The sequence below is a fragment of the Microbispora sp. ATCC PTA-5024 genome (assembly GCF_000511135.2).
In the GTDB taxonomy this organism is placed as follows: Bacteria; Actinomycetota; Actinomycetes; order Streptosporangiales; family Streptosporangiaceae; genus Microbispora; species Microbispora corallina.
The window spans coordinates 337,917-380,696 of record NZ_KI866525.1 but is presented as its reverse complement, the minus strand read 5'-3'; the positions used below and the strand labels follow the sequence as shown (position 1 = coordinate 380,696).

Below are 42,780 nucleotides of genomic sequence, written 5' to 3'. Positions count from 1 at the left end.
GCGTCGGCGTGGGGGTCGGCGTGGGGGTGGGGGTCGGCGTCGGGGTGGGGGTGCCGCCGCAGGTCACGCCGTTCACGCTGAACGAGGTGGGCTTGGGGTTGCTCCCGCTCCACGTGCCCTGGAACCCGATGTCCGTGGACGCGCCGTTCCCGAGGTTGCCGTTCCACGACATGCTCTGCGCCGTGACGGCCGTGCCGCTCTGGCTCCACGTCGCCGACCAGCCCTGCGTCAGCCGCTGGCCGGAGGTGGGGAAGGCGAACCGCAGCGTCCAGCCGTTGAGCGCGTCGCCCAGGTTCTTGATGGTGACGTTGGCCGTGAAGCCGCCCTGACCCTGACCCGAGGTCCAGTCGTTGGTGGTGTAGGTGACGTTGCACGCCACGGCCGCGGACGCCGGCGTCTGCGCCAGCCCGGTGAGCAGGCCCCCGGACACGGTGGCCGCCGCTACCCAGGCGATGCGTTTCCGCGATCGTGGGAGCGCTCCCGTACTAAGAGCTCTCGTGCGCATTTGTGGGGGGTCTCCAAACTGCGTTGGGGATGGATGCATCGGGCACAGAAATGCCAGGTAACGGCTTTCGCCGCCGATGCGGGCGATGGTGGATCGAAACCGGTACGATGGGAGCGCTCCCACCACAGGATTGTGGATTGGGCCCCGGGGATGTCAATCGCCCGTTGCGTACGCCTCACCCGGTGACCGTGCGTGACCGTGAGCTATGGCCCCTTGCAGGGTGTTTGCCATGGATCGGCCCCGCCCCCGCGCCCCGGTGGTTGAAACTTTCAGCTGTCGTCACCCACCTGTTACCCGCTTCCCGCGCGTGGTTAGGGCTCCCGGCTGCGGGTAGGCGCCTTCCCGACCCGGAAGGGAGGCAGGCCATGACCAACCAAATGGAGACGCTGTCCACCGGCGAACTCGTCCGGCGGCTGTCCGAGGACGTCTCCCGCCTCGTCCGCGACGAGCTGCGCCTGGCGCGGCTGGAGATGACGGAGAAGGGCAAGCGTGCCGGCGTCGGCGCCGGCCTGCTCGGCGGAGCGGGAGTCCTGGCGCTGTTCGGAGGCGGCGCCCTCGTGGCGGCGGTGATCATGGCGCTCGCGCGGGTGCTGCCCGGCTGGGCGAGCGCCGCGATCGTCGGGGGAGCGCTGCTCGTCCTGGCCGGGGTGGTCGGCCTGGTGGGCAAGCAGCAGGTGACCCAGGCGACGCCGCCCATGCCCGACGAGGCGATGCGCAGCATCAGGGCCGACATCGACGCCGTGAAGGGGAGTGCGCACCGATGACCGAGGCGGAGCCGGGGGCCGCGCAGCCCACGGCCGGAGAGGTCGGGGTGCACCGGCAGCCCGCCACCGAGCCCGTCATCGACACCGAGTCGCTGAACGCGGTGACACAGCGCCGCGCCGTGGAGACCGCCGAGACCGCCGAAGCCGCCGAGAGCGCCGAGGGCGGCGAGCCGGGCGGCACGAGAAGCGATACGACGAGCGGCGTGCCGGCCGGCTCGGCGAGCCGGGCCCGGGAGCGCGCGGGCGCACGAAGTGAGACGCCCGCGAGCCCGGGGACCCGGACCGCCGAGGCGCTGGAACGGGGGCGGAGAGGCCGGGACGCCGGGGAGTCCGCAGGGTCCGGGGGGACCGGGAGTTCCCATAGGGAAGGCGAGAGGCACATGAACGATCACACGGGCGGGGCCGCGAACGAGGACCGGGGAACGACGCGCACCCAGGCCAGGGACCTGGCGAAGGACGAGGCCGGGGACCGGGACGAGATCAGCGAGGTGCGGGAGGAGATCGAGCGCACCCGCGACCACCTGGGCGACACGATCGAAGCGCTGGCCGCCAAGGCCGACGTGCGGGCCCGCGCGCAGGAGCGCGTCCACGAGACCGCGATGGCGGCCAGGGCGAAGGCGGCCGGGATGGCCGACCGGGTCCGCGAGGCGACGCCCGCGCAGGTCAGGGACACCGCGGTCAAGGCCGCCCAGGGCGCGAGGCGGCGCCCGGGAGTGCTCGCCGCGGCGGGCGCGGCGGTGACCGGGCTGCTGGTGCTGCGCCGGTTCACCCGGGCCAGGGCCGGGCGCCGTACCCCGTACGCGCGCGGGGCGGGCGGCCGGGCGCTCCTTCACGGGATGGGCCGCACCCCGTTCAAGGGCAGGACGCGCGGCGACCTGATCGCGCGCCGGATGCGTGAGATACGCAGCATGGGCGGCACGCGCGGCGGGATGATCACGCGGGGGATGCGCAGGACCGGGCTCATGGGCGGGAGGCGCGGCGGCGTGCTCGCCCGCGTGACGGGCCGCACCGGGCTGTTCGGAACGCGTCGCGGTGCGCTCGAGCGCGGGATGCGGGCGCCCATGACGAGGGCGATGCGGAAGATGCAGGCGATCAAGGCGATGCGCAGGCGGAGGTTCGCCGGCTGATGACGACGGATCGCGAGGACGTGCCGGGCCCGTGGAGGCGGCTCACGCGCCAGGACTGGGTCGGAGTCGCCAAGCGCACGGCGAAGGAGTTCCGTGACGACAACGTCCAGGACTGGGCCGCCTCCCTGACCTACTACGCCGTCCTCTCGATCTTTCCCGGGCTGATCGTGCTCGTGTCGATCCTCGGCCTGCTGGGCCAGGACGCGATCGGCCCGATGCTGGGCAACATCCGGTCGCTGACGCCGGGCCCGGTCCAGCAGCTGATCCAGACCGGCCTCGCCAACGTCCAGCGCAGCCAGGGCACGGCGGGGGTGTTCGCGATCGGCGGCCTGCTGCTCGCCCTGTGGGCGGCCTCCGGCTACATCGGGGCCTTCATCCGGGCGAGCAACGCGATCTTCGACATCCGGGAGGGCCGCCCGTTCTGGAAGGTCACCCCGCTGCGGGTCGGGCTAACGCTGCTCCTGGTGATCCTCATGGCGGCCTCGGCCGTGGCCGTGACGTTCACCGGCCGCCTGGCCGAGATCGCGGGAAACCTGCTGGGCCTCGGTCCCGTCGCCGTCGCCGCGTGGAACATCGCGAAGTGGCCCGTCCTCGTGATCCTCGCGACCGCCATGATCACACTGCTCTACTACGCGGCGCCGAACGTCCGCCAGCCGGGCATCCGGTGGCTCAGCCCGGGAAGCCTGCTCGCGGTCGTTCTCTGGCTGATCGTCTCGGCCGGGTTCGCGCTCTACGTGGCCCGGTTCGGCTCGTACAACAAGACGTACGGCACGCTCGCGGCGGTGGTGGTCTTCCTCATCTGGCTCTGGCTGTCGAACATGGTCGTCCTCGCGGGCGCCGAGCTCGACGCGGAGCTGCAGCGCGGCCGGCGCATCGCCGAGGGCGAGCCCGCGGCCGAGCCGTACGTCGAGCCGCGTGACCCGCCCAAGGACGACACGGCCGACGCGGGCCTGGAGCAGGCGGCGCCCGGGGACGAGGACGCGGGCCGCGGGAGCGGCGGCGTGGAGGGGGCCGGCACGGGCGCGCCGGCGCACGGAAGCTGATCGCCCGCCGCGTCCCCCGACGACGTGACGGGCACGGATGATCGCTCCTATCGTGGCCCTCCACCGGCGCGAAGGAGTTGGCCATGGGGTTCGGGCGCACATACGAGGAGTTCGAGGTCGGCGCGGTCTACAGACACTGGCCGGGGAAGACGGTCACGGAGTACGACGACCATCTGTTCTGCCTCCTCACCATGAACCACCACCCGCTGCACCTCGACGCCCACTACGCCGCCACAACGGACCACGGCCGCAACGTGGTCGTCGGCACCTACGTCTACTCCCTGCTGCTCGGGATGTCGGTCGCGGACGTCTCGGGCCGGGCGATCGCCAACCTGGAGGTCGAGTCGCTCCGGCACCTCGCCCCGGTCTTCCACGGCGACACCCTCTACGGCGAGACGACCGTGCTGGACAAGCGGCCGTCCCGCTCGAAGGACGACCGGGGGATCGTGCACGTCGAGACCCGGGGCCACACGCAGGACGGCACGGTCGTCTGCGTCTTCCGCCGCAGGGTCATGGTGCCCACGCGGGCCTACGCCGAGGCGAGGGGCGACCAGCCCGGACGCCCGGAGCCGCGGTCGTAGGTGCGACGATGGGGGCCGTGGACTGCCGGCTTCGGAGGCGGGCGGCGACGGCCCCCTCCAGCGATCCGATGGGGACGTGATGGACGTCGAGCTGAACGAGGACCAGCGGCTGTTCCAGCGGACGCTGCGCGAGTTCGTCGAGAAGGAGATCGTCCCGGTCGCCGCGGAGTGGGAGCGGAGCGGACGCTACCCGGCGGAGATCGTGGCCCGCTTCGCCGAGCTGGGCCTGTTCGGGATCGCGGTCCCCGAGGAGTACGGCGGGCTCGACCTCGACCGTGTGTCGTTCGCGCTGGTCTTCGAGGAGATCGCGCGGGGCTGGATGGGCGTGGCCGGGGTGCTGGGCTCCCACTCGTTGTCGACGTGGATGATCGCCCGGTACGGCACGGAGGAGCAGCGCCGGCACCACCTGCCCGACCTGGCGAGCGGCGTCCGGCGCACCGGCATCGCGCTGACCGAGCCGGGGGCCGGGACCGACCTGCAGGGCATCGCCACCCGGGCCGTACGGGACGGCGACCACTACGTGGTCAGCGGGACCAAGACGTGGATCACGAACGCCCGGCACGCCGACCCGCTGCCCGTGCTGGTGAAGACCTCCCTGGAGACCCCCGCCCACCGGGGGATGTCGGTGCTGCTGGTCGACGGGTCGAGCGAGGGCCTGACGATCAGCCGCGACCTGCCCAAGCTCGGTTACAAGGGCACCGAGACGTGCGAGGTCGTGCTGACCGACGTCCGCGTGCCCGTCTCCCGGCTGCTCGGCGGCGTCGAGGGGCGGGGGATGCAGCAGGTGCTGTCGGCGCTGGAGCTCGGCCGCCTGAACATCGCCGCCCGCGCGGTCGGGGTGGCCCAGGCGGCGTACGAGGCGGCGCTCGGGTACGCCAGGGAGCGGCACGCGTTCGGGCAGCCGATCGCCGACTTCCAGGCGATCCAGCTCAAGCTGGCCGACATGGCCACGGAGATCCAGGCGGCCCGGCTCATGACGTACTGGGCGGCGGTCAGGTCGGAGGCGGGGCCGGTGAAGGCCGAGGCCGCGATGGCCAAGTACTTCGCGTCCGAGGTGGCCCTGCGTGCCACGATGGAGGCCATGCGGATCCACGGCGGGTACGGGTACTCGCAGGAGTTCACGGTCGAGCGGCTCTACCGCGACGCGCCGCTCATGGCGATCGGCGAGGGCACCAACGACGTCCAGCGCCTGATCATCGCGAGGTCCCTGATCAGCGGCGAGTCCTCCCTCGGCTGGTGACATGATCGGTGAGCTGAGGCCCGGCTGCCTGTTCTGCGACATCGCGGCCGGGGACAAGCCGGGGCACGTGGTGCTGTCGGACGAGGTGGCGGCGGCCTTCCTCGACAGCCGCCCGGTGTTCAAGGGGCACGTCCTCGTCGTGCCGAACGGGCACGTCGAGACCCTGTCCGACCTGCCGGCCGAGGCGGCCGGGCCGTTCTTCCTGCGCGTCCAGGCGGTCGCGCGGGCCGTCGAGGCGGGTCTCGAGGCGGCCGGCACGTTCGTCGCGATGAACAACCGGATCAGCCAGAGCGTGCCCCATCTGCATGTCCACGTGGTGCCGCGCAACCGCAAGGACGGCCTGCGCGGCTTCTTCTGGCCGCGGGTGAAGTACGCCGACGAGGCCGAGATCGAGGACTACGCCGCCCGGGTGCGCTCCGCGCTCGACACCACCTTCTGATCTACTTTGTAAAGGCGTCCGGCCGGTGGGATCCGGGGCAGAATGTCGTTCTATGGACGTGCTCCGGACCCCCGACGAACGATTCACCGGACTACCCGATTTCCCGTACGAGCCGCGGTACGCCGAGGTGACCGACGGCCTGCGGATGGCCTACGTGGAGGCGGGGCCCGCCGGCGGGCAGCCTGTCCTGCTGCTCCACGGCGAGCCGAGCTGGTCGTTCCTGTACCGGCGCGTCATGGCGGTCCTGGCGGACGCCGGGTTCCGTGCGATCGCGCCCGACCTCGTCGGGTTCGGCCGTTCGGACAAGCCCGCCGCCCGGGAGGACCACACGTACGCCCGGCACGTCGAGTGGGTGAGGTCGCTCGCCTTCGACGCCCTCGGCCTGAGCGGTGTGACGCTGGTGGGGCAGGACTGGGGCGGCCTGATAGGGCTGCGGCTCGTGGCCGAGCACCCGGACCGCTTCGCCCGGGTCGTCGCCACGAACACCGGGCTCCCGACGGGCGACGTGCCCATGCCGGAGGTCTGGCACCGGTTCCGGGAGGCCGTCCAGAACGCCCCGGTGCTCGACGTCGCCCGGTTCGTCCAGGCCGGGTGCGCCACGCGGCTGCCGGAGGAGGTGCGGCGGGCGTACGACGCGCCGTTCCCTTCGGAGGAGTTCAAGGCCGGGCCGCGCGCCATGCCGGGCCTGGTGCCGACGTCGCCGGACGATCCCGCCGCCCCCGCCAACCGGGCGGCCTGGGCCGCGCTGACCACGCTCGGCCTGCCGTTCCTCGTCGCGTTCTCGGACGGCGACCCGATCACGGGAGGCATGGCGCCCATCCTGAAGCGGTCGATGGCGGGCGCGGCCGGTCTCGACCACCCGGTCGTCAAGGGCGCCGGCCACTTTCTGCAGGAGGACGCCGGCCGCGAGCTCGGCGAGGCCGTCGCCGCCTTCATGCGGGCGACCCCGCCCGCCTGAGCCGCACCGCGCACGTGAGCCGCACCCCGCGTACCCGAGCCGCACCCGGCGCGCGACCCAGGCCGGCCGAGGCGTGGGGCGGCCGGACGCAGTAGGCTCCGGCGGCGTGGAACCGCTCGTCGCCGCGCTCGTCGTCGCCGCGCTCGTGAGCGTGCCCGCGGTCGTGCTGTGGCGGGTGCTGCGGGGCCGGCGCGACCTGGGCAGCAGCCCGGCCGAGCGGGCCACGTTCGAGACCCTGCACACGGCGTCGCTGGCCGCGCCGCCGCTGCGGGCCGGGCTGACCAAGGCGGGCGCGCTCAAGGCGTCCCGGCACATCCGGGAGCTGCTGGGCTCGCCGGCGATCGCCATCACGAACGGCGAGGAGCTGCTCGTCTACGACGGCGCGGGGGAGCACCACGCCCGGGACGCGTTCGAGCACGCGGCCGGGACGCTGAAGGACGGCCGCACGCAGGTGCTCGCGCTCGACTGCTACCGGCCGGAGTGCCCGGTCCGGCACGCGGTCGTCGTCCCGCTGACCACCGACGACCGGGTCGTCGGCTCGCTCGCGGCGTACGGGGATCACGCCTCGGCGGGGCTGGTGCGGGCTGCGCAGGAGGTGGCGCGGTGGGTCGACTCGCAGCTGGAGCTGGCCGAGCTCGACCGGTCCCGGACGATGCTGATGGAGGCCGAGGTGCGGGCGCTTCGCGCGCAGATCTCCCCGCACTTCATCTACAACTCGCTGACCACGATCGCGTCGTTCGTACGCACCGACCCGGAACGCGCCCGGGAGCTGCTGCTGGAGTTCGCCGACTTCACCCGCTACTCGTTCCGGCGGCACGGCGACTTCACGACGCTGGCCGAGGAGCTGCGCTCGATCGACCGCTACCTGACACTGGAGCGGGCGCGGTTCGGCGACCAGCTCCAGGTGACGCTGCGCATCGCCCCCGAGGTGCTGCCGGTCGCCGTGCCGTTCCTGTGCCTGCAGCCGCTCGTCGAGAACGCCGTACGGCACGGCCTGGAGGGCAAGCCGGGGGTCGGCCGGATCACGATCGTGGCCGAGGACGCCGGGGCGGAGTGCGGCATCACGGTGGAGGACGACGGCATCGGCATGGACCCCGACCGGCTGCGCCGGGTGCTGGCGGGGGAGGACCGGTCAGGCGCGGGCGGCATCGGCCTGGCCAACGTGGACGAGCGGCTGCGCCAGGTGTACGGCGACGAGTACGGCCTGGTGGTCGAGACCGGCCAGGGCGCGGGCACGAAGGTGACGGTCCGGGTGCCCAAGTACCATCCGGGCGTGTCCGCCAGCTGAACGGGAGACGGCGAGCTGTGACCCGGTCGTGATGGCGGCGGGCGTTGACTTTCCGATGTCCGGGTCATCACTCTCTAGGGGATTGTTCCGTGAGAGGGGTGGTCGTGAGCGGCCTGCGGGTCCTGGCGGTGGACGACGAACAGCCCGCGCTGGAGGACCTGGCCTACCTGCTCCGCGCGGACCCGCGCATCGCCGACGTGCTGACGGCCCGAGACGGGGCCGCCGCGCTGCGGCTGCTCGACCGGTCGATGGCGGACGGCAGGCCGGTCGACGCGGTCTTCCTCGACATCCGCATGCGGGGTCTGGACGGAGTGGTGCTCGGCCGGCTGCTGACCCAGTTCACCCGGCCACCCAAGATCGTCTTCGTCACCGCGTACGAGGACCACGCCGTCGACGCCTTCGAGCTGAAGGCCGAGGACTACCTCCTCAAGCCGGTGCGGCCCGAACGGCTGGCCGAGGCGATCCGCCGCGTGTGCGGCAGCCGCGCCGAGCCGGGCGGCCCGCCCCAGGCGGACACGATCCCGGTGGAGCTGGGCGGCGTGACGCGGTTCGTCGCGAGCACCGAGGTCCGGTACGTCGAGGCCCAGGGCGACTACGCCCGGCTGCACACGGCGACCGGCAGCCACCTGGTCCGCATCCCGCTCGCCACGCTGGAGGAGCGGTGGGCGACCGCCGGGTTCCTGCGCGTGCACCGCAGCCACCTGGTGGCGGTCAAGCACATCGACGAGCTGCACATCGACTCCGGCAAGTGCGTCGTACGGGTGGGGGAGACCGAGATCCCGGTGAGCCGCCGCCACACGCGCGAGCTGCGCGACCTCCTGGTGCGCCGGGCCCGCAGGGGTGAGGGGACGGGCACGTGACGGGCAGGCCCCGCCGGGTCGTGGTGACGAGCCCTCGCACGGCCGCCGCCCGCCGGCCCCGGCACCCGCTGACCAGGGAGATCGACGAGCAGACCGAGCTCGGCGAGGTGTACATGCGGTCACTGATCCGCACCCAGTTCCGGCTGGCATTGTTCGTGTGCACGGTGCTCGCCTGCGTGGTGGGCGGGCTGCCGCTGCTGTTCCTGCTGGTCCCCGATCTGCGCGACGCGCGGCTGCTCGGCGTGCCGCTGCCGTGGCTGGTGCTGGCCGGGCTCATCTACCCGGCGTTCGTCGCGGGCGCCTGGTTCTACGTGCGGCAGGCCGAGCGCAACGAACGGGACTTCGCCGACCTGGTGGAGCGCCGGTGAGCGGCCGGAACCGATGAGCGGGATCGTCGCCATCGTCGCGTCGATGCTGGCGGCCGTGCTGATCGGCGCGTTCGGGCTGCGCATGTCGCGGACGACGTCGGACTTCTACGTGGCCTCCCGCACGGTGTCGCCGCTGTGGAACGCCTCGGCGATCGGCGGTGAGTACCTGTCGGCAGCGTCGTTCCTCGGCGTCGCCGGGCTCATTCTGACGTACGGCGCGGACATGCTGTGGCTGCCGGTGGGCTGGACGGGCGGCTACCTGGTGCTGCTCGTGCTGGTGTCGGCGCCGCTGCGGCGGTCGGGGGCGTACACGCTGCCCGACTTCGCGGAGGCCCGGCTGGAGTCGATGGCGGTCCGCCGGACGTCGAGCGTGCTCGTGGTGCTGATCGGGTGGCTCTACCTGATGCCGCAGTTCCAGAGCGCCGGGCTGGTGTTCCGCACGGTCACCGGCGCGCCGCCGTGGGCGGGCAGCCTGCTCGTGGCCGTCGTCGTGGCGGCCAACGTGCTGTCGGGCGGCATGCGGTCGATCACGTTCGTGCAGGCGTTCCAGTACTGGCTGAAGCTGACCGCGCTCGCGGTGCCGCTGGTGTTCATGCTGATCGTGTGGTGGTCGGACGGGCCGCGCACGCTGCCGCCCGGCGATCCGTGGGCGCTGCCGCTGCACGGCAGGGAGCACCCGGTGTACGAGACGTACTCGCTGATCCTGGCGACGTTCCTCGGGACCATGGGGCTGCCGCACGTGCTGGTGCGTTTCTACACGAACCCGGACGGCCGGGCGGCCCGGCGAACGACGCTGGTGGTGCTGTCGCTGCTCGGCGCGTTCTACCTGATGCCCGCCGTCTACGGGTTCCTCGGCCGCGTGTACGGGCTGCCGGCGACCGACACGGTCGTCATCGCGCTGCCCGGGCGCCTGGTCGGCGGCGCGGTGGGCGACCTGCTGACGGCCCTGGTCACGGCGGGGGCGTTCGCGGCGTTCCTGTCGACGTCGTCGGGGCTCACGGTCTCGGTGGCCGGGGTGATCGCCCAGGACCTCCTCGGCGGCGGTGTGCGCTCGTTCCGGTTCGCGACCGTCCTCGCCACGGTCGTGCCGCTGGCGCTCGCGGGCGCGGCGCGGTCGCTGCCGGTGGCGACCGTGGTGGGGCTGGCGTTCGCGGTGGCGGCCTCGTCGTTCTGCCCGCTGCTCGTGCTCGGCATCTGGTGGCGCAGGCTCACCACGACCGGCGCGATCTGCGGGCTGCTCGTGGGCGGGGGGCTGGCCTGCGCGGCGGTCCTCGCCACGATCGTGGGCGGGCCGCGCACGGGCTGGCCGGAGGCCCTGCTGGCCGAGCCCGCGGCCTGGACCGTGCCGGTGTCGTTCACGGTCATGGTCGTGGTCTCGCTCGTGACGCCCGGCCGGGTGCCGCGCGGCGTGGCGCGCACGATGGTCCGCCTGCACACCCCCGACACGCTGAACGTCGACCGCGGCGACTGGCGGCCCCGCTTCATGTGACGTCCGGCGCCGGGGGTGCGGCGGGATCTACCGTTCGGCGCGCGCAACGGACCATTCGGCGCACGGCGCGGCCATGTGAACGAGCGACCGGTGCGGCTGGGCGACGGGGCGCGGCGGAGGTCTCGTAAGCGGCGGCGCGCGCTCCTACGTTGGGGTGATCCCCCATCACATGTCGAAGGAGGCCATGTGACCGTCCAGCACGATTCATCGGTCTATGAGCAGATACAGTCCGGGGAACAGTTCCAGGAGCTGCGCCGCCGGTACCGTTCCTGGGCCTTCCCGATGACCGTCGCGTTCCTGGCCTGGTACCTGCTCTACGTGGTGCTGTCCGGCTTCGCCCGCGGCTTCATGGGCACCAAGCTGTTCGGAAACATCAACGTGGCGCTGGTGTTCGGCATCCTGCAGTTCGTGTCGACGTTCCTCATCGCCTGGGCGTACTCGCGGCACGCGTCCGCCAAGCTCGACCCGCTCGCCGACGAGCTCCGCCACGACGTCGAGGAGCGCGTCCAGTGAGCCACGAGACCCTGTCCACGATCCTCTTCCTGCTCTTCGTCGCCGGCACGCTCGCCATCACGTTCTGGGCGAGCCGGCACACCAGGAGCGCCACCGACTTCTACGCCGGCGGCCGGTCGTTCAGCGGCGTGCAGAACGGCCTCGCGATCGGCGGCGACTACATGTCGGCCGCGTCGTTCCTCGGCATCGCGGGCATCATCGCGTTGTCCGGGTACGACGGGTTCCTCTACTCGATCGGCTTCCTCGTGGCGTGGCTGGTGGCGCTGCTGCTGGTCGCCGAGCTCATGCGCAACTCGGGCAAGTACACGATGGCCGACGTGCTGGCGTTCCGGATGTCCCCGCGCCCGGTGCGCACGGCGGCCGGCGTCTCCACGATCGTCGTGAGCATCTTCTACCTGCTGGCCCAGATGGTCGGCGCGGGCGCCCTCGTGGGCCTGCTGCTCGGCGTCACCTCCCAGGCCGGCAAGGTATGGACGATCATCGGCGTCGGCCTGCTGATGATCGTGTACGTGGTGTTCGGCGGGATGAAGGGCACCACCTGGGTGCAGATCGTCAAGGCCGTCATGCTGATGACCGGCGCGGCCCTGATCACCCTGCTCGTGCTCGGCAAGTACGGCTTCAACCTGTCGGGCCTGCTCGGCGACGCGGCGACGCAGAGCGGCAAGGGCGCCAAGTTCCTCATCCCCGGCCTCAAGTACGGCACGGAGGCCCAGGGCACCTGGGGCAAGATCGACCTGATCAGCCTGGGCCTGGCCCTGGTGCTGGGCACGGCCGGACTGCCGCACATCCTGATCCGCTTCTACACGGTCCCGACGGCCCGCGAGGCCCGCAAGTCGGTCCTGTGGGGCATCGGCATCATCGGTGTGTTCTACCTGCTCACGCTCGTCCTCGGCTTCGGCGCGGCGGCCCTGGTCGGCCACGGCAAGATCGACAAGTCGGGCAACACGGCGGCCCCGCTGCTCGCCGACGAGATCGGCCGGCAGATCTTCGGCGACGTCGGCGGCACGATCCTGCTCGCCGTCATCGCGGCGGTCGCGTTCGCCACGATCCTCGCCGTCGTCGCCGGCCTGACGCTGGCCTCGTCGTCGAGCTTCGCGCACGACCTGTACGCCCACGTGTTCAAGCGCGGCCAGGTCACCGAGGGCCAGGAACTGGTGGTCGCCCGCATCGCGGCGTTCGTCATCGGGGCGGTCGCCATCGCGCTGAGCGTCTTCGCCCAGTCGCTCAACGTGGCGTTCCTCGTCTCTCTGGCCTTCGCGGTCGCCGCGTCGGGCAACCTGCCGGCGATCCTGTACAGCCTGTTCTGGCGGCGGTTCAACACGGCGGGCGCGGTGGCGGCCATCTACGGCGGCCTCGTGTCCGCCGTGGTCCTGGTGATCTTCTCGCCGGTGGTCTCCGGCGCGGAGACCTCCATGTTCCCCGACGCCGACTTCCACCTGCTCCCGCTGTCGAACCCGGGCATCTTCTCGATCCCGATCGGCTTCCTGTGCGGGTACCTCGGCACGGTTCTCAGCAAGGAGTACAACGCGTCCAAGTACGCCGAGATCGAGGTCCGCTCGCTGACCGGCGTGGGAGCGGAGAAGGCCACCTCCCTCTGACCCCCGATGCGGTACGCCGAGGGCCCGGCCGCGCGGCCGGGCCCTCGCGCGCGTACAGGGTGCCCTGTCCGTCGCGTCATGGTGCTGGAGCACCGATCTGGTTATCGTCTGGCCTGTGGACAGCCCTCTCCAAACCGCCAAGGCATGGTCGCGTTCTCGAAAGAGGGACCGGGAGACGGACGGCGACGCCCGCACCCGCATCCTCGACGCCGCCGAGGAACTGTTCGCGGGCGGCGGCTACGAGGCGACCCCGACGGCCCGGATCGCCGAGCTGGCCGGGGTGCCCAAGGGCCTGGTCTTCCACTACTTCCCCCGCAAGATCGACGTGCTCATCTCGCTCGTCGACGAGCGGACCCTGGTGACGGAGGAGGAGGTGGAGGCGCTGCCCGGCGACGCCGCCGGCACGCTGTCGCGGCTGGCCCGCCGGATGCCGCTGCGCGCCTCCCCGGCCATGCGGCGCATCCTGTTCCGGGAGGCCGACACCCACAGGTCGGTGCGCGAACGGCTCGGCCGGCTCAACGCCGAGATCATCCGGCGGGCCCGGTTCGCGCTGGAGCTCGCGCTGCCGGGCGGCCGCGGCGACGCCGCCCGGCTGGAGGCCGCGGCCGCGACGTTCGCCGCCGTCCTGCTCTACCAGGAGAGCCTGTGCCTCCTGACGGGCCACCACATCGATCCCGACGCGGTCGCGGAGCTGATCGCCCATGCCCTGGGATAGTGCCGGCTAGTGCCCGAGCGGCGCCGGGCGCCCTGTGCGGTACCCCGGACGCCGAGCGGCCCGAGACGAGGCGAGGACGACGAGCGGAGCGACGGCCCGGCACGACAGGGCGGGGCGGCTTCGTCGTCAGGCGGGGACCTTCTCCAGCCGCTCGCCGGTCCCGTCCTGCCCGCCGGACCCAGCGGCCGCTTCCGGCGTGCCGGGCACGTCAGGCACGTCGTCGGCCGGCTCCTCCTCCCGCGCCAGCTCCAGCAGCTCGTCCATGGCGTCCCGCAGGTGGCCGATGAGGCTCCACACGTCGGGCATGCGGGTGGGGCAGGCGACGATCCCGAAGTCGAGCCGTCCGTCGTACGACGCGCACGTGATGCTGACGCCGCCGGTGGCGTCGGTGACGACCGACATGGGGTGGTAGGCCACCATGCGCGCCCCGCACATGTAGAGCGGCCGTCGCGGGCCGGGCACGTTCGACACGATGAGGTTGACCCCGGCGCCCGTGACGCCCGCGAGGCGGAACACGGCGGGCGTGGCCAGCGCCGCCACCGGCGCGGGGACGATCGAGCACACGTCGTCGAGCCAGGTCCTGCGGGAGACGGCGTACCGCCGCTTGGCCGCCGCCATCGCGCCGCGCACCGCCGTGAGGCGCTCACGGGGACAGGCGACGTCGGTCGCCATCGGCGTGATCATCGCGGAGATGCGGTTGCCCATCGCGCCGGCCGCTCCGGCCCGCAGCGCGACCGGGACCGCCGCCACGAGCGGCCGGTCGGGCAGCGCGTCGCGGGCCTCCAGCCAGCGGCGCAGCGCCGACGAGCACAGCGTCATGACGACGTCGTTCGGGCTCATCCCGAACGCCCTGGCCACGCCCCTGACCTCGGCCAGCGGGATCGTCCCGAACGACATGACGCGGTCGCCGGAGATCGGCCCGTTGAACGGCGTGCGCGGCGCGGCGAGCGGCGGCACCTGCGGCAGCGGCCGGGCGTCGCCGGCGATCGCGCGGGCCGCCTGCGCCACGCGTCGGGCGTCGGGCAGGGCCGAGACGACCGGCATCGCGTCGAGGTCGGCCGCCGCCCGCGCGAGCGAGCAGAGCGTCTCGACCGGCTGGACGATGGACCGGGTGATCGCGCCGGCCAGCATGGCGAGCAGCCCCGGCGCCGGCTCGGGGGCGTCGTGCGGCGGCACCTCGACCAGCCGCGGCTCGGGGGAGGGGTCGAGCATCGAGACGAGGATTTCCGAGCCGGACACCCCGTCGATGGCGCAGTGGTGCACCTTGGTGTAGACCGCGACCCGGCCGCCGGCCAGCCCGTGCACGAGGTGGGTCTCCCACAGCGGGCGCCGCCGGTCGAGCCGCCGGGCGTGCAGCCGCGCCACGTGCTCGGCCAGCTGCAGGTCGTCCCCCGGCTCCGGCAGCGTGTCCTCGTACACGTGGGCGTCGGGGTCGAACGCCGGGTCCTCCACCCAGTAGGGCCGGTCGAGCCCGAGGGGCACGTCGGCCAGCCGCATCCGCAGCGGCGGGGCCAGGTGGGCGCGCTCGCGCAGCAGGTCGACGAGGCGGCGCCGGGTGACGGCGCCGGACGGGGCGGTGGACGGGTCGAGGATGGCGACCCCGGCGACGTGGGCGGCCGTGGTGGCCGACTCCACGCTCAGGAACTGCGCGTCGAGTGCCGTCAGCTGGCGCATGGCCGGTCCTTCCTGCTCTCCTCCCGAGACGCCATCATCACGGCACGCGATTGCCGGGACGTTTCCCCGCCATCTCCGGGAGATTCCTTCAGCGCGCGCCCCGGCCCCCCGTTGTCAACGAGCCGTCCGCCCAGCTGTGCGGGGTGACATTCCCGCTCAGCCGACGACGGTAACGGGATGCTCCACAAGGCCGTCGAAGAGATAACCCAAGGTGTTGTACGCCGTCCGCAAAGGCTGGCCGGCGCCCGTCTCGTCGGTCGCCCGGGCGGTCAGCGCGTACGGCCCGGGACCGGGCGGGGACCAGGCGTACCGCCAGCGGGTCCAGGAGGGGCCGGCGTCGGTCAGGCGGACCGGCCGCCAGGTGGCGCCGCGGTCGTCGCTCACCTCGACGCGGACGGCTCGGTTTCGGGGTCGCGCTGGTGGCCGTGTTCTGCACCGCACGCAACGCCGACACCGAGAGCAGGGACAGTTCACCGACCGATCCACCAAGGCGATCGAACAGCTCGGCAAGCGCGACCTCCTGGATACCCGCCTGGGCGGCATCGACGCGCTAGATGTATTGACCACGGCTTAGCCCGCGACCCTCTCACCCGATCGCCCTCATGCGTCGAACCAGACGGGCAGAGTCAGCTGCGCAGGGTCCACCGCTGGTTGGCCTGTCCGTTGCATGACCACAGGATGAGTTTCGTGCCGTTGGCGGTGCCGGCCCCGTTGGCGTCGAGGCACAGCCCGGACTGCACGCCGGTGATGGTGCCGTTGGAGTTGACGTTCCACTGCTGGTTGGTCTGGCCGTTGCAGTCCCAGATGATCACCTGGGTGCCGTTGGCCGTGCCCTGCCCGTAGGCGTCCAGGCACTTGTTGCCGTACACCTGCAGGCTCTTGCCCGATGTGTAGGTGAACCGCTGGTTGGTGCCGCTCCCGCAGTCCCACAACTGCACCTGGGTGCCGTTGGTGGTGCTGGCGTTCGGCACGTCGACGCACCGGCCGGACTGGGCGCCCACGATCTGGACGTTCTGCTGCGGGGTGCCACCGCCCACCGGTGCGTAGCCGGCGGCGGTGATGTTGGCCTGTACGGCGTCCTCGGTGGCGGCGCTCGGATAGCCGGAGGTCAACACGCCCTCGAAGAAGGTGCCGCGGCCGGAGACGCTGTTGTCGCCGCCGACGCCGAGCAGGATGGCGCCTTCCTTCTTCATCGGGTTGTAGCCGTTGGGGCGCCGCCCGTCGAAGTAGTTCGTCAGGCCGCCGGACTGCGCGTCCCCGCCCCGGATCGCCCAGTGGTTCGGCTCGCCCTTGACGATGGCCGTGACGAAACGGTGGTTGATCGGCGCGAGGCTGTTGTAGCCCGCGTTCACCCCGGAGAACAGTCCCCACTCCAGGTCGCCCATGATCCAGGGACCGGCTCCGTCCCCGTAGCCCCACTGTTTGTCGGCGCCGAAGTAGACGGTCTCCATGATGGCGGGGGAGTCGGCCTGGCCATCGGTCTGCGCGTTGCCGTAGTCGAAGCAGCACCACTGGTTGTAGTGCGTGCCGTCGACGACGGCGTAGATGCCCTCGGGCTGGTCGCCGGTCGCGACGCCGTTGGTGGTGTTGTTGCGGTAGCCGGTGCCGGGCTCCACGCGGACACCGTAGGCCTTCTGGCCGCCGATGGTGATCGGGGCCGCCTTCGCGTCGGCGAGGTTGTCGTATCCGCCTGCAGCGGGGCCCTTCCAGTAGCCGGGAGGCGCCTGGGTGAGGCGGTTGTTGCGGCCGGACTGGTCATAGATGATCGTGATGACGCAGGTCGTGTTGGCGCAGAAGGAGTCCTGCGTGGCGGCGTTGACGACTCCGCCCGCGCTCAGCACCCCGATGTCCCGGGTGGTGTTGTCGGACGCGCGCCTGACTTGGTAGAGCGGGCCGTTGTAGGCCGCGTACAGGGCACGCGTTGTGCTGTGCGCCGCCACACACGGCGTCCCGCCCGCAGCGTAGATGTCACACGGTTGCGACGTCGCGGCCTGGGCTGTCCCACCACCGCCGACCAGGCAGGCGGTGGCGAGCAACGCACTCGCCCCGGCCGCGAGCGTCCTTTTCAGGCTCCCGAAAAGCATCATGCCTTCTTCTCTCAACCAGGAATCATGACCGGACGGCACCGATGCGGCAGGCCTGGCCAGGCGCGTGTTAACGCTAACATCGGTTAGTTTCCGAATCGATTCGACGGTTAACGGATAGTGCGGAGTCAAAATCAATGAAGGTCCGCGCGTCAAGTACGTGGATAACATCTCCCGGACGCGAGGGCCACGCTGGCCCGCCGCCTGGCTCTTACCGTGACGCCGTCGAACCGTTCCGATGAGATGTGGTGAAACTTTCATCCCGGGTGCGCCGGATGGTGACCTTATCGTGGGCAGGCGCGCGGCGGCCCTGGTCGACGTCGAGGTCGTTCATCGGCGGACCGTAACTCCCGGAATCGGAACTGCCAGAGGCCCTCGGCCCCCTTCCTGCGGGCCGAGGCGATGATCAGGCTCCCACGCGAGCGGTACGGGGTGATCCACGCGCAGGAGCGCCAGAGATACAACGTCTCCGCCGGCTGGGACTCCTGTCAGTCCTTGTGCAGGTAGGCGAGCAGGCGCTCGACCGGCCAGGTGTTCACCACGTCGTCCGGGGTGAGCCAGGCCCGCTGGGCGATGCCCACGCCGTACCGCTGGTGGGCCAGATGGGGGATGGCGTGCGAGTCGCTGTCGATGGAGAACTTCACGCCGTGGTGGCGGGCCAGCCGCACGAGGTCCGAGGGCAGGTCGGCGCGGTCCGGGTAGGAGTCGATCTCCATCACCGTCCCGGTGCGGGCGGCGGCGCGGAACACCGCGTCCCAGTCGGCGTCGACCGGAGGCCGTTTGCCGATCTTCCTCGTCGTCGGGTGCCCGATGACGTGGACGTGGGGGTTCTCGCAGGCCGTGACGAACCGGCGGGTCATCTCCTCGCGCGACTGCGTGAAGTGCGAGTGGACCGAGGCGACGCACACGTCGAAGCCCGCCAGCACCTCGGCCGGCCAGTCCACCGACCCGTCGGGCGCGATGTTGAGCTCGCTGCCGTGCAGCAGCCGCATGTCCGGGTAGTCGCGCTGCAGCTCGGCGACGCGGGCCCGCTGGGCGAGGGCCTTGTCGAGCGTCATCCGCTGCATGGCGAGGTCGGGCGCGTGGTCGGTCACCGCGTAGTAGGAGTAGCCGCGCATCGCGCCGGCCGCGACCATGTCCTCCAGCGAGGCGATCCCGTCGGTCAGGTCGGTGTGCGTGTGCAGGTCGCCGCGCAGGTCGTGCACCTCGACCAGCCGGGGGAGCTCGCCGCGCAGCGCGGCCTGGACCTCGCCGCCGTCCTCGCGCAGCGTGGGGGGCACCCACTGCATGCCGAGCGCCGCGTAGACGTCCTCCTCCGTCTCCGAGGCGATGAGCCGGTCGTCGCCGTCGAACAGGCCGTACTCGGAGAGCTTCCACCCCTTCTTCACGGCCATCTCGCGGATGTGGACGTTGTGCTCCTTGCTGCCGGTGAAGTAGACCATCGCGGCGCCCCACGACTCGGCCGGCACGATCCTCAGGTCGACCTGGAGGCCGCGGTCGGTCCGCACCGACGTCTTGCGCTCGCCCTTCGCGATCACTTCGGTGACGTACGGCTGGCGGGCGAACAGCTCCATCAGGTCGGCCGGGCCGACCGCCAGGATGTCGACGTCGCCGATGGTCTCGCGCATCCGGCGCAGCGACCCGGCGTACGCGATCCGCTGCGCGGGCAGCGAGGCGATGACCCGCTCGGCCAGGTCCATGGCAACCCCGAGGTGGACGCGGTCGCCCGAGCGCTCCAGCTGGTCGATGCCCTTGAGCAGGTTCTCCTCCGTCTTGGCACCGAAGCCCCTGAGCCCGGCCAGGCGGCCGCCCTCGATGGCAGCGGCCAGCGCGGCCGGCGAGTCGATGCCGAGCTCCTGGTACAGGAACAGCGCCTTCTTCGGCCCGAGCGACGGGATCCGGGTCAGCCGCCGCACCCCGTCGGGCACCCGGGCCCGCAGGTCGTCGAGCTGGCGGAAGCTCCCGCGCTCCAGGAACTCCTCGACCTTCTTGGCGATGGCCTCGCCGACGCCCGGGATCGACCGGACGTCGGTCTCCCTGAGGTCGCCGGGGAACCCCGCGATGGACTTGGCCGCCTTCTGGTAGCTCCGCACGCGGAACGCGTCGCCGCCGTTCAGCGCGAACAGCTCGGCGTACTCCTGCAGCGCCGCGGCCGCCTCGTCATTCGCCCGTCCCATGGTGGTCAGCGTACGCGTTGCGGCCCGCCGGGGAGGGGCCGCGGGTGCGCGGGACGGGCGGGGTCCGGAGGGGGCCGTCAGGGCCTGCGGCCGACGCCGCCCTCGACCACCATCCGGGTCGGCACCGAGTCGATGGTCGGGCGCCACCGCTGGACGGGCACCAGGCCCGGCTCCACCAGCTCGAACCCGTCGAAGAACCGCAGCAGCTGCTCGTGGGTGCGGAACGTCGAATGGGCGGGGGTGTGCGCGGTCGCCGCCGCCAGGCTCTCGACGGCCTCCGGATCGCTGCCGGCCGACATGTTGGAGATGGCCACGTGGCTGCCGGGGGCCATGCGGTCGCGCCAGCGGGCGACCACGTCGTAGGCGCCCTCCTCGTCGCTCACGAAGTGGAGGACGGTGACGAACAGCACCCCGACCGGCTCGGAGAAGTCGACCAGCGCCCGGAGCGCCGGGTCGGCGAGGATGGCGTCGGGCCGGCGGATGTCGCCCTCGATGGTGGCGATCCCCTCGTCGCCGCCCAGCAGGGCGTCGTTGTGCACCTTCACCAGGGGGTCGTTGTCCACGTACACCACCCGGGCCGCCGGGTGCGTCTCCCGGGCGAGCTCGTGCACGCTGGGGGAGGTCGGGATGCCGGTGCCCAGGTCGACGAACTGCCGGATCCCCTCGGCCGCCATGAACCGCACGGCCCGGGTGAGGAACGCCCGGTTCGCCTTGGCGACGGAACGGGTGTCGGGGGCGAGGGCCAGGAGCCGTTCGGCCACCGCCCGGTCGACCGCGTAGTTGTCCTTGCCGCCCAGGAGGTAGTCGTACACCCGCGCCGAGCTCGGCACGGAGGCGTCCACGCCGTCGGGGACCCGCTCCAGTCGTTCCACGCCGTGATCATAGTGACGGACCGCCGCCGCGCGCGAGGGGCGCATATCCGTTTGACGCGCCGGGGACGGGGGCGCTCTCCTGGTGCGATGTCCGATCTTCGCATCGAACGCGTGTCCGGCGACGCCGCGCTGCGCGACTGGCGGCACGTCCACAACCAGATCATCCCCACCGGCGTCCTGTCGCTCGACGAGGTGCGCGAACGCGCCGGGCGGTACCTGCTGGACGTCGCCTACCTCGGGGACGTCCTCGTGGGCTGCACCACCGTGCGCCCGCCCACCGGCGACGAGCCCGCGGCCACCGTGATCGCCCGCGTGCTGCCCGCCCATCGGCGGCAGGGGATCGGGGGACGGCTGTACGCACGGGGGCTGGCGCAGGCGCGCGACCTCGGCGCCGGCGTGATCGAGACGGTCGTCCTGGCGTCGAACACCGACGGGCTGCGGTTCGCGCTGGCGAACGGCTTCACCGAGATCGAGCGGTACGTGCTGCCGGGCGACACGGTCCCGTACGTCACGCTGAGGCTGTCCTCCTGACCCGGGCGCGCGTCCGGCCGATCCCGGCGCCGCGCTTCAGGCCCGCCCGCGTCGTCCCTCGATCCCGGTCCCGCGGCCCGGCGAGCCGGGCCGCCTGCGCGCCGTCCGCCCGCGCGCGTCGTTTCGACGGCGGCGCGGGCGGGCCGGGGCGTCAGAACTGCTGGGGACGGGTCTGGTAGGGCTCCTCCAGGTAGGCGATCTCCTTCTCGGACAGCTCGAGGCCGACCGCCGTCAGCGCGTCGTCCACGTGGTGCTCCTTGGTCGCGCCGATGATCGGGGCGACCACGCCCGGACGGTGCAGCAGCCAGGCCAGCGCCACCGCTGCGGCCGGCACGCCCCGCTCGGCCGCCGTCTCGGCCACCCGCCCCAGGACCGCCTCGTCGCCGTACCCGCCGTACAGGTGCTGCTGCCGGGCGCCGTCGCCGACCTGCCGCACGGTGTCGGAGGGCGCTCCGGCGCGGGCGAGCAGGCCGCGGGCGAGCGGGCTCCACGGGATCAGGCCGACGCCCTGGTCCAGGCAGAGCGGGATCATCTCCCGCTCCTCCTCCCGGTGCAGCAGGTTGTAGTGGTCCTGCATGGACACGAACCTCGTCCAGCCGTGCAGCTCGGCCGTGTGCTGGGCCTTGGCGAACTGCCAGGCCCACATGCTGGAGGCGCCGATGTACCGGGCCTTGCCCGAGCGGACGACGTCGTGCAGCGCCTCCATCGTCTCCTCGATCGGCGTCTCGTCGTCCCAGCGGTGGATCTGGTACAGGTCCACGTAGTCGGTGCCGAGCCGGGTGAGCGACGCGTCGATCGCCGACATGATGTGCTTGCGCGACAGCCCCCAGTCGTTCTTGCCGGAACCGACCGGGAAGTAGACCTTGGTGGCCAGCACGTAGTCGTCGCGCCGGGGGAAGATCGCGCGCAGCAGGCTGCCGGTGATCTCCTCGCTGGCGCCCGCCGAGTAGACGTCCGCCGTGTCGAAGAACGTCACGCCGCCGTCGGCGGCCTTCCGCACGATGGGCTCCGCCCGCTCCTCGTCGAGGACCCAGCCGCCCCACTTGTCGGGCTCGCCGTAGCTCATCATGCCGAGGCAGATCCTGCTGACCTTCAGACCGGTGGTGCCAAGCCGTCCATACTCCATGCGATCACCCTAGTCCGCCCGTATCGGGGGCGGTCAGGGCCCTCAGCGGTCCTCAGAGGTCGGTTTGTGAGTTGATGCCCCTTCCGGCGTTGGGTTTGGAAGAGGCGGGCTGGTCAGCGGGGGGGTGCTGGGCTAGGGGCGGGGCTGGGCGAACAAGCCGGGCTCGGTCTCGATGAGGATGCCGCGGCTGACCAGGCGTTTGAGCTTGGAGCGGATGTTCTCGGTGTTCTTGGACACGATGGGCAGGTCCAGGGCCTGCGGCCCCGGCGGTCATGGAGAACCTCTTCGCGAGCAGCACCCTGGCCACCTGAGGTTGGCCTGGGTGACCACTGCGCGCGGCTCTCACCGGGGCTGTTCGGCTGCGTGGATCTCCTGGAAGACCTGCCGGGCGATCTGATAGCTGTCGAAGGCCCGGGCGGCGCCGGCGTACGCCTCGATGTGGATGAACGCCTCGACGATCTCTTGTGGAGTGACTCCGTTGCCGAGTGCGATGCGGAGCTGTCCGCGCAGCGGTTCGAGCGTGCCCAGGGTGGCGGCGATCGTCACGGAGATGATGGCGCGGGTGCGGGTGTCGAGAATGTCGGTGCGCGGCCATGCGTCGCCGAAGGTGTGCAGCGTGGCCAGGCGCGTGAAGTCCGCGGCGTTGGCCGGCTCGCCCGGGCCGGGTTCTAGGAACGGCTCCAGCCGCCTGCCGAGCAGCCGCGCGGCCGTGTCGAGTGCGGCCGCGTAGCCGGATTCCTGCTGGTCGTCGGTCATGGTGGTTCCTCGATCGCTTGTCGTTTGTGAGGGTCGGAATGCGCAAATCAGTGCTGGGGGCGGACGTTGAGCTCGCCGTACTGCCCGCCACGCACCAGCGCTGGGTCGAACAGGCCCGAGAGGAAGGCGAGGTCGTCCGCGCTCAGCGGCACGGCCGTCGCGGCGGCGTTCTGGCGTGCGTACGCCGCCCGCTTCGTGCCGGGGATGGGCGCGATGTCGTACGGCTGGGCGAGCAGCCAGGCCAGGGCCACCTGGCCCGGGGCGTGTCCCCGCTCGTCGGCGAACGCCTTCAGCCCCTCGACGAGGCGGAGGTTGTCCGCGAAGTTCTCCTCGTGGAACTTCGGCAGAGTGGAGCGGAAGTCGTCGCCGGAGAACGAGGTGCCGCTGGTGAAGCGGCCGGCAAGCGCGGCTCGCCCCAGGGGGCTGTACGGGACGAAGGTGATGCCCAGCTCACGGCAGGTGGGAAGCACCTCCTGCTCCACCTCGCGGGCCCAGAGCGAGTACTCACTCTGGAGAGCCGAGATCGGCGCCACCGCGGCCGCCCGGTGAAGTATGTCCGGCCCGACCGCGCTGAGCCCGATGGCGCGCACCTTGCCCGCGGTCACCAGGTCGGCCATCGCGCCGACGGTGTCCTCGATCGGCACGGTGGGGTCGAGGCGGTGGATGTAGTAGAGGTCGATGTGGTCGACGCCGAGGCGGCGCAGGCTGGCGTCGCAGGCGGCGGCCACATACTCGGGGCGGCCGTCGTAGACCACCCCGCCCTCCTCCGAGGGCCGCGCCCCGAACTTGGTCGCCAGGACCACCCGGTCGCGCAGGCCGCGCACGGCGCGGCCGAGCAGTTCCTCGTTGTGGCCGAAGCCCTTCTGGGGCTGTCCGGTGGCCGCGCCGGCGGCGCCGTAGATGTCGGAGGTGTCGAAGAAGTCGATGCCGGCCTCGACGGCGGCGTGGATCGTGGCGACGGACTCCGCCTCGTCGGCGTCGCCGTAGAACTGGGACATCCCCATGCAGCCCAGGCCGATCGGCCGGACGGAGATGTCGGTGTGCCCGAGGGTGACACGGGCTTCGCACATGATGGTCCTCCTGGTCCTCAGGCGGCGATGGTCTTGTACTCGATGTACTGGGCGAGACCCGCGGCGCCGAACTCGCGGCCGATGCCGCTGCTCTTGTAGCCGCCGAAGGCGCCGTCGTAGGTCGGGGCGGCGCCGTTGACGGTCATCCACCCGGTCCGGATCCTGCGGGCGACCTCGATGCCGTGCTCCCGGTCGGCGGCCCACACGCCACCGCCGAGGCCGTACTCGGAGTCGTTGGCGATGCGGACGGCGTCGTCCTCGTCGTCGAACGGGATGACGACCAGGACGGGGCCGAAGATCTCCTCGCGGGCGATCCGCATGTCGCTGTCGACGTCGGCGAACAGCGTCGGACGGACGTAGTAGCCGCCCTCCAGCCCGTCAGGGGTCTCGAGTCCGCCGGTCACCATCCGGGCGCCTTCGGCGACGCCGAGTTCGATGTAGGAGCGCACCCGCTGCTGCTGGTCGGCGCGGACCATCGGCCCGATGAAGGTCTCGGGGTCGGAGGGGTCGCCGACCCGGACGTCCTCCATCATGGCGGCCAGCGCCGCGACGACCTCCTCGTAGCGGCTGCGCGGGGCGAGGATGCGGGTGTGGGCCACGCAGTTCTCGGCGTTGTTGCCCAGCGACAGGGCCCTAAGGCCTGCCACGACCGCCGTCAGGTCGGCGTCCTCGAGGATGATCGAGGCGGATTTGCCGCCCAGTTCCAGGCTGACCCGCTTGAGCTGCTCCCCGGTGATGGAGGCGATGCGCCGGCCGGCCGCGGTGGAGCCGGTGAAGGCGATCTTGTCCACGCCGGGGTGGGCGACCAGGTGCTCGCTCGTCTCGCGGCCCGCAGGCAGGATGCTCACCACTCCCTCGGGGAGGCCTGCCTCGTCGAAGACCTCGGCGAGGGCCAAGGCGTCCAGCGCCGTCTCCGGGGAGGCCTTCAGGATGACCGTGCAGCCGGCGAGCAGCGCGGGCACCAGCTTGACCAGGGCCGACTGGTGGGGTGCGTTCCACGGGATCACCGCGGCCACCACGCCGACGGGTTCGCGGCGCAGCCGCGTCGTGGCATCGCCGACGGCGCCCACCTGCTCCTCCCAGCCGAGGGCGGCGGCGGCGCGCACGTACGCCTCCGTCATCTCCGGGAGGGACTGCAGGTGCGTCCAGCGGGTGAACCACAGCGGCGAGCCGTTCTCGGAGGTGACCAGGGCCGCGAACTCCTCGGCGCGGACTGCGTAGAGCTTGGAGAACCGCTCCACGACGGCGCTCCGTTCCTGCGGGCTCATCCGGGGCCAGGGGCCCTCGTCGAACGCTCGGCGGGCGGCGGCGACCGCCCGGTCGACGTCGGCGGGGGCGGCGTGCGGTGCGGTCCCGACCAGCGAGCGGTCGTGCGGGGAACGCACCTCCAGGACGTCCGCGGTGGCCGGGGCGACCCACTGGCCGCCGACGTACAGGTTCGGGTAAGTGATCACGGAAATACTCCTCATATAGGTGTCCAGCGGACCTTTATGACTATAGCGGTCCAGTGGACACGTATCAAGTGTCCGATGGACCGCTAATGTGGGAGCTGCCATGATCCGCGGTGCGCGAGGAGGTTCGATGGACGAGGTGGAGGCGCCGTCCTTCCAGCGGGCCAGGCGGCCCGAGCACCGGGAGCTCCGCAAGCAGGAGATCCTGGACGCCGCGGAGGCGCTGCTGGCCGAGATGCCCGCCGACGAGATCAGCCTCCGGGAGCTGGGGCGCCGGCTCGGGGTGTCCAAGACGCATGTGGTGCGCTATTTCGAGAGCCGGGAGGGCGTCTTCCTAGGGCTGCTCGCCAGGCTCCGGCTGGCCTGGCTCGACGCGCTGGCGGACGAGTGGCCGGCCGCGCCGTGCGAGCCCGACCAGGTGATGCGGGCCTGGGCCGATTCGCTCGCCGCCCGGCCGGTCCTGTGCCAACTGTGGAGCCTGCTGCCGAGCGTCCTGGAGCGGAACGTCTCCGCCGACACCGTACGCATCTACAAACTCGTCGACCTGGAACACCGCACTAGGCTGGCGAAGCTGGTCAGGGACCGGGTGCCGGCCCTCACCGCGGACGCCGCGCTCACCCTGACGGAGTACGCCGTCGTCTCACTGGTGGGCCTGTGGCCGTTCAGCAACCCAACCCCGACCGTCGTCGAGGCCACGGCCGACCCCCGGCTCGGGGGCTCCCGGGTGGACTTCGCCACCATGTACGGAGAGATCCTTCAGACCACGCTCGCCGGCCTGCTCACCCGTGCATGAAGCGGGTGCCGGAGTGGTCCTTGGAGCCCGTGGCCATCTGCTTCAGGCACCCTTGGGGAAGGCGTGCTTCTTACCGCCGATCACGGCTACGCAGGCGGCGACCAGGAGCACCAACGACGCCCAAGTGACCGAAGCGGTGCCCAGATCCGCAATCAGAGGGTGATTCGCAAGGGTATGCCTGAGTTGCGTGGTGTAATCGCGTGAATTTGTAGCGTTACGGCCGATCAATGGACTTGGGCATGCTGTGATGGCGGTGTGACCGAGCGCAAGCCGTACCCAAGCGACTTATCCGACGAACGGTGGGCCCTGATCGAGCCCGTGATCACCGCATGGAAGGCCGCGCACCCCTCGGTCAGCGGCCACCCGGGCAGATACGACCTGCGGGAGATCGTCAACGCGATCCTCTACCAGAGCCGGACCGGCTGCCAGTGGGACTACCTGCCCCACGACCTGCCGCCCCGCAGCGCGGTGTACTACTACTTCGCCAAATGGCGCGACGACGGCACCGACCAGACGATCCAGGACCTGCTGCGCTGGCAGGCACGCGAGAAACACCGGCGATCAGCCGACCCGAGCCTGGTGGTGCTCGACACCCAAAGCGTCCACGCGGCGGCCGGAGTCCCGTCCGACACCACGGGCCGCGACGCGGGCAAGAAGGTGCCCGGGCGTAAGCGCGGCCTGGCCGTGGACGTGCTGGGCCTGGTCATCGCGGTCGTGGTACTGGCCGCATCGGTGCACGACAACGCCGCCGGGATCGTCCTGCTGGACCGGCTCACCGTCGCCACACCGCCCGGCAGCGTGCGTACGGCGCTGGTCGACCAGGGGTTCAAGAACGCCGTCGTCGACCATGGCGCCGCGCTCGGCATCGACGTGAAGGTCGTCGAGCGTAACCCCGCCGACAGGGGGTTCGTCCCTCAGCCCAAGCGGTGGGTGGTGGAGCAGACCTACGGCATCCTCGCCTGGCACCGCCGCCTGGTCCGCGACTACGAACACCGCCCTGCAAGCTCCGAGTCGCGGGTGTACTGGGCGATGAGCGACGTGATGGCCCGCCGGTTGACCGGCACCTCGAGCATCTCCTGGCGCGGCGTATGACCGGCCATGAGGCGAGCAGGGTGCTGCTGGACAAGATCGACGCACGCGAGGCCGCCCTGACCGGCGAGGCCGAGCAGACCCGCGCCCACATCGACGAACTCACCGCCAGGCTGCGCGAACTCGACGAGGCGATTGATCATCTGCGCATCACCCGCAAGACCCTTCTGTCGCTCGCCGACGGCGAAAGCGAAGCCGAGCCGGCCGCACCACCGGCCGCGGTTCCCGATCACCCCGCCTACCAGCAGATCCTGACCATCTTCGCCGACACCGGCCAGCCTTTACGCGCTCGCGACCTGTGCCAGGCCCTGGACCTGCCCATCGTGTCCAAGAACACCGAGAACATCCGCTCCAAGCTCAAACGCCTGGTCAGCCGCGGCATCCTCATCGAGACCGAGCCCGGCTTGTTCGCCCAGCCCCGCCCCTAGCCCAGCAGCCACCCCGCTGACCAGCCCGCCTCTTCCAAACCCAACGCCGGAAGGGGCATCAACTCACAAACCGACCCCTCAGGGCGCGGCGCAGCAGGGGCCCTGGCCGTGTCCCGGCGGAGGGCCCGAATCCTGGGGGCGCGCTCAGCTCCGGCGGCGGGTGACCGCCCAGACGATCAGGGCGAGGGCCGCGAGGATCTGACCGCCGAGGATGGCCCGGTTGACGTCGACGGCGGGCTCCCACCGCGCCTCGCCGTCCTTGACGATGTACGCCCCCACGGGCCGGGCGATGACGCCGCCGCCCCCGCCGGCGGAGTCGCCGTCCGGGAGCCGGTCCGTGATCGCGGCCACGATCCCGCCGGAGGTCCCGCCGGAGTCCGTGCCCGGACTCGTGCCGGTGTCTGTGCCGGCGCCCTTCTCCGGGCCGCGGCCGAACCCGCCGCCCGCCCGCACGGAGTACGCGGGGATCACGGTCACGCCGTCCCTCTCGTACGGCTCGCCGTACACGCGCTGACCGCCGGTGAGCCTGTCGAGGATCTCTCCCACTTCCATGGCTGCCAATTCACCATCAAGTGGCCGCCAAGTCGAGCCCCCTACAACAGACATGTGAACGACAACGACACCGCCTTCGAGGTCCGGCGGCCCGAGCCGGGCGACGCGCCGGCGATCCACGCGCTGGTGGCGGCGCACGACGTCGAGGTGACCGGCAAGCCCGACTGGACCCTGGCCGACATCGCGGACACACTGGCCGAACTCGACCTCGCCCGCGACTCGTGGGTGGTCGTGGACGGCTCCCGCGTCGCCGGCTGGGGCCACGCCCGCCGCAAGGGCGGCAGCGCCGACGTGGAGATCGACGTGCAGGCGGCCCATCCCTGGGCCGCCAAGTGGCTCTGGGACGCCGTGCTGGACCGGGCCGGCCGCCTGGCCAGGGAGGCCGGCCACCCGGCCGCCCGCGTCGATATCTCCCTGTACGCCGAGGACGCCGTCATGCGCGCGGCCGCCGGGGAGCGGGGCTTCGCCCCGGCGACGAGCTTCCACCGCATGCGGATCGACCACGACGGGGCGCGTCCCCTGTTCCTGCCCGGGGTGACGGTGGAGCAGGGCTCTCCGGACGCCGGCGAGGTGCTGACGGCCGCCCACGACGTCCACCAGGAGGCGTTCGCGGAGCACTTCGGCTTCCAGCCCCAGACGTTCGACGCGTGGGCCGACCAGATGGAGGCGTCCAGCGCCAACGACTGGCACCAGCTCATGGTGGCCCGGGTCCACGGCGAGCCGGCGGCGATGCTGCTCGGCACGAACCACTTCGTTGACGACGAGAACTGCGGGTACGTCCGCACCCTCGCCGTACGGCCCGCCTTCCGGGGACGGGGGCTCGGGCGGCTGATGCTCTCGCGGGCCTTCACGGCCGACGAGGAGCGCGGCCGGGTGGGGACGATCCTGCACGTGGACTCCAACAACACCACCCCCGCGCTCGGGCTGTACCTGTCAGCCGGCATGCGGCCCGTGCTCGTGATCGACGTGTGGCGCACGACGGTCTGACGCCGGGGCCGGAACGCCGGGCCGGAGTGGCCGGAGGGCCCGGCCAGAGGATCGAGGCGCCGGCCGTCCCCGGACCCCTTCGGAGGCCCGGACGGCGGCGCCGGTCACCGGCCGAGCGTGGCCCGCTTCGCGGCGGCCACCCACGACACCCAGGCCATCGCGGTGAGGACGCCCACGCACAGGGTCAGCGAGCCCGCCCGCCCGCCGGACATCGCCCAGCCGTCGCCGACCGCGAAGATCAGGCCGCTGACGCGCGACGCGGCGGCGTGGAGCGGCCTCCCGGCGCGGGCGAAGTGGCGGCCCAGCACGAAGCAGGCGGCGATCAGCGCCGTGAACGCCACGGACCCGCTGACCATGTGCAACAGGCCGTGCCAGCTCAGCGTCCCCGGCCCGGCCGGGGTGCCGGCGGGGAAGCCGTCGCCCGGGTCCATGCTGAAGACGCCCGCGGCGGCCATGCCGGCGGCGTTCACGAGCATCAGCCGCGGCGCCCAGGTCCCCCCGGGCGTGCCCCGCATGGCCCGGCGCAGCCCGGCCGCGCCCGCCGCCGTCAGGACGGCGGTGATCAGGAAGTTCCCGATCTGCAGCCATCCCAGGTCGCCGGTGCTCAGCATGCTCAGCGGGTGGCGGGTCAGGTCGAACCCGTCCCGGGTGAACGCCTGCGTCAGCGCGACGACCGCGAAGAACGGCGTCGCCGCCACGCCGCCGGCGAGCAGCGTACGGGTGGAGACACGGGCGCGGGCGGTGGCGGCGGTCGTGGTGGCGGGGGCGGTGGTGGCGGGGGTGGTGGGCTGGACGGCGGTCATGGCCGGTTCCCTTCTGACGGTCTCGGTGGTGTCCGCGGCTCCTCCGGACGGGAGGGCCGCCGGCCGGTTCTCGTCCGGCCTCGCTGACGCGTCGAACGGCCGCCTCCGTTCTCGACCCAGAAGCACGTCCGCCGGGACGACCTGGGATTTCGCGCATTACCTGTCACATCGCCGCGTTGCGCATTCCCTGTCACATGGTCGGCGAACGGCCAGGTCGAAGGGCGGTCGGCCGGAGGGCGGCAGGCGGAGGTCGATCCGGCCGCGGCCCGTTCGACGTGTGGGCGAGGGCCGGACGGCCGGCGGTGAGCCGGTCTGGAAGCCTGAAGCACACGACACCACGTGAAGGAGAACGACCATGCGGTTCCTCATGACGACCCAGGGCGGCGCCGAGCCGGACGAGAAGATGCTGGCGGAGATGGGGGCCTTCATCGAGGAGATGGCCAGGGCGGGCGTGCTGCTGGCGACCGGCGGCCTCGAACCCGGAGGGGTGCGCATCACCTCGTCGGGCGGCGAGATCACCGTCACCGACGGCCCGTTCACGGAGGCCAAGGAGGCCATCGTCAGCTTCGCGCTCATCGAGGCGCGGTCGCGGGAGGAGGCCGTCGAGCTCGCCCGGCGGTTCTGGAAGATCGTCGGCGACGGGGTGGGCCACGTCCAGCAGGTCTTCGGCCCTGACCTCGACCCCCGTCAGGGCTGATCCCCGGTTGCGCGGGTGAGGCCGGCGGTGCTCTCATCGGTCGGGTGACGTCGTGGGACGCCCACCGCGCGGTCGACGCGGTGTGGAAGCTGGAGGCGGCGAGGATCGTCGCCGGCCTGGTCCGGATGACGGGCGACGTCGGCCTCGCGGAGGAGCTGGCGCAGGACGCGCTGCTGGCCGCGCTGGAGCGGTGGCCGGAGTCGGGCGTCCCGGAGAACCCGGGCGCCTGGCTCATGGCCGTGGCCAAGCGCCGCGCCGTCGACCGCCTCCGGCGCGACGAGCGGCTCGACCGGCGCCACGAGCAGCTCGCCCACGAGCTCGCGACCCGGCGGCACCCCTTGGACGGCGACGAGGACCTCGACGCCGCCCTCGGCGCGGTGGACGGCGAGGTGGGCGACGACGTCCTGCGCCTGATGTTCATCTCGTGCCACCCTGTGCTGTCCACCGAGTCGCGGGTGGCGCTCACACTGCGCCTCGTCGGCGGGCTGCGGACCGACGAGATCGCGCGGGCGTTCCTCGTCTCCGAGCCCACGGTGGCGCAGCGGATCGTGCGGGCCAAGCGGACGCTCGCGGCCGAGCGGATCCCCTTCGAGGTGCCGGAGGGACCCGACCGGGCCTCGCGCCTGTCGTCGGTCCTCGAGGTCGTCTATCTGATCTTCAACGAGGGGTACGCCGCGACGTCCGGGGACGACTGGACGCGCCCGTCGCTGGGCCTGGAGGCCCTGCGCCTCGGGCGCGTCCTGGCCGGGCTCGCACCCGGCGAGGCGGAGGTGCACGGCCTCGTCGCCTTGATGGAGCTCCAGCAATCGCGGTCGGCGGCCAGGACCGGCCCGTCGGGGGAGCCCGTCCAGCTCCACGAGCAGAACCGGGGCCGCTGGGACCAGTTGCTCATCCGGCGCGGCTTCGCCTCCCTCCTGCGTGCCCGGGAGGCCGGCGGCCCCCTCGGGCCGTACGTGCTGCAGGCGGCCATCGCGGCCTGCCACGCGGGGGCCCGGACGGCGGAGGAGACCGACTGGGGGCGGATCGCCGCGCTCTACGAGGCGCTGGTCCGGGTGCTGCCCACGCCGGTGGTGCGGCTCAACCAGGCGGTCGCGGTCGCGATGGCGCGCGGCCCCCGTGAGGGGCTGGCGCTTGCCGACACGCTGACGGCCGAGCCGGCGATGAAGGGCTACCACCTCCTGCCCGTCGTCCGCGGCGACCTGCTGTCCCGGCTCGGCCGCCACGACGAGGCGCGGGCCGAGTTCGAGCGCGCCGCATCGCTCACCCGCAACGTCCCCGAGCGGGCGATCCTGCTCGCCCGCGCCTCCGCAAGCGCCGCCGCGAGTCCCGCCGCCCCCGCCGCTGACGACGACGGTGCCGCCCCTCACGCCGCCCCTCATGCCGCCCCTCATGCCGCGGCTGATGCCGCCGCAGCCGGACGGACCGGCACGCGGGCGGTGGCGGCCGTGCCCGCGCGCTCAGGGGTCACGCTCGCCGAGGCCGTCCGCGCGTTCCTGGACCGGCCCGCCCTCAACGACGAGACCGTCCGCTCGTACGGCCAGACCATGACGCGGCTACGGCGCCATCTGGGCGACGACGCGATCCTCGCCGAGGTCACCGCCGACGAGGTCGGCGCGGCCTTCGCGGCGGCCTGGGGGACGGCGGCGGCCGCCACCTGGAACCGGCACCGGGCGGCCGTCCGCTCCTTCGCCGCCTGGGCGGCCGGGCCGGAGCGCGGCTGGACGGCGGACGATCTGGCCGCCCGGCTCGACCGGCGGCCCGAGCCCCGGGGACGTACCCGCCCGATGGGCCGCCGGCAGGTGGAGGCACTGCTGGAGCGGGAGGAGGTCCCGCTGCGCGAGCGGACGCTGTGGACCCTGCTCTACGAGAGCGCGGCCACGGCCGAGTGGGTGCTCGCGCTCAACGTCGAGGACCTCGACCTCTCCGGCCGGTACGGCCGGATCCCGGCCCGAACCGCCCACAGCCCCGAGAGCGGCGAGAGTGACGGGAACGGCGGGAACGGCGGCGGCGCGGGGGAGCGCCGGGTCCGCTGGCAGTCCGGGGCGGCCCGGCTGCTGCCCGGTCTCGTGGCCGGACGCCGCCGGGGCCCGCTGTTCCTCGCCGACCGCAGGCCCGGCCCCGCCCGGACGCCCGCGGCCGGCGACCTGTGCCCCCACACCGGCCGGGGGCGCCTGTCGTACGAGCGGGCGGAGTACCTCTTCAAGCGGGCCACCCGGGATCTCGACCCCGACGGGAACGGCTACACCCTCCGCCTGCTCCGCCACTCCCGGCTGGCCCACCTGGGCGAGGACGGCTGGTCGGCCGGCATGCTCAGGGACCTGTCCGGCCACGACAGCCTCCGGACGCTCGCGCCGTACGTCCGGTCCCGTTAGGGGGCCGGCACGCGGCGGCGCAGGAGGGGGAGGGCGCACAGGCCGGCGGCGAGGGAGGTCGCGGCGAGACCGAGGACGGTCACCGTGACCGCGTGCGCCGAGGGGGTGAGGCTGAGGAACAGGGTCCCGAAGGCGGCCACGCCCACGACCTGGCCGAGCTGGAGCATCATGGCCGTCAGGCCGCTGGCGTCGGCGGCGTCTGAGGGGGCGACCTGGGCCAGCGCCACCGCCATCAGCGGGCTGAACGTCCCGGCCATGCCGGTGCCGATGACCGCGAAGGAGATCTCCAGCAGCGGCTCGCCGTGGCCGCCGCCCGCGAGCGCGGCCGCCAGCGCGAGCTGACCGGCGGCGGTCAGGACGGCGGAGGCGACGATCATCGGGCGGTGCAGCCGGGCGGGCAGGCGCTTCCAGTTGAGGCTGGTCAGGCCGAACGCCCCGGCCGCCGGGATGAACAGGCAGCCGGCGCGCAGCGGGCTGTCCCCCAGGCCGCCCTGGAGGTGGAGCGCCATGCTGAACAGGTAGCCGCCGTACGCGGCCATGACGAGGAAGATCCCGGACGCGGCGGCGACCATGCCGGGGGTGCGGATCAGGCGGCCGGGCACGAGCGGGTGCCGGGCACGCCGTTCGACCAGCAGGAACGCGGCGAACGCGACGGCGGAGGCGCCCATCGAGATCCAGCCCCACAGCGGCCAGTCCTCCTCGTGGCCGAGGACGAGCGGCACGACGAGCAGGGACACGGCCAGCGAGAGCGTCACCAGCCCGGGCAGGTCGAGGCCGTGCTCGCGCGGCACGTGGGCGGACGGCAGCAGCCGGGCCCCCGCGACCAGCAGGACCAGCCCGATGGGCACGTTGACGAGGAACACCGGCCGCCAGGACGTCCCGAACAGGTCGGCCGTGACGAGCAGCCCGCCGAGCACCTGCCCGACGACGGCCCCGACCGAGATCACGGTCGCGTAGACGCCGAGGGCCCGGGCCCGCGACGCCCCCTCGAACGTGATCTGGATCAGGCTGAGCACCTGCGGCACCATCAGGGCGGCTCCCGCGCCCTGCAGGAGCCGGAAGGCGATCAGCAGCGCCGTCGAGGGGGCGAGCCCGCACATCAGCGAGGCGGCGGTGAAGACCACGAGCCCGGTGAGGAACAGCCGGCGGTACCCGAGCAGCCCCCCGAGCCGGGCGCCGGTGATGAGCAGCATCGCGTACGCGATGGTGTAGCCGGAGATGACGAGTTGGAGGCCGGAGCCGGAGGCCCCGAGGTCGGCCCGCATGGTGGGCGCGGCGACGTTCACGATGGAGACGTCGAGGATGGCCATGAACTGCCCGGCCAGGACGAGGGCGAGCAGCCACGCCGTTGAGCTGCGCGCGGCGGTGGCGCGCGTGGCGACAGCGGTCATGGAGTCAACCATCGGCGGCCGCGGGTACCGGTAACGAGAGCCTGCTGATACTGGTAGTGACACCACCTGGCAAGCCCTCCCGGCACCCGCCACCATAAGGGGGTGACGACGGGGACACGCACGAGGCACACCAGGCGCGACGAGCTGGGGGCGTTCCTGCGCAGCAGGCGCGAGCGGATCAGGCCGGAGGACGTCGGGCTGCCGCCCGGTCTGCGCCGCCGCACCCCCGGGCTGCGGCGGGAGGAGGTGGCGCAGCTCGCCGGGGTCGGGGTGACCTGGTACACGTGGCTGGAGCAGGGCAGGCCCATCAACGCGTCCGTGCAGGTGCTCGACGCCGTCGCGCGGACCCTGCGGCTGGACGCGACCGAGCGGGAACACCTCTACCGCCTGGCCGACCTGCCGGAGGTGGTCGACCTCGGCGACGAGCGGCGCCTCGACCCCGAGGTGAACGTGATCCTCGCGCAGCTCGACCCGCTGCCCGCCTGCGTCTACAACAGCCGCTACGACGTGCTCGCCTGGAACGGGGCGTACGGCACGATCTTCAGGAGCGTCGTCTCGGCGGCCGGGTGCGAGCGGAACGTCCTGTGGCGGGTCTTCGCGCTGGAGGACTGCTGCTGCCCCCTCCTCAACAAGCACGAGGAGCTCCCGCAGATGGTCGCCACGCTCCGGGCGGCCTTCGCCAAGCACGTGGGCGAGCCGGCGTGGACCGGCTTCGTCAGCCGCCTGTCCGCGGCGAGCCCCGAGTTCGCCCGCATGTGGGCGATGCACGACGTGGCCAGGCCCGGCGTCCGGATGAAGTTGTTTCAACACTCGGCCGTGGGGCTGATCCGGATGGCGTCCACGAGCATGGCGCTGTCGGCGCCGCCGGAGACCCGGATCGTGGTGTACACCCCGACGGACGACGAGAGCCGGGAGCGGCTGGAATGGCTGCGCAACCACCCGCGCGCCTCCCACTGCCCGAAGCACGACGCCCCCCAGCAGGGGTAGCGCCCGGAGGCCCACCGCGACGAGGACGCCGGGTCTGAGCCTCCCGGCCCCGGGTGCGGTAACGTCCGGGGCGTGGCGAGGATCTTCACGGTCGACGAGGCCCGGTCCCTGATGCCCGCGGTGCTGCGGCACGCGGACGACTTCGTGGCGGTCCGCGCCGACCTGGCCGAGCTCACCCACGACCTGCGGCACGAGGGGGAGTCCCCGCTGGGCGGCCTGGCCGAGGCCAAGGGCCTGGAGGCGCGGATGGACGAGATCCTGTCGTGGTTCGACGACCAGGGCATCGAGATCAAGGGCGTCGCGCCGCTGCTCGTCGACTTCCCCGCCGTGATGGAGGGAGTCGCGGTGCGGCTGTGCTGGCTGGAGGGGGAGACCGCGCTGGGCTGGTACCACCGCGCCGACCTCGGCTTCCCCGGCCGCCGCCCGCTTCCCTGACCCGCCGCTCTCCTGGCGGGACCACTCGAACCGGCGGGGCTACTCAGACCGGCGGGGCTACTCGGACAGGTCGTCGAAGCCGTCGAAGCCGCCGAAGGCGGAGCCGTACCGGACGCAGACCATGCGGGCCACGGCCTCGTGCGCGCCGAGAGGGGCGGCGCACCCGGCCCCGATCGCCTCGGCCGCCGCCGTGATGCGCTCGTGGTCGGCCTCCGGCCCGATGACGTACGGCACCATGGCGAGCCGGTTGGCGCCGATCTTGCGCAGCCGCTCGGCCGCGTCGCGCACGCTCGGCACGCCGTCGAGGGCGGCCGGGACGACGGGGAGGGTCAGGCGGGCGGCCAGCAGGACGGCGGTCGCGTCGGCCCCGCGGGCGGCCTCGTCCCCGCCCGCCGTGGCCACGATGATGCCGTCCACCGGCGAGGTGACGTTGAACAGGCGCATGCGGTCGGCCCGGGCGAGCCCCGCCTCGGCCAGCCGGACGTGCAGCGCCTCGGCCAGCAGGGGGTGCGGGCCGAGCGGCTCGGTGATGCGCACGCCGGTCTCGCTCTGGGTCACGGCGTCGCGCACGGCCCGCAGGACGCGGGGATGGGGGCCGGTGACGAGGGGCACGACCACGGCGGCCGGCCCGTCGGCGGCGCGCTCGGCCGCGATGGCGGAGAACTCCTTGGCCAGGTCGGCGCCGCCGTCGCCGAGGGACACGAGACGAAGGTCGATCTGCGGGTTGTCGAGGCGGATGATCGAGGCGACCTCGGCGGCCACGTCCGCGCCCGCGTCCGCCGAGTCCCCCGCCCTTCCCGGCACCGCCAGGACCAGGGCGGGCGCGTCGGGAGGCAGGTCGGCCGGCAGCGGCCGCCGGTGGCGACCGGTCCCGGGCCGAGAGGATCGCTCCCGTGTGGGGAGTTTCGGCGGGTCCTCGTGACCTTCGTTCACACCGGCGGATTCTAGGGCGAATTCGGTCGAATAGCGGAACCAACGCGCGGCTTGTTGCGGATGGGTGATCTCTCCGGTTTACATGTTCGTTACTTGACGTGATCTCCCCGTACCGATTTGATGGTGCTCATCCCACCCGTAAACGTTTACAGAGGCCCATCGGCAGGCGAACTGTAAACGATTACAGACAAGAACGGCGAGGTGAGCGTGGCGGAAGGCCCAACGATCAACACGATCGCGGAGCGTGCCGGCGTGTCGATCGCGTCGGTGTCCCGGGTGCTGAACGGCCTGCCGACCCGCGAGGAGACGGTGCGGCGGGTGCTACGGGCGGCCGAGGACCTGGGCTACGTCCCCAACTCGGTGGCCCGGTCCCTGCGCAACCGCCGGACCGACCAGGTCGCGTTCGCGATGGCGGACATCGGCAACCCGGTCTACCTCGCGATGGTCCGCGAGATCCAGCCGGTGCTGAAGGTCGCCGGGTACCGCCTGCTGCTCCACTCGACCGACGCCGACGTGGCCGACGAGCTCGACGTCCTGCGCGGGCTCAGGGAACGGTACGTGGACGGCCTCATCATGAGCCCGCTGCGCGGCGTCACCGAGGACCACGTCGCCGCGATCGCGGCGGCCCGGGCGCCCGTGGTCGTCATCGGCTCGGTGCCCGAGGGCACGCCGGTCGACAACGTGCGGACCGACTCGCGCACCGGCGTCCGGCTGGCCCTCGACCACCTCCACGCGCTCGGCAGGCGCCGCATCGGCTTCCTCAACGGCCCCCTCGACACGGTCCCCGGCGCCGCCCGGGCCGCGGCGTACCGGGAGGCCCTCGACGCGCTCGGCCTGCCGTACGACGAGGACCTGGTCGAGGTGGGGGACTTCTACCGGCAGGACGGCGCGCGGGCGGCCCGCGCCCTGCTGAGCCGCGCCCCCGACGTGGACGCGCTGATGTGCGCCAACGATTTGATCGCGCTGGGCGCGCTCGACGTGCTGCGCCGCGCCGGGCGGGAGGTGCCCGGCGACGTCGCCGTGGTGGGCATGGACGACACCGACCTCGCCTCGGTCGCCTGGCCGACGCTGACCAGCGTCTCCCTCGGGTCGGCCGAACGCGGCCGGGCGGCCGCGCGGCTGCTGCTCGACCGGCTGGAGAACGGCCCGCGGGAGCCGCGGGTGGTGGTCGTGGAGCCGAGCCTCACCGTACGGGCCTCGACGACGGGGGTGGACCCCGAATGAACGCGACGAGGAGCCTCGCCGCCCCGCGGCCCGCCGGACGCCGGCCCTCCCGGGGGTTCTCCGGGGGCGGCGGCACGCTGGCGCTGCTGCTCCCGGCGCTCGTGCCGGTCCTGGTGCTCAGCGTCGGCCCGCTGGTCTACGGCATCCTGCTGGCCTTCACCGACGCGCGGTCCGGCCGCAACAGCGTCACGTCGTTCACGGGGCTGGCCAACGTCGCCGACCTCCTGGGCGACTCCGACTTCTGGGGGTCGTTCCGCGTCGGGCTGGTGTGGGGCGTGTCGGTCACCGTGCTGCAGTTCCTCGCCTCGCTCGGCCTCGCGCTGCTGCTCGACCAGAACCTGCGCTTCCGCGGCCTGGCCCGGGTGCTGGCGCTCGTGCCGTGGGCGATGCCGCCCGTGGTCACCGGCCTGATGTGGCGGCTGGTCTACCACCCGGACGCGGGACTGCTGAACGCCCTGCTCGGAACCGACGTCGACTGGCTCAACGACTTCTCCCTCGCCCTCCCGGCCGTCATCGTGGTCGGGGTCTGGACCGGCATGCCGCAGACCACCGTGGTGCTGCTGGCCGGGCTCCAGGGCGTGCCGAAGGAGCTGCACGAGGCGGTCAGCGTCGACGGCGCCGGCACCTGGCGGCGGTTCTGGAACGTCACGCTCCCGCAGCTGCGCCCGGTCATCGTGGCGATCACCTCGCTCGACTTCGTGTGGAACATCAACCAGTTCAGCCTGGTCTACGTGCTCACCCAGGGCGGGCCGGGCGGGCGGACGCGGCTGCCGATGCTGTTCGCGTACGAGGAGGCGTTCCGGTACGGCTTCTTCGGCTACGCGGCGACCCTCGGCGTGGCCGTCACGCTCGTCGTCCTGGCCGTGCTCGGGCTGTACCTGTGGCGCCAGGCGAGGGAGGCGGCCTGACATGAGGACGGGGCTGAAGTATCTCGCGCTCGCCGGGTACGTCGTCTTCCTGGCGTTCCCGCTGGTCTGGCTGCTGTCGACGGCGCTCAAGACGCCGCGGGAGATGGCCGCCCTGCACCCGGCGCTGATCCCGCGCCACCCGACGCTGGCCAACTTCGCCGACGCCTTCACGGAGCAGGACCTGGTCGGCGGCGGCCTGCGCAGCCTCGTCGTCGCGGTCGCCGCGGCGGTGGTGACGGTCGCGCTCGCGCTGCCCGCGGCGTACGCGCTGGCCCGCCGCCCCGGGGTGCTCAACAGGGTGGCGATCGGATGGGTGCTGGTGAGCCAGGTCTTCCCGGTGATCCTCGTCGTCATCCCGCTGTTCATGGTGCTGCGGCGGCTGGAGCTGGTGAACACGCTCGCCGGTCTCACGCTCGTGCACGTCACGTTCGTCATGCCCTTCGCGCTGTGGATGCTGCGGGGGTACGTGCGGGCCGTGCCGCGCGAGGTGGAGGAGGCCGCCGCCGTCGACGGCGCGGGGCGGCTGCGCTCGCTGGCCTCCGTGGTCGCGCCGCTGCTCGCGCCCGGCGTGGTCGCCACCCTGCTGTTCTCCTTCATCTCGTCGTGGAACGAGTTCCTGTTCGCCCTCGTGGTCCTCAAGGACCCCGAGGTGGCGACCCTGCCGCTGACGCTGGTGAGGTTCACCGGCCCGGAGGGGGTCGCCCGGCTCGGCCCGCTCGCCGCCGCGTCGCTGCTCGCGACCGTGCCGAGCCTGCTGTTCTTCGCGGTCATCCAGCGGCGCCTGCGGTCCGGCCTGATGGCCGGGGCGGTGAAGGGATAGCCGTGCCGGAGTCGCCGCGGGAGTCGTCGCCGGAGTCCACATCGGTGTCGCCGTCAAAGGGGTACCAGCCCGATAGGAGAGTCACATGAGGCGTTGGAGTGCCGCCCTGGCGGTCGCGGCCGTCGCGCTGGCGGCCGGGTGTTCGAGCGGCGGGAGCGGCGACGGCGGCGGCGGGACCGCCGCCAAGCCGGTGACGCTGCGCTTCCTCAGCCTGGCCTGGCAGAAGGAGTCGGTGGCGGCAAACAAGCAGCTCGTCGAGGAGTGGAACAAGGCCAACCCCTCCATCCAGGTCCAGTACGTCCAGGGCAGCTGGGACAACGTGAACGACCAGCTCGTCACCTCGTTCGAGGCGGGCGACCCGCCGGACGTCATCCACGACGACTCCCCGGCCCTCGCGGGCTTCGCCTCCCGCGGCTACCTGCTCGACCTGTCCGGCCGGCTGCCGGCGGCCCTCAAGAACGACATCCCCCCGGCCGCCTGGGACACGGTGACGTTCGGCGACGGCAAGGGCGGCCAGGGCGTGTACGGCGTGCCGTTCCTGCAGGAGTCGCAGGTCCTGCTGGCCAACAGGAAGCTGCTGGACAAGGCGGGCGTCCGCGTCCCGACCCCGGACAGCCCGTGGACCTGGGACGAGTTCGCCTCCGCCGCGAAGAAGCTGACCAAGGACGGCGCGTACGGCGTGGCCTGGCCGATGAAGTCGCCGGTCAACAAGGTCCTCAACCTGGCCCTGAACTTCGGGGGCACCTTCTTCACCACGACCGGCGGCAAGACCACGGTCAAGGTCGGCCCGCAGGAGCGCGAGGTCCTGCAGCGGATCCACGACCAGCTCTACACGGACAGGTCGGCCGACCCGTCCGCGCTCGGCATGGGCACCGCCGACCCGCTGCCCGGCTTCTTCGCCGGCAAGTACGCCCTCGTCCCGGCCGGCGTCTACCTGCGCCAGCAGGTCGCCGAGCAGGCCCCGGAAGGGTTCGACTGGGTGACGCTGCCGCCGCTGAAGGGCGTGACGGCCCAGCAGGGCGCGACGTCCCAGACGCTGTCGGTCCCCGCGGACGGCAGGCACCCCGACGAGGCCGTGAAGTTCATCGCGTTCTTCCTGAACGGGCCCAACCAGGCCAAGCTGGCCAAGGGCGACTGGCTGCTGCCCACCAGCACCTCGGCCGCGACCGACCCGGGCCTCACCACCGGGGAGAACGGCTGGGACGTGGCGACCGCGTCGGCCAAGGACCTGGTCGTCGCGCCGTACCTGAAGGTGAACGGGTTCGACGAGTGGAAGAGCAAGGTGGCCACGCCCGCCCTGCAGGAGTACTTCGCCGACAAGATCAGCCTCGACGAGGCGGCCAGGCGGCTGGTCGACGAGGGGAACAAGGTGCTGGAGCGGTACAGCCAGTGATCTCCATCCGGGACCGCGCCCGGGGCTGCCTCCTCGGCCTCGCGGCAGGGGACGCCCTGGGGGCTCCCGCGGAGAACCTCACGCCGGAGGCCATCGCCGCACGGTGGGGCGTGCTCAGCGAGATCGAGGGCGGCGGCACCGACGACACCGAGTACACGATCTTCGTGGCCGGGCTGCTGGTCCGCCACGGGCACGCGCTCACGTCGGAGGACGTCGAGCGGGCCTGGCGCACGGAGATCGTGGACCGGGTCGACGGGCCCATGCGGGGGGCCGGGTTCTCCGAGCTCGGCACCGTTCGGGCGCTGCGCCGGGGCCTGCGTCCGCCGCTCACCGGGCGCTGGCACCGGCACGGCTGGTCGGACGGCCTGGCCATGCGGGCCGCGCCGTACGGGATCTTCGCCGCGGGCGACCCGGCGGAGGCGGCCCGGCTGGCGGAGGCCGACGGCCGGGTCAGCCACACGGGCGAGGGGATCCTCGGCGGCCGTGCCGTCGCCGCCGCCGTGGCGGTGGCGATGACCGGGGCGGCGCCCTCCGAGGTCGCCCAGGCGGCCCTGGAGGCCGTGCCGGGGGACTCCTGGACCGGCCGCAACCTCCGGGCCGCCCTCGCCGTCGCCGCCGCGCACCAGCAGGGGGACGGCCAGGGGTTCGCGCGTGCGCTGCACGACGCCGTCGTGGGCGCCCATTATCCGTGGACGGACCTCGCGCCGGAGGCGGTGGCGCTCGCCCTCGCCGCGTACGTGCGGGGCGGGGGACAGGTCGAGGCGTCGGTGGTGACGGCGGCCAACCTCGGCAGGGACGCCGACACCACGGCCGCCATCGCGGGCGCCCTCGCCGGGGCGGGGCGCGGGGAGGCGGCCGTGCCGGAGCGGTGGGTGCGGCGCATCGGGCCGGTCGAGGGCCGCTGCCTGCCTGTGGTCGCGGGGCGGCACGTCCGCGACGTGGCCGACGAACTCGTGGAAGGGACATAGGACATGCCATCGGGGGAGGGCGGCCGTCCGGACCGCGTCAGGGGCGCGTTCGCGGGACTCGCGATCGGCGACGCCGCGGGCTGGCCGTCGGGCCGGCACCGGTCGGTGCGGCTGGCCGCCTGGAGCAGGCGGCTGCACCGGGAGCTCGACGCGTTCGCGGAGGAGCATCAGGTCACCTCGCTGCCGGTGCCGTTCGCGCTCAACCAGCCGGTCGAGCCACTCGCGCTCGGGCCGTCCGACGACGCCGAATGGCTGGCGTGGACGGCGCTCACGATCCGGCAGGACCGGGCCGAGGCCTTCGGGCGGCTGGCGGGGCGGGCCGACGTCCGTGCGCGGATCTCGGTCTGGGCGGCGCTGGACAACCTGGCCGCGGGCAAGCGGCCGCCCGCGAGCGGCCACGACAACCCGCACCACTTCGACGACGCGGCGGCCGTGCGGGCCGTCGCCTTCGGGGCCGCGGGGGAGGACCCCGGCGACGACGCCCGGGTGACCAACGCGGGGGACGGCGTGCTCGGCGCGGTGGCCGTGGCGGCCGCCGTGGGCGCGCTCGCGTCGGGGGCGCCGATGGGCGAGGCCGTGCAGATGGCCGTCGCGGCGCTGCCGGAGGACACCGCCATCGGCTACGCGGCGCGGGCGGCGCTCGCGGCTGCAGGGAAGGCCGGCGACCCCTTCGCCGCCGTGCCCGCCCTCGACGCGGCCGTGCTCGACCACGTGTACAGCTACGGCACGGCCGCCGCGGAGACGGTTCCCGTCGCGCTCGCGCTGGCCGAC

At 72.7% G+C, this 42,780-nt stretch carries 43 protein-coding genes; 29 read left to right on the top strand and 14 right to left on the bottom strand.

The features are described 5' to 3' along the window. Window positions 1-430, bottom strand: a 430-nt coding sequence (locus MPTA5024_RS27745; protein ID WP_036329991.1) for a cellulose binding domain-containing protein, incomplete at its 3' end; no start/stop codon positions are given. A 440-nt stretch (window positions 431-870) separates the two neighbouring features. On the opposite strand from MPTA5024_RS27745, the gene MPTA5024_RS27740 reads away from it, so the two are divergent. The 14 genes from MPTA5024_RS27740 to MPTA5024_RS27675 all read left to right on the top strand — a co-directional run bounded on the left by MPTA5024_RS27740 (window position 871) and on the right by MPTA5024_RS27675 (window position 13,488). After that, the gene (locus MPTA5024_RS27740) at window positions 871-1,269 is read left to right on the top strand and encodes a phage holin family protein (protein WP_036329990.1); all 399 of its coding nucleotides are present in this window, start codon (window positions 871-873) and stop codon (window positions 1,267-1,269) included. Next, on the top strand, window positions 1,266-2,396 hold the full coding sequence (locus MPTA5024_RS44365) for a DUF3618 domain-containing protein (RefSeq protein ID WP_051458760.1): 1,131 nt from the start codon (window positions 1,266-1,268) through the stop codon (window positions 2,394-2,396). Before MPTA5024_RS27740 ends, MPTA5024_RS44365 begins: the two co-directional genes overlap by 4 nt. Continuing rightward, the gene (locus MPTA5024_RS27730; protein WP_063794788.1) at window positions 2,396-3,439 is read left to right on the top strand and encodes a YihY/virulence factor BrkB family protein; all 1,044 of its coding nucleotides are present in this window, start codon (window positions 2,396-2,398) and stop codon (window positions 3,437-3,439) included. Before MPTA5024_RS44365 ends, MPTA5024_RS27730 begins: the two co-directional genes overlap by 1 nt. A gap of 83 nt (window positions 3,440-3,522) precedes the next feature. Continuing rightward, entirely contained in the window at window positions 3,523-4,020 is a 498-nt protein-coding gene (locus MPTA5024_RS27725) for a MaoC family dehydratase (RefSeq protein ID WP_036329989.1), read from the top strand. A gap of 79 nt (window positions 4,021-4,099) precedes the next feature. After that, window positions 4,100-5,260 carry an acyl-CoA dehydrogenase family protein gene (locus MPTA5024_RS27720; RefSeq protein WP_036329988.1) on the top strand — a complete coding sequence of 387 codons (1,161 nt, stop codon included), beginning with the start codon at window positions 4,100-4,102 and terminating at the stop codon, window positions 5,258-5,260. 1 nt (window position 5,261) lies between these two features. Then, window positions 5,262-5,699, top strand: coding sequence for an HIT family protein (locus tag MPTA5024_RS27715; RefSeq protein WP_198167431.1), 438 nt, complete (start codon window positions 5,262-5,264; stop codon window positions 5,697-5,699). A gap of 52 nt (window positions 5,700-5,751) precedes the next feature. Next, a complete protein-coding gene (locus MPTA5024_RS27710) occupies window positions 5,752-6,657 on the top strand; it encodes a haloalkane dehalogenase (protein ID WP_036329987.1) in 906 nt (301 codons plus the stop codon). A 106-nt stretch (window positions 6,658-6,763) separates the two neighbouring features. Then, on the top strand, window positions 6,764-7,945 hold the full coding sequence (locus MPTA5024_RS27705) for a sensor histidine kinase (RefSeq protein WP_036329986.1): 1,182 nt from the start codon (window positions 6,764-6,766) through the stop codon (window positions 7,943-7,945). A 104-nt stretch (window positions 7,946-8,049) separates the two neighbouring features. Then, a complete protein-coding gene (locus tag MPTA5024_RS27700; protein ID WP_051458869.1) occupies window positions 8,050-8,805 on the top strand; it encodes a LytR/AlgR family response regulator transcription factor in 756 nt (251 codons plus the stop codon). After that, entirely contained in the window at window positions 8,802-9,173 is a 372-nt protein-coding gene (locus MPTA5024_RS27695; protein ID WP_036329984.1) for a membrane protein, read from the top strand. The genes MPTA5024_RS27700 and MPTA5024_RS27695 overlap by 4 nt, the downstream gene beginning before the upstream one ends. A 13-nt stretch (window positions 9,174-9,186) precedes the next feature. Further along, window positions 9,187-10,662, top strand: a complete 1,476-nt coding sequence (locus tag MPTA5024_RS27690; RefSeq protein ID WP_036329982.1) for a sodium/solute symporter — start codon at window positions 9,187-9,189, stop codon at window positions 10,660-10,662. A gap of 186 nt (window positions 10,663-10,848) precedes the next feature. Then, window positions 10,849-11,175: a DUF485 domain-containing protein gene (locus tag MPTA5024_RS27685; protein WP_036329980.1), complete on the top strand. Its 327-nt coding sequence runs from the start codon at window positions 10,849-10,851 to the stop codon at window positions 11,173-11,175. After that, a complete protein-coding gene (locus MPTA5024_RS27680; RefSeq protein WP_036329977.1) occupies window positions 11,172-12,773 on the top strand; it encodes a solute symporter family protein in 1,602 nt (533 codons plus the stop codon). The genes MPTA5024_RS27685 and MPTA5024_RS27680 overlap by 4 nt, the downstream gene beginning before the upstream one ends. A 115-nt stretch (window positions 12,774-12,888) precedes the next feature. Beyond that, window positions 12,889-13,488: a TetR/AcrR family transcriptional regulator gene (locus tag MPTA5024_RS27675; protein ID WP_051458759.1), complete on the top strand. Its 600-nt coding sequence runs from the start codon at window positions 12,889-12,891 to the stop codon at window positions 13,486-13,488. Window positions 13,489-13,614: 126 nt separating this feature from the next. Here MPTA5024_RS27675 and MPTA5024_RS27670 read toward each other — a convergent pair whose 3' ends face one another. From MPTA5024_RS27670 to MPTA5024_RS27650, 5 genes are all read right to left on the bottom strand, one after another. Continuing rightward, window positions 13,615-15,162: a WS/DGAT/MGAT family O-acyltransferase gene (locus tag MPTA5024_RS27670; protein ID WP_084370061.1), complete on the bottom strand. Its 1,548-nt coding sequence runs from the start codon at window positions 15,160-15,162 to the stop codon at window positions 13,615-13,617. Between the two features lie 156 nt (window positions 15,163-15,318). After that, window positions 15,319-15,546 carry a hypothetical protein gene (locus MPTA5024_RS27665; protein ID WP_036329975.1) on the bottom strand — a complete coding sequence of 76 codons (228 nt, stop codon included), beginning with the start codon at window positions 15,544-15,546 and terminating at the stop codon, window positions 15,319-15,321. Window positions 15,547-15,788: 242 nt separating this feature from the next. Next, on the bottom strand, window positions 15,789-17,246 hold the full coding sequence (locus MPTA5024_RS43845) for an arabinofuranosidase catalytic domain-containing protein (protein WP_269750646.1): 1,458 nt from the start codon (window positions 17,244-17,246) through the stop codon (window positions 15,789-15,791). 488 nt (window positions 17,247-17,734) lie between these two features. After that, window positions 17,735-19,423 (bottom strand): DNA polymerase/3'-5' exonuclease PolX, encoded by a 1,689-nt coding sequence (gene polX / locus MPTA5024_RS27655; protein WP_036329973.1) that lies wholly within the window; start codon window positions 19,421-19,423, stop codon window positions 17,735-17,737. Between the two features lie 77 nt (window positions 19,424-19,500). Further along, a complete protein-coding gene (locus tag MPTA5024_RS27650) occupies window positions 19,501-20,295 on the bottom strand; it encodes an SAM-dependent methyltransferase (RefSeq protein ID WP_157099762.1) in 795 nt (264 codons plus the stop codon). 87 nt (window positions 20,296-20,382) lie between these two features. On the opposite strand from MPTA5024_RS27650, the gene MPTA5024_RS27645 reads away from it, so the two are divergent. Beyond that, window positions 20,383-20,826, top strand: a complete 444-nt coding sequence (locus tag MPTA5024_RS27645) for a GNAT family N-acetyltransferase (RefSeq protein WP_036329971.1) — start codon at window positions 20,383-20,385, stop codon at window positions 20,824-20,826. 151 nt (window positions 20,827-20,977) lie between these two features. Here MPTA5024_RS27645 and MPTA5024_RS27640 read toward each other — a convergent pair whose 3' ends face one another. The 4 genes from MPTA5024_RS27640 to MPTA5024_RS27625 form a co-directional block, all read right to left on the bottom strand. Continuing rightward, window positions 20,978-21,952, bottom strand: a complete 975-nt coding sequence (locus tag MPTA5024_RS27640) for an aldo/keto reductase (protein ID WP_036329969.1) — start codon at window positions 21,950-21,952, stop codon at window positions 20,978-20,980. Window positions 21,953-22,294: 342 nt separating this feature from the next. Continuing rightward, complete coding sequence (locus MPTA5024_RS27635; protein WP_036329967.1) at window positions 22,295-22,708, bottom strand: carboxymuconolactone decarboxylase family protein; 414 nt, start codon at window positions 22,706-22,708, stop codon at window positions 22,295-22,297. Window positions 22,709-22,755: 47 nt separating this feature from the next. Next, complete coding sequence (locus MPTA5024_RS27630) at window positions 22,756-23,778, bottom strand: aldo/keto reductase (RefSeq protein ID WP_036329965.1); 1,023 nt, start codon at window positions 23,776-23,778, stop codon at window positions 22,756-22,758. A gap of 17 nt (window positions 23,779-23,795) precedes the next feature. Further along, entirely contained in the window at window positions 23,796-25,232 is a 1,437-nt protein-coding gene (locus MPTA5024_RS27625; protein ID WP_036329963.1) for an aldehyde dehydrogenase, read from the bottom strand. A gap of 127 nt (window positions 25,233-25,359) precedes the next feature. On the opposite strand from MPTA5024_RS27625, the gene MPTA5024_RS27620 reads away from it, so the two are divergent. The 3 genes from MPTA5024_RS27620 (at window position 25,360) to MPTA5024_RS27610 (ending at window position 27,539) form a co-directional block, all read left to right on the top strand. Then, window positions 25,360-26,022 (top strand): TetR/AcrR family transcriptional regulator, encoded by a 663-nt coding sequence (locus MPTA5024_RS27620; RefSeq protein ID WP_036329962.1) that lies wholly within the window; start codon window positions 25,360-25,362, stop codon window positions 26,020-26,022. A 255-nt stretch (window positions 26,023-26,277) separates the two neighbouring features. Beyond that, window positions 26,278-27,114 carry an IS5 family transposase gene (locus MPTA5024_RS27615; protein ID WP_036329961.1) on the top strand — a complete coding sequence of 279 codons (837 nt, stop codon included), beginning with the start codon at window positions 26,278-26,280 and terminating at the stop codon, window positions 27,112-27,114. 20 nt (window positions 27,115-27,134) lie between these two features. Beyond that, window positions 27,135-27,539: a hypothetical protein gene (locus MPTA5024_RS27610; RefSeq protein ID WP_198167429.1), complete on the top strand. Its 405-nt coding sequence runs from the start codon at window positions 27,135-27,137 to the stop codon at window positions 27,537-27,539. A gap of 144 nt (window positions 27,540-27,683) precedes the next feature. On the opposite strand, the gene MPTA5024_RS27605 is transcribed toward MPTA5024_RS27610, so the two are convergent. After that, window positions 27,684-28,091: a hypothetical protein gene (locus MPTA5024_RS27605; protein ID WP_036329957.1), complete on the bottom strand. Its 408-nt coding sequence runs from the start codon at window positions 28,089-28,091 to the stop codon at window positions 27,684-27,686. Window positions 28,092-28,145: 54 nt separating this feature from the next. Here MPTA5024_RS27605 and MPTA5024_RS27600 point away from each other — a divergent pair, with 54 nt between their 5' ends. Continuing rightward, complete coding sequence (locus MPTA5024_RS27600; RefSeq protein ID WP_036329955.1) at window positions 28,146-29,078, top strand: GNAT family N-acetyltransferase; 933 nt, start codon at window positions 28,146-28,148, stop codon at window positions 29,076-29,078. A gap of 104 nt (window positions 29,079-29,182) precedes the next feature. On the opposite strand, the gene MPTA5024_RS27595 is transcribed toward MPTA5024_RS27600, so the two are convergent. Then, entirely contained in the window at window positions 29,183-29,881 is a 699-nt protein-coding gene (locus MPTA5024_RS27595) for a DUF998 domain-containing protein (protein WP_036329953.1), read from the bottom strand. A gap of 355 nt (window positions 29,882-30,236) precedes the next feature. On the opposite strand from MPTA5024_RS27595, the gene MPTA5024_RS27590 reads away from it, so the two are divergent. Both MPTA5024_RS27590 and MPTA5024_RS43840 read left to right on the top strand, forming a co-directional pair. Continuing rightward, the gene (locus tag MPTA5024_RS27590; RefSeq protein WP_036329951.1) at window positions 30,237-30,578 is read left to right on the top strand and encodes a YciI family protein; all 342 of its coding nucleotides are present in this window, start codon (window positions 30,237-30,239) and stop codon (window positions 30,576-30,578) included. Window positions 30,579-30,622: 44 nt separating this feature from the next. Continuing rightward, entirely contained in the window at window positions 30,623-32,950 is a 2,328-nt protein-coding gene (locus MPTA5024_RS43840) for a sigma-70 family RNA polymerase sigma factor (protein WP_232326663.1), read from the top strand. On the opposite strand, the gene MPTA5024_RS27580 is transcribed toward MPTA5024_RS43840, so the two are convergent. Further along, window positions 32,947-34,341, bottom strand: coding sequence for an MFS transporter (locus MPTA5024_RS27580; protein WP_084370059.1), 1,395 nt, complete (start codon window positions 34,339-34,341; stop codon window positions 32,947-32,949). The genes MPTA5024_RS43840 and MPTA5024_RS27580 overlap by 4 nt on opposite strands. 102 nt (window positions 34,342-34,443) lie before the next feature. Here MPTA5024_RS27580 and MPTA5024_RS27575 point away from each other — a divergent pair, with 102 nt between their 5' ends. Beyond that, window positions 34,444-35,328 carry a helix-turn-helix transcriptional regulator gene (locus MPTA5024_RS27575; RefSeq protein WP_051458756.1) on the top strand — a complete coding sequence of 295 codons (885 nt, stop codon included), beginning with the start codon at window positions 34,444-34,446 and terminating at the stop codon, window positions 35,326-35,328. Window positions 35,329-35,400: 72 nt separating this feature from the next. Beyond that, the gene (locus tag MPTA5024_RS27570) at window positions 35,401-35,763 is read left to right on the top strand and encodes a DUF2203 domain-containing protein (protein ID WP_036329949.1); all 363 of its coding nucleotides are present in this window, start codon (window positions 35,401-35,403) and stop codon (window positions 35,761-35,763) included. Between the two features lie 57 nt (window positions 35,764-35,820). Here MPTA5024_RS27570 and MPTA5024_RS27565 read toward each other — a convergent pair whose 3' ends face one another. After that, on the bottom strand, window positions 35,821-36,696 hold the full coding sequence (locus MPTA5024_RS27565) for a sirohydrochlorin chelatase (RefSeq protein ID WP_036329948.1): 876 nt from the start codon (window positions 36,694-36,696) through the stop codon (window positions 35,821-35,823). Between the two features lie 207 nt (window positions 36,697-36,903). Here MPTA5024_RS27565 and MPTA5024_RS27560 point away from each other — a divergent pair, with 207 nt between their 5' ends. The 6 genes from MPTA5024_RS27560 to MPTA5024_RS27535 form a co-directional block, all read left to right on the top strand. Further along, complete coding sequence (locus MPTA5024_RS27560) at window positions 36,904-37,920, top strand: LacI family DNA-binding transcriptional regulator (protein WP_036330812.1); 1,017 nt, start codon at window positions 36,904-36,906, stop codon at window positions 37,918-37,920. Continuing rightward, window positions 37,917-38,828 carry a carbohydrate ABC transporter permease gene (locus tag MPTA5024_RS27555; protein WP_051458755.1) on the top strand — a complete coding sequence of 304 codons (912 nt, stop codon included), beginning with the start codon at window positions 37,917-37,919 and terminating at the stop codon, window positions 38,826-38,828. Before MPTA5024_RS27560 ends, MPTA5024_RS27555 begins: the two co-directional genes overlap by 4 nt. Before the next feature lies 1 nt (window position 38,829). Then, entirely contained in the window at window positions 38,830-39,648 is an 819-nt protein-coding gene (locus MPTA5024_RS27550) for a carbohydrate ABC transporter permease (RefSeq protein ID WP_036329947.1), read from the top strand. Window positions 39,649-39,733: 85 nt separating this feature from the next. Further along, the gene (locus MPTA5024_RS27545; RefSeq protein ID WP_036329946.1) at window positions 39,734-41,041 is read left to right on the top strand and encodes an ABC transporter substrate-binding protein; all 1,308 of its coding nucleotides are present in this window, start codon (window positions 39,734-39,736) and stop codon (window positions 41,039-41,041) included. Continuing rightward, complete coding sequence (locus tag MPTA5024_RS27540; RefSeq protein ID WP_036329944.1) at window positions 41,038-42,009, top strand: ADP-ribosylglycohydrolase family protein; 972 nt, start codon at window positions 41,038-41,040, stop codon at window positions 42,007-42,009. Before MPTA5024_RS27545 ends, MPTA5024_RS27540 begins: the two co-directional genes overlap by 4 nt. A 3-nt stretch (window positions 42,010-42,012) precedes the next feature. Then, window positions 42,013-42,780 (top strand): ADP-ribosylglycohydrolase family protein (locus MPTA5024_RS27535; protein ID WP_036330810.1); only part of this gene is annotated, 768 nt, incomplete at its 3' end.

What these genes read in the sequence shown, in the direction of transcription:
- MPTA5024_RS27740 (WP_036329990.1), top strand. Translation starts at nt 871, where the DNA reads ATGACCAACCAAATGGAGACGCTGTCCACCGGCGAACTCGTCCGGCGG.
- MPTA5024_RS44365 (WP_051458760.1), top strand. Translation starts at nt 1,266, where the DNA reads ATGACCGAGGCGGAGCCGGGGGCCGCGCAGCCCACGGCCGGAGAGGTC.
- MPTA5024_RS27730 (WP_063794788.1), top strand. Translation starts at nt 2,396, where the DNA reads ATGACGACGGATCGCGAGGACGTGCCGGGCCCGTGGAGGCGGCTCACG.
- MPTA5024_RS27725 (WP_036329989.1), top strand. Translation starts at nt 3,523, where the DNA reads ATGGGGTTCGGGCGCACATACGAGGAGTTCGAGGTCGGCGCGGTCTAC.
- MPTA5024_RS27720 (WP_036329988.1), top strand. Translation starts at nt 4,100, where the DNA reads ATGGACGTCGAGCTGAACGAGGACCAGCGGCTGTTCCAGCGGACGCTG.
- MPTA5024_RS27715 (WP_198167431.1), top strand. Translation starts at nt 5,262, where the DNA reads ATGATCGGTGAGCTGAGGCCCGGCTGCCTGTTCTGCGACATCGCGGCC.
- MPTA5024_RS27710 (WP_036329987.1), top strand. Translation starts at nt 5,752, where the DNA reads ATGGACGTGCTCCGGACCCCCGACGAACGATTCACCGGACTACCCGAT.
- MPTA5024_RS27690 (WP_036329982.1), top strand. Translation starts at nt 9,187, where the DNA reads ATGAGCGGGATCGTCGCCATCGTCGCGTCGATGCTGGCGGCCGTGCTG.
- MPTA5024_RS27670 (WP_084370061.1), bottom strand. Translation starts at nt 15,162, where the DNA reads ATGCGCCAGCTGACGGCACTCGACGCGCAGTTCCTGAGCGTGGAGTCG.
- MPTA5024_RS43845 (WP_269750646.1), bottom strand. Translation starts at nt 17,246, where the DNA reads ATGCTTTTCGGGAGCCTGAAAAGGACGCTCGCGGCCGGGGCGAGTGCG.
- polX (WP_036329973.1), bottom strand. Translation starts at nt 19,423, where the DNA reads ATGGGACGGGCGAATGACGAGGCGGCCGCGGCGCTGCAGGAGTACGCC.
- MPTA5024_RS27645 (WP_036329971.1), top strand. Translation starts at nt 20,383, where the DNA reads ATGTCCGATCTTCGCATCGAACGCGTGTCCGGCGACGCCGCGCTGCGC.
- MPTA5024_RS27640 (WP_036329969.1), bottom strand. Translation starts at nt 21,952, where the DNA reads ATGGAGTATGGACGGCTTGGCACCACCGGTCTGAAGGTCAGCAGGATC.
- MPTA5024_RS27635 (WP_036329967.1), bottom strand. Translation starts at nt 22,708, where the DNA reads ATGACCGACGACCAGCAGGAATCCGGCTACGCGGCCGCACTCGACACG.
- MPTA5024_RS27630 (WP_036329965.1), bottom strand. Translation starts at nt 23,778, where the DNA reads ATGTGCGAAGCCCGTGTCACCCTCGGGCACACCGACATCTCCGTCCGG.
- MPTA5024_RS27620 (WP_036329962.1), top strand. Translation starts at nt 25,360, where the DNA reads ATGGACGAGGTGGAGGCGCCGTCCTTCCAGCGGGCCAGGCGGCCCGAG.
- MPTA5024_RS27605 (WP_036329957.1), bottom strand. Translation starts at nt 28,091, where the DNA reads ATGGAAGTGGGAGAGATCCTCGACAGGCTCACCGGCGGTCAGCGCGTG.
- MPTA5024_RS27595 (WP_036329953.1), bottom strand. Translation starts at nt 29,881, where the DNA reads ATGACCGCCGTCCAGCCCACCACCCCCGCCACCACCGCCCCCGCCACC.
- MPTA5024_RS27590 (WP_036329951.1), top strand. Translation starts at nt 30,237, where the DNA reads ATGCGGTTCCTCATGACGACCCAGGGCGGCGCCGAGCCGGACGAGAAG.
- MPTA5024_RS27580 (WP_084370059.1), bottom strand. Translation starts at nt 34,341, where the DNA reads ATGACCGCTGTCGCCACGCGCGCCACCGCCGCGCGCAGCTCAACGGCG.
- MPTA5024_RS27555 (WP_051458755.1), top strand. Translation starts at nt 37,917, where the DNA reads ATGAACGCGACGAGGAGCCTCGCCGCCCCGCGGCCCGCCGGACGCCGG.
- MPTA5024_RS27550 (WP_036329947.1), top strand. Translation starts at nt 38,830, where the DNA reads ATGAGGACGGGGCTGAAGTATCTCGCGCTCGCCGGGTACGTCGTCTTC.
- MPTA5024_RS27545 (WP_036329946.1), top strand. Translation starts at nt 39,734, where the DNA reads ATGAGGCGTTGGAGTGCCGCCCTGGCGGTCGCGGCCGTCGCGCTGGCG.